This is a genomic window from Paenibacillus radicibacter, from assembly GCF_024721995.1.
GTDB classification, from domain to species: domain Bacteria; phylum Bacillota; class Bacilli; order Paenibacillales; family NBRC-103111; genus Paenibacillus_AM; species Paenibacillus_AM radicibacter.
Genome location: NZ_JANQBC010000010.1, coordinates 57,672 through 115,342, shown reverse-complemented (window position 1 = coordinate 115,342; position 57,671 = coordinate 57,672). Strand labels below are relative to the sequence as shown.

Annotated in this window: 46 protein-coding genes, 1 pseudogene and 2 CRISPR repeat arrays (2 of these 49 cut by a window edge); of the genes and pseudogenes, 7 read left to right on the top strand and 40 right to left on the bottom strand. The window is 43.4% G+C overall.

Features of this window, described 5'->3' with window-relative positions:
- Positions 1-1,193, bottom strand: the 5' portion of a protein-coding gene (locus NV379_RS18380; protein ID WP_258208800.1) for a flavocytochrome c. 601 nt of this gene lie to the left of the window's left edge; 1,193 of the gene's 1,794 nt are visible here — the first part of the coding sequence; it begins with the start codon at positions 1,191-1,193; the stop codon falls past the left edge of the window.
- Between the two features lie 158 nt (positions 1,194-1,351).
- On the opposite strand from NV379_RS18380, the gene NV379_RS18375 reads away from it, so the two are divergent.
- Positions 1,352-2,059 (top strand): Crp/Fnr family transcriptional regulator, encoded by a 708-nt coding sequence (locus NV379_RS18375; protein WP_258208799.1) that lies wholly within the window; start codon positions 1,352-1,354, stop codon positions 2,057-2,059.
- Positions 2,060-2,103: 44 nt separating this feature from the next.
- Here the strand turns inward: NV379_RS18375 and NV379_RS18370 are convergent, their stop codons facing one another.
- Both NV379_RS18370 and NV379_RS18365 read right to left on the bottom strand, forming a co-directional pair.
- Positions 2,104-2,982, bottom strand: a complete 879-nt coding sequence (locus tag NV379_RS18370; RefSeq protein ID WP_258208798.1) for an aminoglycoside 6-adenylyltransferase — start codon at positions 2,980-2,982, stop codon at positions 2,104-2,106.
- A 16-nt stretch (positions 2,983-2,998) separates the two neighbouring features.
- Positions 2,999-4,477, bottom strand: coding sequence for a serine hydrolase domain-containing protein (locus NV379_RS18365; protein ID WP_258208797.1), 1,479 nt, complete (start codon positions 4,475-4,477; stop codon positions 2,999-3,001).
- A 143-nt stretch (positions 4,478-4,620) separates the two neighbouring features.
- Here NV379_RS18365 and NV379_RS18360 point away from each other — a divergent pair, with 143 nt between their 5' ends.
- A complete protein-coding gene (locus tag NV379_RS18360; protein ID WP_258208796.1) occupies positions 4,621-5,565 on the top strand; it encodes an MraY family glycosyltransferase in 945 nt (314 codons plus the stop codon).
- A 57-nt stretch (positions 5,566-5,622) separates the two neighbouring features.
- Here NV379_RS18360 and NV379_RS18355 read toward each other — a convergent pair whose 3' ends face one another.
- The 12 genes from NV379_RS18355 to NV379_RS18300 all read right to left on the bottom strand — a co-directional run bounded on the left by NV379_RS18355 (position 5,623) and on the right by NV379_RS18300 (position 23,003).
- Entirely contained in the window at positions 5,623-6,138 is a 516-nt protein-coding gene (locus NV379_RS18355; protein ID WP_258208795.1) for an ankyrin repeat domain-containing protein, read from the bottom strand.
- 27 nt (positions 6,139-6,165) lie between these two features.
- Positions 6,166-9,520: a CRISPR direct-repeat array (repeat unit 32 nt; unit sequence ATTTCAATCCACGCACCTGAGTAAGGTGCGAC).
- Positions 9,521-9,688: 168 nt separating this feature from the next.
- Positions 9,689-9,979 (bottom strand): CRISPR-associated endonuclease Cas2, encoded by a 291-nt coding sequence (gene cas2, locus NV379_RS18350; RefSeq protein WP_258208794.1) that lies wholly within the window; start codon positions 9,977-9,979, stop codon positions 9,689-9,691.
- 9 nt (positions 9,980-9,988) lie between these two features.
- The gene (gene cas1c / locus NV379_RS18345; RefSeq protein WP_258208793.1) at positions 9,989-11,020 is read right to left on the bottom strand and encodes a type I-C CRISPR-associated endonuclease Cas1c; all 1,032 of its coding nucleotides are present in this window, start codon (positions 11,018-11,020) and stop codon (positions 9,989-9,991) included.
- On the bottom strand, positions 11,017-11,676 hold the full coding sequence (gene cas4, locus NV379_RS18340; RefSeq protein ID WP_258208792.1) for a CRISPR-associated protein Cas4: 660 nt from the start codon (positions 11,674-11,676) through the stop codon (positions 11,017-11,019). The genes cas1c and cas4 overlap by 4 nt, the downstream gene beginning before the upstream one ends.
- Positions 11,666-12,526, bottom strand: a complete 861-nt coding sequence (gene cas7c, locus NV379_RS18335) for a type I-C CRISPR-associated protein Cas7/Csd2 (RefSeq protein WP_258208791.1) — start codon at positions 12,524-12,526, stop codon at positions 11,666-11,668. The genes cas4 and cas7c overlap by 11 nt, the downstream gene beginning before the upstream one ends.
- Before the next feature lie 2 nt (positions 12,527-12,528).
- Positions 12,529-14,439, bottom strand: a complete 1,911-nt coding sequence (gene cas8c / locus NV379_RS18330; protein WP_258208790.1) for a type I-C CRISPR-associated protein Cas8c/Csd1 — start codon at positions 14,437-14,439, stop codon at positions 12,529-12,531.
- The gene (gene cas5c / locus NV379_RS18325) at positions 14,436-15,155 is read right to left on the bottom strand and encodes a type I-C CRISPR-associated protein Cas5c (protein WP_258208789.1); all 720 of its coding nucleotides are present in this window, start codon (positions 15,153-15,155) and stop codon (positions 14,436-14,438) included. Before cas5c ends, cas8c begins: the two co-directional genes overlap by 4 nt.
- Positions 15,156-15,248: 93 nt before the next feature.
- Positions 15,249-17,705 (bottom strand): CRISPR-associated helicase Cas3', encoded by a 2,457-nt coding sequence (gene cas3, locus NV379_RS18320; protein ID WP_258208788.1) that lies wholly within the window; start codon positions 17,703-17,705, stop codon positions 15,249-15,251.
- 226 nt (positions 17,706-17,931) lie between these two features.
- Positions 17,932-19,981: a CRISPR direct-repeat array (repeat unit 32 nt; unit sequence ATTTCAATCCACGCACCTACGTGAGGTGCGAC).
- A gap of 248 nt (positions 19,982-20,229) precedes the next feature.
- Positions 20,230-20,976, bottom strand: coding sequence for a class I SAM-dependent methyltransferase (locus tag NV379_RS18315; RefSeq protein WP_258208787.1), 747 nt, complete (start codon positions 20,974-20,976; stop codon positions 20,230-20,232).
- Between the two features lie 27 nt (positions 20,977-21,003).
- The gene (locus NV379_RS18310; protein ID WP_258208786.1) at positions 21,004-21,690 is read right to left on the bottom strand and encodes a class I SAM-dependent methyltransferase; all 687 of its coding nucleotides are present in this window, start codon (positions 21,688-21,690) and stop codon (positions 21,004-21,006) included.
- Between the two features lie 81 nt (positions 21,691-21,771).
- Positions 21,772-22,584, bottom strand: coding sequence for a GNAT family N-acetyltransferase (locus NV379_RS18305; protein WP_258208785.1), 813 nt, complete (start codon positions 22,582-22,584; stop codon positions 21,772-21,774).
- Positions 22,581-23,003: an NUDIX hydrolase gene (locus tag NV379_RS18300; RefSeq protein WP_258208784.1), complete on the bottom strand. Its 423-nt coding sequence runs from the start codon at positions 23,001-23,003 to the stop codon at positions 22,581-22,583. The genes NV379_RS18305 and NV379_RS18300 overlap by 4 nt, the downstream gene beginning before the upstream one ends.
- A 123-nt stretch (positions 23,004-23,126) precedes the next feature.
- Here NV379_RS18300 and NV379_RS18295 point away from each other — a divergent pair, with 123 nt between their 5' ends.
- Entirely contained in the window at positions 23,127-23,528 is a 402-nt protein-coding gene (locus tag NV379_RS18295; RefSeq protein WP_258208783.1) for an NUDIX hydrolase, read from the top strand.
- A 42-nt stretch (positions 23,529-23,570) separates the two neighbouring features.
- Here NV379_RS18295 and NV379_RS18290 read toward each other — a convergent pair whose 3' ends face one another.
- From NV379_RS18290 to NV379_RS26100, 13 genes and pseudogenes are all read right to left on the bottom strand, one after another.
- Positions 23,571-24,137 carry a GNAT family N-acetyltransferase gene (locus NV379_RS18290; protein ID WP_258208928.1) on the bottom strand — a complete coding sequence of 189 codons (567 nt, stop codon included), beginning with the start codon at positions 24,135-24,137 and terminating at the stop codon, positions 23,571-23,573.
- 219 nt (positions 24,138-24,356) lie between these two features.
- Positions 24,357-24,947: pseudogene (locus NV379_RS18285) on the bottom strand (aminoglycoside phosphotransferase family protein); the annotation flags it as partial.
- Positions 24,948-25,174: 227 nt separating this feature from the next.
- Positions 25,175-26,569, bottom strand: coding sequence for an MATE family efflux transporter (locus NV379_RS18280; RefSeq protein WP_258208782.1), 1,395 nt, complete (start codon positions 26,567-26,569; stop codon positions 25,175-25,177).
- Between the two features lie 160 nt (positions 26,570-26,729).
- A complete protein-coding gene (locus NV379_RS18275; RefSeq protein WP_258208781.1) occupies positions 26,730-28,109 on the bottom strand; it encodes a stalk domain-containing protein in 1,380 nt (459 codons plus the stop codon).
- 172 nt (positions 28,110-28,281) lie between these two features.
- Complete coding sequence (locus NV379_RS18270; RefSeq protein WP_258208780.1) at positions 28,282-28,614, bottom strand: antibiotic biosynthesis monooxygenase family protein; 333 nt, start codon at positions 28,612-28,614, stop codon at positions 28,282-28,284.
- A gap of 174 nt (positions 28,615-28,788) precedes the next feature.
- Positions 28,789-30,273 carry an SMP-30/gluconolactonase/LRE family protein gene (locus NV379_RS18265; RefSeq protein WP_258208779.1) on the bottom strand — a complete coding sequence of 495 codons (1,485 nt, stop codon included), beginning with the start codon at positions 30,271-30,273 and terminating at the stop codon, positions 28,789-28,791.
- Positions 30,274-30,302: 29 nt separating this feature from the next.
- Positions 30,303-31,196, bottom strand: coding sequence for a hypothetical protein (locus tag NV379_RS18260; protein ID WP_258208778.1), 894 nt, complete (start codon positions 31,194-31,196; stop codon positions 30,303-30,305).
- Between the two features lie 4 nt (positions 31,197-31,200).
- Positions 31,201-31,461, bottom strand: coding sequence for an EMC3/TMCO1 family protein (locus tag NV379_RS18255; protein WP_258208777.1), 261 nt, complete (start codon positions 31,459-31,461; stop codon positions 31,201-31,203).
- A gap of 5 nt (positions 31,462-31,466) precedes the next feature.
- Positions 31,467-33,779, bottom strand: a complete 2,313-nt coding sequence (locus NV379_RS18250; protein ID WP_258208776.1) for a CHASE2 domain-containing protein — start codon at positions 33,777-33,779, stop codon at positions 31,467-31,469.
- Positions 33,780-34,228: 449 nt separating this feature from the next.
- Positions 34,229-35,806 (bottom strand): hydantoinase/oxoprolinase N-terminal domain-containing protein, encoded by a 1,578-nt coding sequence (locus tag NV379_RS18245; protein ID WP_258208775.1) that lies wholly within the window; start codon positions 35,804-35,806, stop codon positions 34,229-34,231.
- Complete coding sequence (locus NV379_RS18240; protein WP_258208774.1) at positions 35,806-36,927, bottom strand: S-methyl thiohydantoin desulfurase family protein; 1,122 nt, start codon at positions 36,925-36,927, stop codon at positions 35,806-35,808. Before NV379_RS18240 ends, NV379_RS18245 begins: the two co-directional genes overlap by 1 nt.
- A gap of 4 nt (positions 36,928-36,931) precedes the next feature.
- Entirely contained in the window at positions 36,932-38,239 is a 1,308-nt protein-coding gene (locus NV379_RS18235; RefSeq protein ID WP_258208773.1) for a cytosine permease, read from the bottom strand.
- Between the two features lie 50 nt (positions 38,240-38,289).
- Positions 38,290-38,874 carry a TetR/AcrR family transcriptional regulator gene (locus tag NV379_RS26100; RefSeq protein WP_308860307.1) on the bottom strand — a complete coding sequence of 195 codons (585 nt, stop codon included), beginning with the start codon at positions 38,872-38,874 and terminating at the stop codon, positions 38,290-38,292.
- 272 nt (positions 38,875-39,146) lie between these two features.
- Here NV379_RS26100 and NV379_RS18225 point away from each other — a divergent pair, with 272 nt between their 5' ends.
- Both NV379_RS18225 and pgmB read left to right on the top strand, forming a co-directional pair.
- Positions 39,147-40,016 (top strand): phosphatase PAP2 family protein, encoded by an 870-nt coding sequence (locus tag NV379_RS18225; RefSeq protein WP_258208772.1) that lies wholly within the window; start codon positions 39,147-39,149, stop codon positions 40,014-40,016.
- On the top strand, positions 40,013-40,654 hold the full coding sequence (pgmB, locus tag NV379_RS18220; RefSeq protein ID WP_258208771.1) for a beta-phosphoglucomutase: 642 nt from the start codon (positions 40,013-40,015) through the stop codon (positions 40,652-40,654). The genes NV379_RS18225 and pgmB overlap by 4 nt, the downstream gene beginning before the upstream one ends.
- Positions 40,655-40,731: 77 nt before the next feature.
- On the opposite strand, the gene NV379_RS18215 is transcribed toward pgmB, so the two are convergent.
- The 12 genes from NV379_RS18215 to NV379_RS18160 all read right to left on the bottom strand — a co-directional run bounded on the left by NV379_RS18215 (position 40,732) and on the right by NV379_RS18160 (position 56,031).
- Positions 40,732-41,697, bottom strand: coding sequence for an ABC transporter ATP-binding protein (locus NV379_RS18215; protein ID WP_258208770.1), 966 nt, complete (start codon positions 41,695-41,697; stop codon positions 40,732-40,734).
- Positions 41,690-42,673 carry an ABC transporter ATP-binding protein gene (locus NV379_RS18210; RefSeq protein WP_258208927.1) on the bottom strand — a complete coding sequence of 328 codons (984 nt, stop codon included), beginning with the start codon at positions 42,671-42,673 and terminating at the stop codon, positions 41,690-41,692. The genes NV379_RS18215 and NV379_RS18210 overlap by 8 nt, the downstream gene beginning before the upstream one ends.
- A 9-nt stretch (positions 42,674-42,682) precedes the next feature.
- Positions 42,683-43,609, bottom strand: a complete 927-nt coding sequence (gene opp4C / locus NV379_RS18205) for an oligopeptide ABC transporter permease (RefSeq protein ID WP_258208769.1) — start codon at positions 43,607-43,609, stop codon at positions 42,683-42,685.
- A gap of 13 nt (positions 43,610-43,622) precedes the next feature.
- Positions 43,623-44,576, bottom strand: coding sequence for an ABC transporter permease (locus NV379_RS18200; protein ID WP_258208768.1), 954 nt, complete (start codon positions 44,574-44,576; stop codon positions 43,623-43,625).
- Between the two features lie 10 nt (positions 44,577-44,586).
- The gene (locus tag NV379_RS18195; RefSeq protein ID WP_258208767.1) at positions 44,587-46,326 is read right to left on the bottom strand and encodes an ABC transporter substrate-binding protein; all 1,740 of its coding nucleotides are present in this window, start codon (positions 46,324-46,326) and stop codon (positions 44,587-44,589) included.
- Positions 46,327-46,505: 179 nt separating this feature from the next.
- On the bottom strand, positions 46,506-47,429 hold the full coding sequence (locus NV379_RS18190; RefSeq protein ID WP_258208766.1) for an EamA family transporter: 924 nt from the start codon (positions 47,427-47,429) through the stop codon (positions 46,506-46,508).
- A 239-nt stretch (positions 47,430-47,668) separates the two neighbouring features.
- Positions 47,669-48,358, bottom strand: a complete 690-nt coding sequence (locus NV379_RS18185) for a 4'-phosphopantetheinyl transferase family protein (protein WP_258208765.1) — start codon at positions 48,356-48,358, stop codon at positions 47,669-47,671.
- A gap of 160 nt (positions 48,359-48,518) precedes the next feature.
- Entirely contained in the window at positions 48,519-50,609 is a 2,091-nt protein-coding gene (gene ggt, locus NV379_RS18180; RefSeq protein WP_258208764.1) for a gamma-glutamyltransferase, read from the bottom strand.
- Positions 50,610-50,799: 190 nt separating this feature from the next.
- On the bottom strand, positions 50,800-51,147 hold the full coding sequence (locus NV379_RS18175; RefSeq protein WP_258208763.1) for a hypothetical protein: 348 nt from the start codon (positions 51,145-51,147) through the stop codon (positions 50,800-50,802).
- 265 nt (positions 51,148-51,412) lie between these two features.
- Positions 51,413-54,505 carry an SbcC/MukB-like Walker B domain-containing protein gene (locus NV379_RS18170; RefSeq protein ID WP_258208762.1) on the bottom strand — a complete coding sequence of 1,031 codons (3,093 nt, stop codon included), beginning with the start codon at positions 54,503-54,505 and terminating at the stop codon, positions 51,413-51,415.
- Complete coding sequence (locus tag NV379_RS18165; protein ID WP_258208761.1) at positions 54,462-55,658, bottom strand: exonuclease SbcCD subunit D; 1,197 nt, start codon at positions 55,656-55,658, stop codon at positions 54,462-54,464. Before NV379_RS18165 ends, NV379_RS18170 begins: the two co-directional genes overlap by 44 nt.
- Positions 55,659-55,695: 37 nt before the next feature.
- Entirely contained in the window at positions 55,696-56,031 is a 336-nt protein-coding gene (locus NV379_RS18160) for a nucleoside triphosphate pyrophosphohydrolase (protein WP_258208760.1), read from the bottom strand.
- Between the two features lie 187 nt (positions 56,032-56,218).
- Between NV379_RS18160 and guaD the strand changes: the two genes are divergently transcribed.
- Both guaD and NV379_RS18150 read left to right on the top strand, forming a co-directional pair.
- On the top strand, positions 56,219-57,583 hold the full coding sequence (gene guaD, locus NV379_RS18155) for a guanine deaminase (RefSeq protein WP_258208759.1): 1,365 nt from the start codon (positions 56,219-56,221) through the stop codon (positions 57,581-57,583).
- Positions 57,584-57,653: 70 nt separating this feature from the next.
- Positions 57,654-57,671, top strand: partial view of a uracil-xanthine permease family protein gene (locus NV379_RS18150; protein ID WP_373426129.1) — the 5' end (the start) only. 1,305 nt of this gene lie beyond the right edge of the window; 18 of the gene's 1,323 nt are visible here — the first part of the coding sequence; the start codon lies at positions 57,654-57,656; the stop codon falls past the right edge of the window.

Sequence of the window (57,671 nt, the reverse complement as noted above, 5' to 3'; positions counted from 1 at the left end):
GTTAGACTTCCTGTCTCTGGGTCTCCCAGCGGTAGGGATTGAATAAAGTCCATCCCAACAAGATTAGCACCAGCTGCTTCACCCATAATGAGTCCATCACCAGTCGCGCCAGGATGGTTCGTTGTTGGGAGATCAGTAGGCAAGCCCTTATGATACTTACTGCGCATTTCTTTGCTTGCAGCATAGCCGCCGGTCGCTAGAATGACACCTTTTTTCGCATGAATTGTAATCTCAGCACCATCCGATGTACCTTTCAAACCAACGACAGCACCTTGATCTGTAAGCAGTTCTTTAGCTTCTGTCTGCAGTAAAATTTCAATGTTGTTCTTCTCAATAGATTCTTGCAATGCAGTTACAAACCCGCCGTGTTCATTCAGCGGACGATGACTTCTAGGCCATAGTGCGCCAGCTACAGTGAACACTTCGTCTTGGAATTCCAACCCTAATTGTTCCAGCCATTGCACACCGCCAAGGGCATTGTCTACTAAGTGACGAACAAGCTCAGGATTTGCTTTGTTATCTCCGCCCTTTAGTGTCTGTGTATAGTGCTTGTCGAGTGAATCTTCAATACCTTGCTTCTTCTGACGCTCAGGATCAACTGCATTATAGGCACCGCCTGCAAGTGCGGTGTTTCCGCCGATGCGTGACATTTTATCAATAATAATAACAGAAGCTCCTTGCTGCTTAGCCGATACAGCTGCCGCTAGACCAGCACCGCCAGCACCAATGACAACAACATCAGCTTCTTTCGTAATTGCTTCTTTGGCTGCTTGCTGTGCTTGCTTCGTCTTCAGCTCTTCAACATTCGCACCAGCTTCGGTTAATGCAGCTGTAATCGCACCCATGATCCCCTTACTACTGAAAGTTGCACCTGAGATGGAGTCCACATTTAAACTTTGTGTAGCAATGACTTTCTCGGGAATTTGCTTAATCGCAACATCACCGACACCAGGTGTTTCACCATGCTTAAGCACTTTAATATCAGAAATCTTATCACTATCTACCGTTAATTCGATTTTAATCTGACCATGGAAACCCTCAGCTTCTGCCTTATAAACACCAGATTTCATTACACCAGATACTTCTGTGGACGGCTTGTCGCCTAGCGAACAACCGGCAGTTGTAAGGATAAGTGTGCTGGCAAGCAAACCGCTTAGCCAAATCTTCGTTGTTTGTTTTATTCTCATACGCATATAAGTCAATTTCTCCTTTAACATTTGTGATTACTTTCACATATTAATCGTGAAGCTTATGTAACTATTGTCCATAGTCATTATATAACTGATCTTCAAACCATTTAGTATCACCGTATACCAAATATGAGATTTTTTTCACAAGGAGTTATTACACCATGAGACCTACAAGACGCACACCCCACTTGCATCTTAACTGGAACGATCCGTCCAGCTTCCTGCGACTTGTTCAAGCCCATCATCTTGGAACGATTCGTCATGTTCAAAAGCATCAGCATCTCTTTCATGAGGGAGATGAGTCGCATTCTTTCTATATCATCATACAAGGCATTGTAACGGCTTATCAGACAGATGCGAGCGGCAAGCAGCGCATACGGCGGTTTTTCAGTAAAGGGGATGTTGTAGGCCACAATACATTGTTTCATGAAACATACATTGCAAGTACACAAGTTATTCAAGCAGGCAGCGTGCTTGTCGTAGATATTCCTAGTTTCCTGGCGTCTGCTAATCAGAACCCTAGGCTGCTCATGCATCTGTTTCAGATTATGGAGACGACTCATCGCAATCTAGCAAGACATATGGGCGATTCCTATTCTTGTACCCACACGTTAGTTATTAAATATTTACTTCGATTAATGCATCAATTTGGCGAACCCCACTCAGAGGGTATTGCGCTCAGCCTACCCCTCACCCAAGATCTCCTGGCTAAATATGCAGGTGTAACGCGGGTTACAGTCACTCGTACACTCCAACATTTGGTGCAGCGGCAGATCGTATCTCTGCAACCTAAACCTTGGATTATTCATCGATCGGATTTGCTGCAAAGCGAGCTGGAAGCAAGTAGGGCAGTACCTCCAGTAGATTAATTCTACGAGGGGGACTGCCCTTTTTATCAAAAAAATAATTCAGTTTACGCTTCCTTCACTTGTCTCGTCGCGTCATAAACTCGGTTCAAGTACAGCATCATGTTCCAATCATCTTGCTCGACGTAGGTGAAATGACATTGGCTTGCCACCTCTTGCGCAACTTGACGAAGCAGCTCACACGCGGTGAATACTGCACCCCATGTGTGTTCATCATCCGCATCCGCGTACGTCTGCTTGTATAAGTCCCAGTAAGGTGCTGGGAGCAGGTTCTTGAAGTATTTGCCCATTTTGCCGACTGAGATTTGATAGTCATGTTTCCCGCCTACCCACCAAGCAAGCATCTCATCTAATCTCTCACGGATAATCTGATCGAACATCGTCTTCGCATACGGTAGTTCGTCTCGAGCAATTCCCTTCGCCACATTCTGCATACACCACCAGAAGTCATTGCAGCAGCTCACATACTCGGGTTCAGTCGGACGTTTCACATGGTAATCTCGGTCTGTTGATGGTGGAATTTGTGGCAGTATATTGTCTTTATCCAAGAGTGGAATCGTGAGACTGTCCTTCTTATATTCCTCCAAGAGCGCTTCTATCGAAAGTAGACGTAGATCTAGCCGGTTCCCGTCCGTAAAGAGCATCATGCACATGTACGAACGATTAAAGTCCATCTCTATCCCGCGATTGTGATCGAGTAGATCCGGCTCCTGCCGAATCAATTGCTCACCGAACACCTCAACCCATTCGGGTTGCTGGATAAAAGATGCCGTCTCCGTCACCATATATACAATGTCGTAATCCTGATACATATCCTTCGGCACATTCGGATTCGTCCGCGATCCGTTCATATAAACAGCACGTATACGTTCATCACGATCAGCAACACCTAGGATTAATTCGAACATTTCTTGTTCACTGCGCATGGTTGCTTCACTACTTTCATTTATATAATAGAGTTCCTGTAAACCGAGCTTCTTTACTGCCTAGAGATACATTCATCTGATAGTGAAAATCAATTGTTCTCTCTAGAAACTGGATTGTATATGTCACATGATATGGCGTCTCAATGTAGATGAGGGTTAACAACAGCGTTTGGCTATCCTGCCATGATGCATATGTAACAACCTCTTGCTTGTGCAAGTTCAAATCCTTCATAAATACATCTTGTATATGACTTGATTTCGTAAAATCAAATGTGAGAACATGCTCGCCACTCGCATCATAGAACGTACGTAGCTGTAGACGATTATTATCCATCTCAACAATTAGCCTCTGCAAACCCAGACGATTCGCTTCCATCACATAATGTCGCCCAGACAGGTTCGGTATTCCACTTGGTATAGATATGCCTGTTAAATCAGCATAACCCATACAGCTAAGTCGATGCTGAAACTGTTCTCGATCACTTGACACTACTTCGAGTACAACATTCGATTTAACTTGAAAAATAATATGTTCATAGATCAGATTCAGAAGCTCCTGTTGCCGCTGCATACTCGCAAAGCTTGCCGTTACGGCAATCACGATGTTCTGCTTAGGGGCAACGAAACACATCTGGCCGAATGATCCATCCCCTCGAAAACAACCATAACGGCACAAATGAAATTGGTAGCCATAACCCTGCATGGAATCCGGACGATTAAGCGCTACGTTACTTGCCCGATTATCACTTTGCTCCGTTGTAGCCAGATCGAGATAAGCCTCAGATACAATCCTTTTTCCAAGATACGTCCCACGATTCAGGAGCATCTGACCAAACTTCGCAATGTCTTCTGTTTTCAAACTCAGCCCCATCCCACCTGCAATAATACCTAGTGGACAAGTCTCCCACGATGGTTTAGCGATGCCGAGCGGTTCAAATAATCTTGGCATCAAGAAATCAACTAAATTCTCATCTGACACCTGCTCAATAATCGCAGACAGCATATAGGTAGCATGTGTATTGTACACATAATGAGTGCCTGGTTCGTGATCTACTTCTTGCGCGAGGAATGCTTTGACCCAATCTTGCTCTGAAGCAATTTGGGTATAAATGCTATCTTGATGTCCCGTATTCATGGCGAGCAGATGATGAATTTTCATTTTTGCTAGATTAGGAGAGATGGGTGATGAGAGTTTATCTGGGAAAAAGGAAACAACGGCATCGTCCAAGTTCAATAATCCCTGATCCCATGCGATGCCAATCGCAATAGAAGTGAAGCTTTTGGAAAGCGAGTATAGCAATTGAGGTGCATCCTTATGATATGGCTTCTTCCAGAACTGAGCAGTGGCGAAGCCATTTTGCAATAAGATAAAGCTATTTACTTCTAAGTTTAGATGCTCAATCTCGTTAAGAAAGTCGTGAAGATAAGATGAAGCTAAGCCATGATTCTCAGATATATCAATAGGTAAAGAAGAGCTCGACTGCAATTTTGACATCGGTAATCTCCTTTCATACGCCTCCAGCATCCATTTACACTACAAAAACTTACATTTACTAACAATATATTTTACATTATTTCCTTTTTCGCCTATACTGAGGACAAATCTAGTATTTACCATTGTTAGATAGGAGCTAGGATATGTATTTACTATATTCGATATGTTCATTCTTAACCGTGATTGCACTCATTCCACCGCTTCGCAAGCTTGCCATTAATCTAGACTTTGTCGATCGCCCTAGCAGCCGCAAAATTCATATTGAACCCGTGCCACATCTAGCGAGTATCGCAATTTTCTTAGGATTCATTATACCTTATCTCGCATTTATTGATTGGAATCAGAAGTCGATTGCGATTCTAATCGGCTCGTTACTTATTATTGGTATTGGTCTCATTGACGATTGGTATAAGACCAAAGCGAAAGATTTTGCAGCATGGCCGAAATTAATCGTTCAAGTAGCTGCCGCTGCGATCGCATTTAGCGCAGGTATTACGTTCGAGGGATTCACGAATCCTTTTACCAATGAGATGGTGTTCTTGCCGACTTGGTTGCAATTTATTCTAACGATTCTATGGATATTCGGCGTGACGACGGTTATCAACTTTATGGATGGACTCGACGGATTATCTGGCGGTATTAGCGCGATTGCGGCGATTACGCTCTTCATCATTGCACTATCCAAAGGTCAGATCGACTCCGCAATTATGTCTATCTTACTAGTTGGTGCAACGCTTGGTTACCTTATCTTTAACAAACCGCCTGCTAAGATTTATATGGGTGATGCTGGCGCGACGTTCATTGGATTCATGCTCGGTGTGATTGCGTTAGACGGAGCTTTCAAGCAAGTTACAGCTGTTTCTGTTCTTATCCCAGTGCTTGCACTCGGTGTACCGATTATCGATAACCTGTATGTCGTTGCTAAGAGAATGCTCGCTGGCAAACCAATCTACCAAGCTGATCGCAGTCAAATGCACTATCGCTTACTATCCGCAGGATTAACACAGAAACAGACGGTGCTGATCATTTACTTAATGAGTATTTGTTTGTCGTTGGCGTCGATTGTTCTGTTGCTGATTAATATTTAAAAAGAAAATGCAAGAGCCCTGACGGTGATGTCAGGGCTTTTATTGTGGGAAGTGAATTCAAGCTCCATACTCACGAAGCAATTCTGCAACTTGATGATTGCCCTGCTCGGTTGCAAGTGTTAGCGCCGTAACGCCACCTTCAGCATGAGCTTGTACATCTGCACCATGCTCGATCAACAAACGAATGATCTCCACATTGTCATCATGGAAAGCAGCAGTATGTAAGCATGTATGACCGTTACTATCTAATATACGCGTCTGTGCGCTCTGAGACAGTAATAGCTTAATCACGTCCAAGTTCCGCTTACCCGCGATTGCCGCGTGCAGAGCTGTGTTGGAAGGGATGTAAGATACTTTGGAATGAGAGATTGCATTCACATCTGCACCGAACTCTAGCAATACCGCTGCAACATTGGCATGACCTAAATGTGCCGCATAGCCAAGTGGCGTGTGCCCGTCGCTATTTTCCATATTGGCGAGAGTAGGGTTGGAGTGAAGAATTTCCTTTAACTTAGCCGCATCCCCCGTCTGTACGGCTTCAAATACTTCTTCGATTTGATGAGTTGAGTTCATAATCGCGAGCCTCCTGTTAGGTTAGGTATTTCAATCTGCGCACCTACGTGAGGTGGGACCTGATAGTGCCCAATCACATGATACTCGTCCAGTGATTTCAATCCACGCACCTGAATAAGGTGCGACGAGGTCAAGACGAGTACGTGGGGCAATTTGAAATTTCAATCCACGCACCTGAGTAAGGTGCGACCAATTGACCTGCTCGATACTCTTCATTTTCAAAATTTCAATCCACGCACCTGAGTAAGGTGCGACAGCTTAGACCAACACATATGGAGCTTTCCTGTTATTTCAATCCACGCACCTGAGTAAGGTGCGACTCCTCTCAATCAAGTTCATGCAACCATTCAAGTAAATTTCAATCCACGCACCTGAGTAAGGTGCGACCATGTCCATATTGCAACGGCTGCGTGCTGCAGGATTTCAATCCACGCACCTGAGTAAGGTGCGACATCTTGGCTATTCTTCTCCACAAGTGAAAGCATTATTTCAATCCACGCACCTGATTAAGGTGCGACTTCGGAATCATCTTGTGGCATGGACTCAGTATAATTTCAATCCACGCACCTGAGTAAGGTGCGATGGTGTCAATCCGAATAAATACTCAATCTCTATTATTTCAATCCACGCACCTGAGTAAGGTGCGACATATTAAGCTTACTGATTTATATAATTATCTGAATTTCAATCCACGCACCTGAGTAAGGTGCGACAGCAATCCTTTAGCCCCGCCCTGTATCGGGATATTTCAATCCACGCACCTGAGTAAGGTGCGACTGCAAATGGGCATTCGGACGCAACCGGAAGAACAAGGATTTCAATCCACGCACCTGAGTAAGGTGCGACGATCCACCAGCGCTAATGATGTTTATTTATGAAAATTCAATCCACGCACCTGAGTAAGGTGCGACTTGAATGATTAAATCGTCTGGAGTTGCTTCTACATTTCAATCCACGCACCTGAGTAAGGTGCGACGCTTGTTTTGCTGATACAATTCATGCAATTGACATTTCAATCCACGCACCTGAGTAAGGTGCGACTTCTCTTCAAGATAGTTTCTATTTTCATCTGAATTTCAATCCACGCACCTGAGTAAGGTGCGACGGAAACGGTTGATACTGATGGTTTCTCATCAGAATTTCAATCCACGCACCTGAGTAAGGTGCGACCCAACATTCATCAAGTCAACTGAGATCGCTCAATTTCAATCCACGCACCTGAGTAAGGTGCGACAATACCTATATCCATCCTCTGGTCCAGCTGTCGATTTCAATCCACGCACCTGAGTAAGGTGCGACCGGGGGCTATTTTATTAATGGGGTGAGAGGATGATTTCAATCCACGCACCTGAGTAAGGTGCGACCGCATTGTCTTTCGCCCACTTAAACGCATCAGCATTTCAATCCACGCACCTGAGTAAGGTGCGACTAGCCAGTACACACCGATAGCAATGATGATATAATTTCAATCCACGCACCTGAGTAAGGTGCGACTAGAAGAAATATTGAGTTTGCATGTTGAGGAATATTTCAATCCACGCACCTGAGTAAGGTGCGACCATTTTCGTTAATACGTCCATAGACGACGATCCATTTCAATCCACGCACCTGAGTAAGGTGCGACTGCATGACGGTTCTACAGGACACCAAAGGGATAATTTCAATCCACGCACCTGAGTAAGGTGCGACTGGCGTAACGATTGGAGTGGGCGCACTCACGGTGATTTCAATCCACGCACCTGAGTAAGGTGCGACCATTGCAAGGACCCTTGCGGCAGCGTTAGGCAAATTTCAATCCACGCACCTGAGTAAGGTGCGACACGCAACTGAAAGTATGATCCGTGCTTCGTATGATTTCAATCCACGCACCTGAGTAAGGTGCGACTAGCAGATAAAGTATTTAAAAGCTTACCAGTACATTTCAATCCACGCACCTGAGTAAGGTGCGACTTGCTAAGTCACAGAGGTCTCAAGCGATGTTTAAATTTCAATCCACGCACCTGAGTAAGGTGCGACAGTATATGTCGGTAACGCATTGGGATCAGTTACATTTCAATCCACGCACCTGAGTAAGGTGCGACGAGGAACCCCGCGATTGCTTAAAAATTTCACTCATTTCAATCCACGCACCTGAGTAAGGTGCGACTCCCACGCACCACTAATCGTAAGTTCGTCGATTGATTTCAATCCACGCACCTGAGTAAGGTGCGACCCGGACTGGGATCATGTCGCATCCATATTTGTATTTCAATCCACGCACCTGAGTAAGGTGCGACTGCCTCGATCCAAGCCATACACGCCACCAAGCTATTTCAATCCACGCACCTGAGTAAGGTGCGACTAACGCATTTAGTTGATATCGTCTGTTTAGACAATTTCAATCCACGCACCTGAGTAAGGTGCGACGTGTTTTAGCGTATGATACCGACTTTGCAACAGATTTCAATCCACGCACCTGAGTAAGGTGCGACCAAGCTTTTTTGGATTGTCGGCTGATTTAAAGCATTTCAATCCACGCACCTGAGTAAGGTGCGACGAGCATGAAGCTATCGAATGCCTGCCATTGAATATTTCAATCCACGCACCTGAGTAAGGTGCGACGGTAATGTACCAATGACAGCTGTTACTTATATAATTTCAATCCACGCACCTGAGTAAGGTGCGACTGAGATCGAACCAGACAACTTTATGATTCATCTATTTCAATCCACGCACCTGAGTAAGGTGCGACTTTGCGATATTGTCTTTACCACTGATGCCTAATATTTCAATCCACGCACCTGAGTAAGGTGCGACGGAATAATGTACAAGCGGTATCAAGTAGTTATAATTTCAATCCACGCACCTGAGTAAGGTGCGACATCTTGGAACAATCAATCTTAAACGGGTGGCAAGATTTCAATCCACGCACCTGAGTAAGGTGCGACGCGGAGGGCTTCCGATCCGCTCGCTAGTTTACGATTTCAATCCACGCACCTGAGTAAGGTGCGACAACAAGCAATATGAGTATTCAAGTTATTAAAGTGATTTCAATCCACGCACCTGAGTAAGGTGCGACGTCGCAATCGATCATTCGCGGTGACAATGTAAAATTTCAATCCACGCACCTGAGTAAGGTGCGACTTCGACCAGGCGTGTATATTGATCGGGTTAGCATTTCAATCCACGCACCTGAGTAAGGTGCGACATGTACATCACATCTGTTTGCAGCACAGCATCTATTTCAATCCACGCACCTGAGTAAGGTGCGACAAAGGTAGAACATGGGGATCACTCACATCAGGCATTTCAATCCACGCACCTGAGTAAGGTGCGACAGGACCAGGTGCTATCATTGTTGATGATTTTCAATTTCAATCCACGCACCTGAGTAAGGTGCGACAGCGAAATTGCATCATAATAGATTACAATTTCGCGAGAATCAGCAAATTCATGATCGAATCATTCAAAAAATCAATCATTGTTTCCATATACCTAATCTTTATTTCCAATTAATGTGAAATTATTGGTGCGAATCCCCCAGGGAAATCAAGTGAACTATACATTCGCACTACAAAATCAACAGCCCTTCCAGATCAATTGATTCTTTGATTCCGAAGTGTTCAACCTTACTCTTATAGTTGTTACCCAACTGATAGAATCGTAGACTATCTTGCTTCTGATCGATAATTTCTTTTAGTTGGATCTTAAGACTTGCCAACTGCGTAGCATCTATATTACATTCAAATACCGAATTTTGGACACGCTGTCCGTAGTTTTGACATGCTTTGGAGACTTGCCGCAGCCTTCGTTGACCACCGTTACTCGTTGTACTTACATCATAGGTGATTAATACAAGCATCTCTTCCACCTACTTCCATAAAAATGGAGGGTATTCATCCAAATCATTACGCAAATAACGTGCTAATAGCAAAGCTTGTGCATGCGGAACTAATCCCCAGGAAATTTTCTCACCTAAATAGGGATGTGTAATCTTTTCTTGCTTTTTCTCTTGCCATGCTTTTAAAAATTTCTTCCTCGCATCATCCGTCATTAGGACTGCGCCATTTTCCTTCTTATAAAAATCATCTTTATTAACTACTTTCTTGTTAATTAACGCCAATACAAATTTATCAGCATACACACCACGCAGTTCTTCCATTACATCCAAAGCAAGTGAAGCACGACCCGGTCGATCACGGTGCAGAAATCCAACATATGCATCTAGTCCGACTGCTTCCAGAGCCGCTGCTGTATCATTCGAAAGTAATGTATAGGCGAACGATAACATCGCGTTCATATTATCAAGTGGAGGTCGGCGTGTGCGAGAATTGAAGTAGAAGTCCTCATTTTGCTGTAAGACCATCTGCCCTAGCGTCTTGTTGTAACTTACAGCTGCTTGTCCCTCTAGTCCACGTAGTCGTTCTAAATCCTCACAGGCTCTCACATCTTGAATAATTGATGAAAGTTGGCCTGATATCTCTTTAAATTGACTCACATCAATCCGCATCGGATATTCTCTTGTCGTTCTTTCAATCATCCATTTGTGATTGTAAATCTTCCCTACAATAAAATTCCGGGCAATTCGTGCCGACATCGACTCGTCATCAGAGATCTGATACTGTCTTTTTCTTAGAATAACATTCCCCTTACTTTGACCGATCACCCTAGCCAGAAATCTACCGCTCATCGTTAAAAATGTGATCGCAATATCTCGCTCCGCACAATATCCCATTAATGCAGGACTAGCACCTGTATAGCCAAATGAAACAATAGACTCCAGATTATGAAGAGGAAACCTGCCAAGCAACTCTTCGCCTATAGATAGCTTAATATTATCTCCATCCAACGACATATAGACATCAGATTGTGTGATGTACAGCGTGTTTAATAGACGTTTCATTCTTTAATCGCCCCTTCAATATAACTTCTGACTGTCTTTTTATTCATTAGCGCAGGCATACAAATTTGTTGAAGGGAACAATTATTGCAGAATGACCCTGTTTTTACCCTTGGTGTATGATTTCGTCCATAATAATCATACATTTCAGCTATGATTTTTTGTACTTTCTTCTTAATCTCTGGTGTTAACGGTACTTCAACTCGATGTTTAATTTCATTATAAAAAATGAACCCCGTATCAATTTCACATAGAAGCATTTCCTCTAAGCAAATGGCTTGTGCAGCTAATTGTAGAATATCCGATTCATCCGTCTTCGGTTTGCCACGCTTATACTCAATTGGATAAGCTAGGTACTTACCCTCTGCTCCATTAATCTCTACACCACACGGATCTTGGATAAATTCGACAACATCGCAAACCCCTGTAATTTTAAGATCTCTAGATTTAACAGACATCGACCGAACTACTAGCTTGTCACCACGTTTCTCTCTTGTAAAAGGTTTGTCTGCATGACGATGAAGATGCTGCCCCTCAATTGTCTTGACGTTCTCTACCCATTGTTGCTCAATATGAATGAGTGCCCATTGACGCTTGCAGAACTGGAAATGTTGAATTCCTGACAGCATTAGATAATCATCTTCATCATTATTGACCATCCAGAACCTCAACTTTCAATCCTTCAAGTTCATGTAAGGTAATTGTGTAATCTTCAAACGATCTAGGCTCTTCCTTATTCGATTGCACTTCTATAGAGCGATGTACTTTGGCAGAAGAATATTGTCCAAGTTTTGACTGATGCTCCCACCAATACACTTTAACAACCTCCATGCTACCATCTGGTCTAGCAGAAGATGCATCATTTTCAAATAATGTGATAAGAGCTAGTTTCAATTTTTCAGCGTCCTCAATTGTAAATCTAGTTTTTTCTGCTAGTTGTGTGTTAATGCTGCCTTTAAATACATACACCCCAAAATCTACACGGTGCTTCATACCCATTGTATCTGAACCTTTCTTATCCCCTGGTTCGGAATTGACACTCTTGGTAATTTGCATACTCGTAATATCGATTGGATCGACGCTGGTTGCTGTGTGAATGGATACAGGACCACGAACCCCAACAGAAACCCCTTTATCAGCCCCTCCTTTAAAAGCAAATACTTGTCCAAAGCTTCGAACATCCATCCACTGTTCACAAGCTAATTGTGCAAAATCTTCGCTTGAACCATCCTTCGCTTTCATGATCTTTGCCAAAGCAGTATTGGCTTCCGCACGTTCTTTCAAGCTCTTATAATTGTCAGTGTTGCGGTCATTAGACTGTACAAAAATCGACTCCCCCATATCCTGCAGACGATTTCTAATTTTACGTTTTAGAGCAACGTCCGAAATCTCACCAAGACCATCATAGTTTTGACGTGGTCTATTACCATTTAAAGGATCACCATTAGGATTAGCCTTAGAAACTGAGAATACGACTGCAAAATCAATTTTATGATTTAAAATGGTCATGTTTACATCTCCTCTTTATTGGATTGTTCTTCTGTATCTTCATTCTTCTTTTTAGACTGATAATAATCATGACGTTGACTGTAGTAACCTAATAAATATTTCCCAGACAACGGTCTGTTATTAAAGTCTTCATATTTGATATTAGAAGCAATTTCATCGATAAGTTTAGATAAATCAATTGCTTTCATACCCAATTTTGCCTGATAGGGCTGTAAGCTTGCTTGAATGGTTGACCAAGTTCTAGCTGGGTGCTGTGAGAAAGAATTCATATAACGTATCGCATTACTTGCACGCTTTTCATCTGATCCTAAAGCTCGTCTTTCTAAAACATCTGCAACCGCCAACAATCGACCAAATAAATAGTCACGATCCATATTTTCTTTGTCTAATGCCACTTCGTACCCCTCCCCTTTATCCAATAAAGTTTTATTTAGCAATGAACATGCGATACTAAGCGTTTTCTCCCACTCCCACTTGTCCATAGACACAGGATTAGATGCCCGCCCAACTGCGCTTTTCACAATATCCAAAGGTATTCGGGTTCCATCTACAATGCAAGGAAGCATTCGTTCCATTAGCCCTTTAACGACTTTTTCATTAGCATTCAAACCATACGCTGCAAATGCAATATCTTTAGTTGCTGGTGCACCGTAGAATTGTATCGGTTCGCCACTTTCATTCTTACGATAACGATGAAGCCACACACAAGTCGAGTGCCAATGTATTATTCGTTCAAAATATAACTGCTTGTCCATATTGCGATAATACAGAACAGCCATACGGCCAGTAGTAGCTGAATCTAATACGATTAAATTGATACTCATATCCGTTGTTACACGATTCTTATATCCTTCCAAAGCCTTAGAAATTTCATGAGCAAAACTTTCATTCGTAAACGCTTTTTGTTCATTCACAACGATCGAATCTGAACCATAGAACAGAGAGTCTTCTTCAGGAGGAATAACTTCAACTTCATGATTTGCCCATACTAAAAAGACACGCTGATCAATGATCTTACCTTGACGATTAATAAGCCACTTTAGTGCATTATGGGCTTTTTGCGAAACTTCATAACTGATACTGGCTGCTTCATCACTCTGACTAAAGCGTCCCCTATAGGTAAAACCACTCTTGTCATTAGCAGAAATAAGCTTGGCTTTATCCGCTGCGTTACGAATTTTATTTGCATGTTTATCCGTACTTGGAAGTGATTTTCCTGTTACATAACAAAGCCGTTCATCACTTAATTTGTGTTGGTAGAACTGAATGAAAGATTCATAAACTTCTCGATCTTCCCATACTTTGATCTTGTCTTTGGAACGAATATTAAAACGGATAAAGGCACCATCTTGCTCACCAGCAATAGCAGAGAATATCATAGGTTTTTCTGGGTATAGCGAAGTATATTTCTTATCCCATTTACCGATCAATCGATTATTCTCATCCACCACGAGCTTCCCGACTTCTACCAAATCCTGAATAAGACGGCCTTGTTTCAGATAGTTATAAATACTTTTTACTTTTGCATGACCATGGGGTGAATCGACCCAACCTTGTAAATTATTTATGTATGAAGTAAAAGGATCTTCCTTCTTCACCTCGCCACCATATGCAATATGGTCACCTGCTACGTAACTGATTTTATCGTGAAGTGGATACGGTGCGACCACAGAGCCCGCCCGACTCGCAGAGTCTTCCGTACAAGGTATTAACGTATTCGCATCACTTTTATTAATAAAATCTGCGGAATGGAACCTGCCATCTTCCGTTATTGTGACCTCAAGATGTGCGGTTTGCGTCGTATGCGAGATTGGTAAAAGTGTAAACTCTTGCCCATTAAATTTCCGCTCCACTTCACCCACACGATCCAGATTCGCATCATACGTCTCATAAAGATTTAATAACCAGCTCACAAGTTGCCCTCCTCTCCTATTTGTGCAAACAGGGCATCTATTGATTCTACATTCTCACCGGTAAACAACTTCGGCTCCATCTCTGAAATTGTACGTACTTGTGAACATGCTTCAGGTCGTAGGAATTGAATAATTCCATCCTTCATAACTGGATTCCACAGACGAACTTCCATCTGGTTTCTACCTGTCTCATCTGGGTAATTGATGCCATGAATCATCGTACCGAGGTGAATATCTCCATAATTATCATAGAAACTTTTACCCTCACCGAATACACATGGTTCAACATACGCTTGGCACTCACGAGCTCCAAGAAATATATCCCTTCTTCCTCCAGCACGTAAAGAACGTTTGAGTACGTTATGATGCTTGTGTTCGTTACGGTCTAGTTCTAACTCAGGTCGGTGCATGTTAAACTCAAAATGCGCCCTTACCTGATAGCGTACGTCTCTTAAATAGGTGTAATTAGCAAGTGTATTGCCTCCACCGTAATCGATCGGTCGTATCCCTTTGGATTCCATCCGAATAGCATTCATAATCCGTACTTCGTCCACAATATACATAATTGTAGGCTTCCAGTAAACGCTTTCGCAAATACCCTTAATAGCCTGGTACGTAGGTACTTGGTAGCTTAATTTTTCTCCACCTAATTTCGTTAACGGATCTGTAAAGAGTGCATAATCCCCATACACTTCGAACTCAATGCTATTTCTCACTCAGAAATCCTCCTTTCCAGTTTTTTGAATCTATTCCATTCTATCATGGAACATAGGATAATTAATCGAATTTACTCGAATAAATGTACCAAATCAAAGACCTAACATCCCCATCTGACTGTCATTTTCTATATCGCATCCAAAATCTTCACTATACGCGGTTTCTTTAAGTACGTACACTTTCCCGTCCAAACAACTTTCAATTCCACTATTCTGATCAAGTTTTCTTACTTCATGTTCGTAAAGGTTAACCGTGTATTGCTGTGCCTTCTTCATTAGCCTTGAAAAATCATCGATCGAACCGGCTCCATTCAAATCTGCAATGATCTCCTTGCCATCACCATAGGGAACAATGACTGAAGTCGTTAGATTATCAATCACTTGGAAATGATCCGCAGCAGTACCATAGCTGTTCGAGATATTCAAGGGCAGCCATTCTTTTTTCGCATCATAATAAGCACGAGAATAAGAATCTGGATTATTTTTTCTCGAAAATAAAAGATTGGTCATATCCTTTCTGATTTTGGAGATGGAATAATTCAATTCCGTTTTTAAATCCATATAGAATTCTTGAAAATAGTTCTCCATTGCTTGGCGAGATAATAAATGACCTCCATGATCTGAAGGATCGAACTTCAAGTCTCTGAGCATTTTCTGCGTGATCGCTTTACCCTTTGCAATTTCTTTCAAACGATCCAAGTTCTCATCTGCATGATCAATCATATAAACCTGACGAATCGAATCTTTACCATGTCTATTACATCGACCAGCCGCTTGGGCAATAGAATCCAATCCCGCCAATGAACGAATGACACATTCAAAGCTCACATCGACTCCGGCTTCAATTAACTGCGTGCTGATGCAAATGATTTTTTCATCATTGGATAGATGTCCTCTAACTTTGTCTAGAATGTCTTTTCTATGCGACGCACACATTGAAGTACTAAGATAATAGACCGGAATGATGTCCCCCTTCTCATCCATCACTTGTCGATGTAGTTGCTCGTACAGTTTTTTGACAACAGATTTGGTATTGAGAATCACTAGAATACTTTTAGTCTCTTGGAGACTGGAATGAACAAACTCAGCCAATTTTTCATTATTAAATGTTTCATCCGTTGCTCGATCAATAAGCTCTATTCGCTTAAACGCTTCAACCACATCATCAATTTCATCAATGATCTCTGCATCTTTATTTATGTTGAGTTTTTGTTCAACTAAATCTAGTGTAGGTTGTGTAGCTGTACATAGTACCATGCTGGATTGTCCGTAATCTTTTAAAAAGTTAAGCGCATGATTAAATAAAGACACACAAGCAGTTGGAACCTTCTGCACTTCATCAAAGATAATTACCGATTCACATAAGTTATGTAGTCTTCTAATGTTCCGGCTGCCCTTCGCGTAGAACACATTAAGGAACTGCACCATCGTTGTAAAAATAATTGGCGAGTCCCAGTTATCTCTGGCTAATTTCAATTTTTGCTGAGTTGTCACTGCATATCCGTCTTGATCTTCGTCATCCTCAGTCTCACTTTCTATGACATTCGAATGATGCTCTAGAATATGCTTGTCATCCTTCAAAATTCTGCGTACTTCTTCTGCGTTCTGCTCAATAATTGTTGTATACGGCACAACATAGACAATTCGCTTTTTATGAAAGGTAAGTGCATGTTTCAAAGCGTATCTTAAACTCGCTAATGTCTTACCACCTCCGGTTGGGATCGATAAGGTATAAATACCAGAGGGATTATTGGCAAAACGATCACATTGCTCTGACATTTGACTTCGAAGTAAGTTAACATTTGAATTGGCGTTTGTATTCTTTTTCAAAGATTCAATATGTAAGATTAATTTTTCATAATAATTATCAAATAGCGAATCAACATCGATCGGTTGCTCAACCTGTTTATTTTCTTCAAAAATACGGGTATTCGTACGATCTGCATCAATCAATGCACTAAACACAAATTTAGTCAGAAACATGCATTTAATTTCAGGACTAGTGGTCGAATTTCTCGAAATAATATGTTCAAGCTCTTTCGCAGCCTTATCTACATATTCATTAAACGCTTGTTCACCCATTACTTTGTCGAAAAATATTTGTTTCGTAAGCTCAAATGTTTCTAGACCTTTAACCTTATACTTAACCCGCGACAAAAAAGGAGATTCCAGATCCGGATTAAGAAAATCTTTTAGATAGGAATGATGCGAAATGATAGCATTTCCCACAATCTCAGCTACAAGACCTTTGTATCCAGCATTCTTAGGAGTACGGAATCGCTCATATAGTAGTTTCCCTCCTGCAGTTGAATGATCAACCTCACCTCGCTTTGGTTTCGCTGTACCAACATTACTAGTTGCCGCAAGTATGTATGTAGTAAATTCGTTCTTGTACTTTCCTAAGTCATGGAGTAAACCAGCAAGTCCACATAAGTGCTTTAAGTCAAGCTTGTCGCCATATCCTTCTGCTAGTTCTTTAACTTCTAACAAATGTTCTTCTACGGTTTGAACTTTACCATCACTCTCTCTAATATGAGCAATTGATTTCATTTTGAAAAACCTCCTAATTCTCGTGAGATACTTAGTATTACTTGTACATTGACAAATGAAAATCCTGTATGTTATTGGCGTCTTATGTAGAATTTTTTTGGATTTATTTGACTGAGCTAATAATAAAAAGAACAGCTATTAGCACAGGCTAAAAACTGTTCTTCAGGTCACATAGCTGTGTATGGTGTGACACAGATTAAAGCTCGTATATCCGATACAGCCCGAAATTTCAATCCACGCACCTACGTGAGGTGCGACCACTATGCAGATCAATGACTTACAAGATCCTCAATTTCAATCCACGCACCTACGTGAGGTGCGACCACTAGCATGGGGCACACTTGCAGCAAAGCCGTTATTTCAATCCACGCACCTACGTGAGGTGCGACAAGATGGTCGCATACACCAGTACGTAGATATTCATTTCAATCCACGCACCTACGTGAGGTGCGACATTAATTGTTTCTTATTTCAATAATAATGCCAAAATTTCAATCCACGCACCTACGTGAGGTGCGACCTATGTGCAGTGGTTTTGTCGTACTGCCCATGGGTATTTCAATCCACGCACCTACGTGAGGTGCGACCTATCGGCTCAGCCGATAACGATCGATTGAATAATTTCAATCCACGCACCTACGTGAGGTGCGACACGCAAATTCGTCTTCTCTGTGACCATCTACTCATTTCAATCCACGCACCTACGTGAGGTGCGACCAGGAGGGTTGATGACCCCACCATCAACAGGCGATTTCAATCCACGCACCTACGTGAGGTGCGACCGGTGACTGTGTCGTGATAACAAGGCGCGATATATTTCAATCCACGCACCTACGTGAGGTGCGACGACAAAGCGATTAAAGCGCTTATGGACGGGATATTTCAATCCACGCACCTACGTGAGGTGCGACTAATGAAGCGGCAGATATTGCGGTCATTAACGAATTTCAATCCACGCACCTACGTGAGGTGCGACTAATGAAGCGGCAGATATTGCGGTCATTAACGAATTTCAATCCACGCACCTACGTGAGGTGCGACAATCGGATAAGGGGGGGCTTCCTTGATAACGGAATTTCAATCCACGCACCTACGTGAGGTGCGACCACGCGCACTCGAACTTGGATTTCCCGTATTATATTTCAATCCACGCACCTACGTGAGGTGCGACATGGGTTGTGAAGTCAGTCGAACAAAGCTGGGAATTTCAATCCACGCACCTACGTGAGGTGCGACGAGGTGTAGAAAATTTGGTTCATAAATATTGCAATTTCAATCCACGCACCTACTTGAGGTGCGACTTTAGATAAAATCGCATTGGAGGGCTTTCCCAAATTTCAATCCACGCACCTACGTGAGGTGCGACATATGACACCATGCAAAAGGTAAAGTCATTGAAATTTCAATCCACGCACCTACGTGAGGTGCGACTGAATCTATAAGCTTATCCTTGCGTGAATGACTATTTCAATCCACGCACCTACGTGAGGTGCGACCCATTGGTTCCACAGTGTTCATTGCAGTATTCATTATTTCAATCCACGCACCTACGTGAGGTGCGACGAAAAAATACGCAATGTTCTAGGGGACTATGCAATTTCAATCCACGCACCTACGTGAGGTGCGACTTGCCGAATAATCGAGTTCGGATATGTTTGAATTTCAATCCACGCACCTACGTGAGGTGCGACAACACAGTGTTTGCTTTACAGACCGAGATCGGAATTTCAATCCACGCACCTACGTGAGGTGCGACTTCTTACCGCAAAGCTATATTGAGCAGCTAGAAATTTCAATCCACGCACCTACGTGAGGTGCGACAAGCTTGAAAAGTTCATGGGTATGATGAGTGAAATTTCAATCCACGCACCTACGTGAGGTGCGACTCGGCTGCGAGCTAGTGGATATAGATCTTCAAGATTTCAATCCACGCACCTACGTGAGGTGCGACATTATTATATTTCTAACCTCCCCGACCCTACTATTTCAATCCACGCACCTACGTGAGGTGCGACGCGGAATGGTGGCAAGCAAGTGGATTTACAAATATTTCAATCCACGCACCTACGTGAGGTGCGACGTTGTTCCGTCAGCGGTATACGCTCAGTATAAATTTCAATCCACGCACCTACGTGAGGTGCGACTCTGATTATCCATGATGTTATTGAAAGTGTTAAAATTTCAATCCACGCACCTACGTGAGGTGCGACGTGGGTAATGGGCAGTTTACCGTTGACACTGGAGATTTCAATCCACGCACCTACGTGAGGTGCGACAGCGAAAAATGATCAAAAATCAACTTTTTTGATCATTTTTCTGTAAAATCCACGTGAAAAACAGCCGACATAATTGAACTAATCAAATTCACTTAACTTTCAATGATTAATAAATGTAATCAATTGGTAAATAAGTGGTGCGAATCACCTAGTAAAAACATGTAAGCTTTACATTCGCACCGAATAGTTGACCTCTCTGTTCCTGTATCAACCTATAATTCTCATTATAAATTAAATAATGTATTAAATCACCTCGCCACAATCATAAACCTAGCCGAATTCGTGCGAATCCCCTTATCGGTCTTATTCTCCTTAATAAACTGCTCTAGTATCTCGAAATCTCGCTCTTCCTTACCGAAATTCGGAATAATCGGCGTATGTTTAAGAAGGAAGATTAAGTCCTCTGATGTCTCGTAGTATTCTGCGGCATCGTATTCGAGCACCTGAATATCTGCTAATCCCGCTTTGCGCAGTTCATTCACATACTGATTCTGCAATGTACCTGCAGGTGTTCCGTATGCCTGCCCCCTGCCGAATGCCATTTTCAAATTCAACTTATCATTCTCACGCACTTGTTGGGTAAAGAATACCCCGTCATTCGTTAATACCCTTGTAACTTCCCTAGCATTAAACACCGATTGCCTGCAAGATATCACTTGGAAAAAATGATCGGGGAACATGAGTTGATTCACGTCCATTTCCAAGAAACGTACATTGTGAATATCAGCAAGCTGTAAATTGCGCTTCGCCGTCTCGATCATCCCCGCTGATAGATCAATACCAATAAGCAGCTGCGCCTGATCTGCAATCGATAATAGCGCTTCTCCACCACCTGTACCCACATCAAGCAGCACATCTGTCGGTTTGCACGCCTCTACCACTTCCTTATAGAAATCCCACTTCACACCTTCTTGCGAGATTTTCAATTTGCTAAAATCCCAACCAATTTCCCTACCGACTTCATCGTAAAATTTCTTATATTCCTGTGTGTTCATTCGTCATCAACTACCTTCCACTAGACGCTAGACATGAAGCCACCATATCCCTGCACACTCCGGAACTTGCGCCTTATTATCCTTACGAACTTGATCCGCAAGCTCTGTACTAAAGAAGAACTTCGTTAATTCCACAGCCTGCTCCACACTGTCGAACTGATAATCCGTTCTCATCCATTTGTGTGCGAACCCATAGTCTGCAACTAGACTTGCGTAGTATTCTATTAGAAAATCAGGAGGGTTCGGGGTTTCATAACCAGTTCCCATCGTTTCGAAAATAATAATCGTCCCTCCGGGACGCAGAACCCGCTTCATTTCTAGCATAATTTCTTCTAAATTTTGCTTCCATTGCGGCAAACCCGATTGCACAAGATAACATATCGTCCACCCTGCGACAATCAAGTCTGCACTCTGATCTGCTACAGGCAGCTTGCGATGGTCAGCAACGGCTATTTTCCAATTCATAAGCCCTGCATCCATTAGTTTCTCGGCTGTTTCATCTAACATAGCTTGGGATTGATCAAGCGCGATAATCGTCCTAGCATCAGGTACTAACACAGTCGTCAATCGTCCTGAACCTGCCCCCATGTCGACGATATCCAATCCTTCATAAGCTTGAATTTCTCCGATAATCTTAGCAAGCTTCGGCTGCTTGGAAATGAGTAAGTGGTACTTTTCCGCTTCGTTCAAATAAATAGATGTGTGATCTGGCATGGTATGTGCCTCCTTCGATATGTTCAACTGCTTTCGATTCTAGAATAAAAGTTGACGTAACGAGAAGGTCAATGGTTCATTTCAGAATTTCATTATTTTTTCATAAACAGTCACTTCACAGACCTCTTCAAATCCTGCTCGCTTATAAATGTTAATCCCATCTGCAGACGCTTGAAGCACGCAATATTCAGGGGCTTTCCCCTTTGCTGCCTCAACCAAATAACTAAACATTGCAGAGCCATACCCCTTACCCCGATATTCTTCTCTTGTTGCAATATCATAGATCCCAACCGAATTGTCAGCGATCACAAGCGTCCCCGTAGCCACAGCATCTAGACCAACGCATCCAATATACAGCTGCATAGCAGAATCCGATTCTAGGAGTAATTCCGAAGTAACGTTATAATATCCTCGGACATTCACCGCTTCCTCCGACTCACCGAATAAGGAGGCTAACACATCACCGAATAACTTAATATCTTCTTTACTACGTACCTCTCTAATTTGAAAATGTTCGGGCATCCCTGCGCTCATATCCATTTCCGCCAGCTTAGCAGCCATCGCAATATTGGTTTCAGCAGCGATCAGACCTAAGTCTTGCAACGTTTCACACGTACTACCATTACGATCTTCCCACGTCCAGAGCGCCATCGGCTTATTTTGTCCTGTCAAATAATGAAGTGCATTAGCAATGTGAACTCCATCTAAAGCTTTCAGCTCTTTTTCCAGAGGGACGATGACGTTAAACGTATCTGACCGAAGTCCAGAGTCTACTCGGACATACCCAGCCGTCACTTGCACATCCATACTGTCCGTACGCTCTGCGAGATACGTATTTTTATAAATAAAATTGTCTCGAACGAGGTTCGACAATGCTTCTCTGGTCAAGTTCATAGTGCCACCTCTGCCGCTCTACGCACGCTCTCTTTCGTCCACTCTGGTGCTTTGTGGTGACGCATTACTTCTTCCACCGTGAGCCAATGCACCGCTTCGACCTCGTCTGGACTTTTACTATGTGCTGTTCCTTCTGCATATTCGCACAGGAACACAATGTTAATCACATGGCAATCCTCACCCGCGACGAAGGAAGAACTATATACGAACTTGACCTCAGCTTTCACCGTAACCCCAACTTCTTCCTCAATCTCGCGCTTCACCGTTCTCTCCAATATATCTTGTGAGAATCCTTCGAGATCGACTTTACCGCCAACTAGAGACAATGTTCCACCCGCATGCTCTTCTTTCATACTTCTAGTGATTAATAGCCATTTGCCATCTTGGCATACAGCACCTTCAACATTCACGATAAACATGATGATTCCACCTTTATTTTTTATAAAATAATTAATTATCTCTATAATGAACCTATCTTCGTCATTGTAACATTCGTAAAGTGATATAATCATGGTAAAAAACAATTAAAGAGGGATTGCTCAATGACAGCTATAATTGATAAAATCGCATGGATTCACATCGAGAACGGTCGAGTTCTAGGCGCACGTTCCAAAGGGAAGAGCAGCTTCTATATTCCTGGTGGTAAAAGAGACCCTGGCGAAACCGACCAAGAGACGCTTATTCGCGAGATCCAAGAAGAACTTTCGGTTCAGATTAAGCCGGATACGATCGTACATTTCGGAACTTTCGTTGCTACAGCAGATGGGAAGGCAGCCGGTACACAGGTGCAAATGACTTGCTATTATGCCGATTATGAAGGTGAACTGTGCCCTGCGTCTGAGATTGAGGAATTAGCATGGCTAACACATGCAGATCGAGATCAGGTATCGCCTGCTACGCAGATGATTCTGGATCACTTATATAACATCAACAAGCTTTCCTAAGTTCATTTAGGAAAGCTTGTTTTTTTGTGGATTACTATTCTGCTAACTAACATCCCCTTGCAGCAAGCTATATATCTCCAAATCTACTACTCCTTTGCCTGACCACAAAGTCGCTTGGCGCAAAGTACCTTCATAAGAGAAACCGTTCTTCAGTAGTACTTTCTTTGATCCATCATTTGCTGGCATCACTTCCGCCTGAATCCGATTTACACCGACATCCCTAAACAGGAAATCAACTAAGATGCGTACAGCCTCTGTCGCAATGCCTTGTCCCCAACTCTTTTCCACTAAAAAGTAACCTATCGTCACACTATTTACTTTTTGATTAAACTCCATCGCTTCAATAATGCCTACCAATCGACCCGGATCTTCCTGCTGAAAAATGCCCCACTTCACGCTCGAACGTTTGTTATAATCCCGCTCGAAATGGCCGATCATGCTCTTCACTGTTGCTTTGTTATGCTTCGGAATAATCCCGCAATACTCGAATACGTTGTCATTATCATAGATCGCGAATACGTCATCCAGATGCGATTCCTCTACTTTTTTCAGTACCAGTTTATCTGACTTTAGAATCGGAAACTGTCCGTATATCACGTCGATATTCATACCTTCGTCATTCCTTATCTTCTTCGCTCGGAATCCCTCAAATTCATTTTGTTGCAGCCAGCGATTGCGCATCAGATGCGTCCTCAGCTTGTCCACTTGTACAGATTTTAAGGTCACATCTTTTCTACGATGCAAGAATAGTAGTCTGAGAAGTGCAAGTGCTGTAAATTGTTCGAACGTCTCCTCATCTAGTGAATGTTCTAGCATATAAGCACGTTGAAGGCTATCTGCATAACGCTCCGAGACGAATATTCGAATCACCACACAAGACCATGCCAGATCGTACCTAGGATCACCATACTGCGCATTCGTCCAATCAATGATCTTAAACTTACCTTGCTCACCCACGATATTTCCTAGATGAAAGTCACCATGAATCAAGCAATCTTGCTGTAATTGAACAAGTGGAAGAAGCTGATGTAAGGCCAGTTCTATATCAGGATATAGGTGAACGTTATAGAAGAAGTAACTAATGAAATCATGCTTAGGAAGCTGCTCAATCGCGTTCACATCCGCACGATGTATGGCAGACAATATATGTGCAAATTCAGTCATGATGTCGTTATTTAAGTAATTAAGTGGAGCACCATCATTAGACGTTAGGAGCACTTGGACATCTCCCAACCTCCCCCAACCTACGGGATTGGAGACTGCAATCCCTTGTTCGAATAATGTGTACAGCAATTCATATTGCAGCGCAATATTCGGATTGGATGATTTATTCCACATTTTGAGAATAAAGCTCCTAGTACCCGAGCGAACCTCTATCACTTCTGCTTCAAAGCCTTGTTTCAATGAATGAATCGACATCGATTCAGAAGATTTCAGTAGCTCGTCAATAATGGGACTTTGTTCGTTCCAATGTACAGATAAGATCGGATTATTCAATACCATTTCACCCTTCCAACCAGCATGCATTTATCCAGAATTATACACTTACACCGATAGCCTCGTATACAAAAAAAGCCAGTATCTACATGCAGTAGACACAAGCTTATATACCTCTATTAGATCTTACACCTCTATTAAATCAACTTCTAGATCAATTTCCGACTGTACCACTTCTCACCTTTAAAGCGCCAAGTGAAGATTGCACCTCGAATACCCCACTCGACAACCATTGCAATCCATACCCCCATTAGTCCGTAACCAAGCGTTATCGCTAACACATAGCCCAGAACAACGCGAACGAGCCACATTGTGATAAGCGATGTGATGGATGTAAAGTTGGAATCCCCTGCTGCACGCAAGGCAGAAGGCATAATAAAGCTGATTGACCACAAGAACGGCTGCGAAATCGCCATAAACACCATAAGCGCGAAGATCGTAGGAACAATCTCTTCAGGCGGGGAGAATAACCGAATAATGTACGGGAATAACGGTAGAATGATTGCAGCTGCAAATAGGAAGAACGCGGTTGCTAATCCGATGAACGACTTCACGAACTTTCTTGCATCCGCTATATTCTTTCCTCCAATACACTGTCCAACAACGGTCACAATCGTGATACTCAGCGCGTTACCGCCAATCTGGAACAAGAGCGCAATCGAACCACTAATAGCATTGGCTGTAATCGCCAGTGTCCCTAGCTGCACAATAAATGTTTGCGTCAGCAGCTTACCGCCATTGAAGAACATCTGCTCCGCAGCAAATGGAATGCCGATGATCATGATCTTTTTTAGAATCGAGAAGTTAAGCTTGATTGCATTCGTAATTCTAAACCGCAAGGTATGATTGTACTTCATTAAATAAGTGATCGAAATAATCATCCCAAGCACCCTAGCTGTAATCATCGAGATGACAAGCCCCATCACACCCATATCAAGGACAGATATAAACAAAATGTTCAGCAGTAAGTACGTCATGTTCATGATTACAGATAATCCGAGACATGCCTTCGTCTCACCTACACCTCGCAGTGCACCCGTGACCGCTTGGAAAATCGCAATGAATGGGAATGAGATACAGCTTCCGATCAAGAATATCCTCGCATTCGCAAATACATCCGCATCAGCTCGACCAAACAACAAGTTTAACGTCGGCGTGTGCAGAATAATGACGATTGTGCTAATCACAACAGACAGGATTGTTACCGCAGATATCGCTTGTGCTGCTGCCTTCGAGACCATATCGTGATTGCCACTACCCTTATACTGGGCGACAATGACCGTTCCACCTGTTGCTACTGCAATAAATACATTAATAAGAAAGAAATTAAACGAATCGACCATACTTACTGCACTGACGGCAGCTACTCCTGAGGAACTGATCATTGCTGTATTAACCAAGCTCATTAGAATGATGAAAGCCTGATCGACGAATACAGGGAAAATAATGGATATAATCTTTTTGTAATCCAATACTTCGCCTGAAAAATACTTATTTAGAAAATAGACAGATTTACGCTTTAAACTTTGACCACTTGCATCCACATTATCATCTTCTTGTCTAAATTATTTGAGTACTAAAACAGTATACCACCGTTAAGTCGTTTAAGTTGTGACAAGTATCCGTAGCAAGGATATAGCAAATAACAAGCCTCTCCCAATTATATGTTGAGAGAGGCTTGGTTTATTAGGTACCAGGAGTATCCTAAATTTCTTTGAAAGATTGAAGAATCTCTTTATCTTCTTTGATAAGCTGTTCTTGGTATTCTTCAAGTGTTAGAAAATCAAGGATATAGAAATTATTTTTACCTTCAATATAAGTTTTGGTAATTTGAGTAGGTCCCCATAATCTTTCTTCATTATAAGTTATTTGCCTTGCATTTAATCCGTTTACTTTCAAAGATATGATCTCACTAACATTGTTCAATTCATTAAATAATTTCGTGAAATTGACTTCTGTTTCTGTAAATGTATCTAGTGAGCCAACTCCTCGCTTGGGCTTGACATTTAATACAATTTTACTTCCATTATTTTCAAAATATAACGTATTGTCATCTCCCACATAATCTTTATATATCCACTTTCCACTTACAGTTATTTGGGAACTTCCATCCTTACTAGCAATGACTTTGTTACTACGTGAGACAAAATAATATCTTTTCAATTCCTTATCAATGGCTACGTCTTGACCAATTGCATCAGCGACGAATTGAATCGGTATAAACAAGTATCCATCGATTAATCTTGGTGCATTAGACATTTCAATTGATGTTCCATTACGCTTTGCTATCTTATCATCGATTTTCATTAACAATCGAACTCCATCTTTATCAGCAGATACACTATTTGTTGCTTCGTCCCATTTTACTGAAAAACCTAACTTTTCAAAGAGTGGCCGCAACTGCACGAAAGCAATGTCTTCCTCCACATATACCTTCTTATCAAAAAGTACACGATCATTATTAATGATCACACTTAAATAATCATATACGTATTGCCCATAATTACGTGGTTGATTAATTACAACACCAGAATAACTTAGTTTTGACAACAACGTTTGTGACTTATCATTCAAATTATATTGATCTATATTCAATTCTCTTAAGTTCTTAACGTCAATTATGGATTGTATATCGTCAACTGGATTACCATTAACTCTAAGTTCTAAGAATGCTTTTGATTGCTCCATACAATCGATATTTTCAATTTGATTATTACTTACATCAAAATCAGATAGATGGGTTAAATTTACCGCCGGACATATATTCTTAATTTGATTATTGTTTAATATTAATAGTTCTAATTTATCCAAACCCTGAAGTGGGCTGATATCCACAATTTCTTGATCAGGTAAAATTAAATTCAACAAATTACTCGCTTTCTCCAAACCCTTAAGACTCTTAATCTTTTCTTCCTTTATAGGTTTTAAGGTCTGTAAACTCTGCAATGTTAAATTGTCTAATACTTTCCCTTCTCTTAAATTCAGTGATTTTCTAATAGCCTTCTCTAACACAGGATCTTCAAATTTCACTTCCTCAGTAGCCGCATCTACCCGCGTGGGTAATACTGCTACTACAAGTACCATGCAAATCGTAAGTATGTACATTTTTAAGCGCATAATTTCAAATTTCCCCTTCAATACTAGTATTTGGTAGGATAGTATCATACCATTTATCAGTATTTTCTAACAATTGTTTTTATGAAGATAGGCATTTAAGACCAAATAAAAAAGAGCCTCGATGGCTCTTCTATATCTATCATTTTACTTCTTGCACGATACCATACTTAGCGCTTTTTACCTCGTATGTACCATGAGTTACACTGACAATGTGATCCGGCTTTGGCTGTCCACGGCTCTGACGATGCCCTGCGATATGCGCTTCACTCGTCTCCCACTTCTTCCACGCTTCTTCCGATTCCCAGCGGATCATCACAATTACCTCTTCATCGCCTCTGCGGCTTTTCTTCACTAATACGCTTAGATCAATGAATCCTTCGGATTTTTCAATGATTCCTTCCCCACTAAATCTATTCACGATCTTATCTGAGTTGCCTTCTGTCACGATGAACGTTTTTGTTTCGATAAACATAGATCACACTCTCCCTTTGCTGACTTCCATTTTCTTATATTATACTGATAAAGATTCTCATTATCAATTATGGAAATAAAAAAGGAGGCATTTTTGCCTCCTAATCTTCAAACTATCCGTATTTATCCGATGAACCCTAACCATTTCCAATACGGAACACCTAAGATTCAATGACTAACGGTTAATCACAAGACCATTGTAGTCTACGTCATACACAAGTGTAAGCGTCGTACGCTCCTGTAATTCCCCGATCTCTACATACAATCGGTTGTCTTGCAGTACCACACCATCTTGCTCATTGCTCCATTTTAGCTGGACATCACCTTTTGATAAAATTGCCGCTTGTTCAGCGTCATTCCAATTAATCTCCGCTTGCCATAGCTGAGCTATATCACGAATTGGAACATACGTCTTACCTGACTGATGAAAGACCTTACCAGATTGGAATTGAACTTGTTTTCCATTCATCCAGATTTGCATTTCTTCTGAACGAGGCGCAAATTTAAATCCTGCAATGATATCAGCAGGAGTATTTACACCTTTCAGCTGTTTCGGGTTAAGGGCAACTTCCTTCACTTTATGATTATAAGAGTCGGATACATATAACTTCCCATTTGCATAAGCGACAGCTACTGGATTGTTGAACTGGACTTGATTCTGCGCACCAACTTGATCCCCTGCGGCACTCATTCCAGCAACATTGATTACTTTACCGTCAGGTAGTACCGTACGAATGCATTGATTCAAGCTATCTGCCACGAATAAGACACCCTCTGCAAAAGTCAGGCCTTTAGGCGAGTTAAAGCGTGCAGTTTGGGTATTGCCGTGTGCATATCCACCTTGCATGTAACCCGTATCTGGATTGATCTCCGTTTTCTTACCTGCAAAAGTAGTGACTTGGTTTGTTGTCGTTGAGATTTGACGGATTAAGTGGTTGCCACTATCCGATACGTACAAATTCCCTTTGTCGTCCCATGCTAATCCACTGGGTTCATTGAACTTCGCCTTACCAAGCGCTCCATCTACATAAGCGCCATCAACGGATTGCTCTCCTCCAAATGTTGTGACTACGCCATCCGGTGTTATTTTACGAATCACATGATTAAGCGTATCTGCGACATAGAGATTATCTTTGCTATCGATTGCAATTCCTGTTGGGCTATTGAAAAGTGACTCTTCACCCTTGCCATCCTTATAGCCCGACTTGCCACTACCTGCAACCGTGTATACTTTACCATCCTTGATCTTACGAATCGCATGATTCGCGAAGTCCGTGAAGAAGATCGTCCCCTTACTGTCTACCACTGCAAATCTTGGATCACCAAGTAATGCCTTAGAAGCATCACCATCCTTGTAGTTAGGTAATTCTAGATTGAGTAGACCTTGAGGCTTTAGAACACCTGCAAGTACGGATAGCTTCGATTGTTCAAGTTTCTTGATCTGTTGATTCCCTGCGTCAAGAATAATCAGATTACCTTGCTTGTCGAGTAACAAACCGTAGGGTTTGCTTAGACCAGCAACTCCACTCACCTGTGTCATTTGGAAGGAGTCCTTGCTCACGGTTGCTGTGTCAACTGTTGTTGAAGCAAGTACAGGTGTAGTTGCAAGTGTGAAGACAATAGTGGTAGAGAGGAGTATTTTATTGAAATGAGATTTCATGAGTATACCTCCGTATTAGGGTTCGTCATTTACGGTCTGTCTTTAATTAGTCCAGTGAATTCAATATTGATCACTTCCGATGTACCATTAATAATCAATTTTAATTTATTTCCTGGTTCTGAATTTAAATAATTGATTAGTTTTTCTTTACTAATCTGTATATAAACAACCCCATCTTCTGGCTCATTCCATACAGACTCATCCGCAAATATTATACTCTTGATCTCTTCATTCTTCTGAATAATCCCTAACTCGACATAACTATCACTGTCTTTTAATCTGTACGGTAAAGGATTAGGAATATCACTATTTGATCCAAAAGGACCTAATGTTATTAATGTATTAATATTGGATGGATTTTTTCTATTCTTAAACGTCCCTGGTTTGATAAATACCATATTTTTATTACCTTCGAGATTATAATCAATATTAACACCCCAGAAACTGTTATCATGTATAGGGATTTCTTCACCTTCTTCAATTTGCGAAGCTTGATAGCTCATATCCCCCCAACCACTTTTCATTGGGATGAGTACCCTTCCATCTCCGCTAAACCAAACTTTATCTCCTAAGAAATCAGGATCACTCTCTACATCCGATATTATATTTAATCTAACATTAGAATTTCCCTGACTGAAAGAGAATTTCAACCTCTCACCTTCAAACAGAACGGAATTAGGATTAATCTCCCAACTGGACATATTAAACTCATACACTCCGTCATTATAACCTTCCATGGATGCAGTGATGACTACATGCAGATCTCTATCAATTGGTCTAACAACAAGTACGTACTCACCTGGAACATCAGGATTCTCAATAACCTCTGTCCCCTCAGACATAGGTTCTGTATTTGCCCTTACTTTGGCATCTATAGGATTAACTTTAAATGCATAACCAGTTCTACCTTCAACTGATGGCAACTTTTTAAAATCGGTGATTTCCACTTTCTTGGGCTTTGGCGTAGGAGTAGGTGCCACTGTCGGCGTCGGCACTGGCGTCACAATCCCACCGGCCACCTCCCCCATAATTAGGCTCGCTTGTTGGCGCAGGAGTTGGTCTTGGTGTGGGCTTATCATATACAATTTGAGGTTTTGGCAGGTTTTTCATCAACTCTTCCTGCATCTTCTTCATTTCTTCTTGAAGCTTTTTCATCGCCTCTTGTTGTTTCTTTGCTTCTTGCTGCATTTTCTCTAATAGATCCTGAGCAACTTCGCTGTCTGATCCGCAATCATTCCTTCTAATGTAAACAGTGGTATATCTGCTGGATTTAGTGTTGCTGGCTGCTGTGGTAAATTCGGGTTCATACCCTCCAATATTAACTGCTGATTCGGAGCAACTGGCAACGGATCACGATCACGAGCAGGTGGACTCGTATTCACGGTTCCTTCAAATATGAATAATCCACTCCGAGCTTCGTCCTTCTTATAACTAACCGCAAACTGCGTTCCCATAATCCCCATAATGGCATTCGGCGTCTTCACTTCAAATCGTGAGTCACCCTTGAGCTTTGATTTCACATGGACGAAAACATCTCCGCCAAGCAAAGTAATTGTTGTCTTCCCAGACTCTGCTTCCACGCTTTCAACTAACTCACTGATAACGAGCTCTGTGGATGGGCCAATTGATACTTCCTTGTCAATGTCTAGATCCATCTTGGCTTTACCGCTACTAGCTATCACAATTGTGTCCCCTTGTGCGATCAGCATGCCCTTAAATGCAGTAAATAGCTTTTCTCCACCATTCTTACGAACTTTGACGCTACCACTCATGGAAGTAATTTTCCCAACCTTGGCATTACTAATTTCCCCAAGCGATTGCACGTGAACCCGATCTTTAACCGCTTCATATGTACGTTCACTCATGATGATCTGTCCTGGTTTTGCACTACTTTCCAGTCTTGCTGTCGTATTAACCATGTCACCAATTGCGGTGTAATCCATTCTTGTTTTTGAACCAATGTTGCCGAATACAGCTGGACCCGTATGAATTCCAATGCCGAACTTTACGCCGAAACCGTATTTTTCGATCAACTTCTGTTCTAACTGTGCAGAGCGTTCCTTCATTGCCCAAGCCGTCTGAACGGCCTTCATCGCATGATCTTCTAGCAAAAGTGGTGCATTATAGATCGCCATCGTTGCATCCCCAATAAATTTATCCAACGTCCCTTCATATTGGAAAATACAACTTGCCGTCAGCTCCAAATACTCATTCAGAATCTCTACAATTTCTTCTGGCTCCGCCTGTTCAGAGAGCGGTGTAAAGCCCCGAATATCCACGAACAGTACCGTTAGTTCCCTACGTGTTCCACCAAGCTTCAGCCCTTCATCACCATTTTTTAGTATCTGGCTCACGACTTGCGGAGCGACATACCTACCGAATATCGAAGTCACTCGCTTACGCTCGAATAGTTCTTGCAAATACTTGAGTAACAAGGTCGCGATATAGCTGACACTTAGGAATATGACTACGTATGCAAGCGATATAATTGTGCCTTTTTCGTATAACATTTTACCTAAGTAAACCCAAGCCCCAATTAACAAGGCAACCGCTAAGAATGAAATTCCCACATGTGCTTTTCGGAAAATGATATATACAAGCGCCCCCATCAATACGAGGAATAATGCATTCCACATCCAATTCAGCTCATGCTTGTAGTTGCCCTCTAGCAAGGACTGAATAATATTCGCATGAATCTCCACACCGAACATCAGATTCTGATGATCCATCGGGGTTGGATAATGATCTTTAAGTGCGACCGAGTAAGGACCGACTAGTACAATTCGATCTTTAAAATAACTCGGCTCCACCTCACCATTCACAACACTCGCATAGGAAATCACTTCATAATCTCCTGGTACACCTGTAAATGGGATGTGGAATTGATTGATTTTATCAAGTTGCAACTTAGCAGCGTCTGCTTGCTCGCCCTTATGTTTCATATATAAATCGTAGATTTGCCAAGAAAAGCTTGCAATCGGCTGTCCCTTATAGTTAAAATACTTCAAGGACTTGCGCACAGCGCCATCCTCATCGGGAAACACATTAATATGTCCGAGAGCTGCGTCCGCATTTTTTAAAATAACAAATGGTTCTGACATTTCAACTGCTTCAATCGTACCTTTCGTCGATGTACGCTCGAACGTACCGTAGCGTGGCAGCACGACATTACCCGCATTTTTCACAGATTCAGCGAATGCTTCATCCGCATCTCCATTGCTTGATTCAACGGGAAACGTAATATCAAATGCGATAACAGACGGCTTACCTTCGGTTATCGTATCGACCAAATTTGCATGTACATCACGGCCCCATGGCCATTGCCCAAGCTGATTAATACTTTCATCATCCACTGCAATGATCGCAATCTTCTCGCTTGGTGTTGCTTTCTTCTGCATCACTTTATCCTGAAGCCACAGCTCCATACTGCTAAATGTGCCTAGATACTGTAATCCAATCGATAGGATACATAGGATTGAGATTACGTATAATAGCTTATTTTTCACAACAAGAAATCCCCTTCCAACAATTGAAACCAAACTTTATAGAGCGTGTTCAAAAGTAAAAGCGAAAGTGAAAAAGCAACTGAAGGAACGTTAGTGTTCGCCTTTGAAATCGTGAAAATACAATTAAATAAATTCAAATTTTACGATTGAGACAGCGACCGGAAGTGCTTTTTCTCTGCAGCGACCTTACCTTTGAACACGCTCTTAAAAACACATAAAACCACCATGCTCAGCATGATGGTTCATAAGCTTCTGGAAATCGCACGGCAACCTAGCCATCAAAGCGTTTATTCCCTTTATTTAACTAGCATCTTACCAATTATAGGATTAAAGAACTATGGCGTCAACGCATATTTATAGAAAATTCTGTATCATTAATCACTCGAAAAAACGCCTTCCTTCGTAAGTAATCTACTAAGGAAGAAGCATTATTTTCAAAGCGGATTATGCTACAGTCGCCCCGCCGCCTTCACCTTCACAAGAAGGGCATTACCTGGCAAGTACGCAATCGGAATATCTTCCGTCAGCACGATCTGTACCGTCGAGCGATCTGCACCTGCAAGAACAGCTTGTTCCACCGCATTGCTGCGCGCATCCGCCATTGCATCATCGTAAGTCATGTCATCGAGTGAATAGATGCGCTCGGTCTCACCGCTTACTTCACCAAGCGCTGCACCGATTGCGTTCGCTGCATCATGGTGATTCGGACGAATAATTCGGGACACACCTTCGAGACTGTCTCCTACCAGAATACTGCCGCCGCCAACTAGAATGACATCTACGGGATCAGCGCTCGTCTTCATCCGATCAATCGCATCTTCAATGTCGCGCGTCATGATCACATCCGCTTTACGGCAAATCTCCGTATCCAAATCGTCCGTCTGTGCATCATTCCATTCGAAATGACCCAGCTTCACCGCAACGTCCGTCGTTGTTAGTGTATCACCGCCGAAGATACGTCCGCGCTTAAGAAGTTCATACCCTACGCTGTCAGGACCTACAGTTACATGTTCACCTTCGCTATCCGCACGCACTATCGTACCGCCACCGATCCCGATAGATAGAATATCCGGCATACGGAAGTTCGTACGCACACCACCGATTTCAACCGCAGCTGAGGATTGACGAGGGAAACCTTGTGCCAGCACGCCAATATCTGTTGTTGTACCCCCAATATCTACAACTAGTGCATCACTTAGACCTGACAAATGCGCTGCTCCGCGAATCGAATTCGTCGGTCCACATGCAATCGTCAGTATCGGATAACGAAGCGCATATTCACTGCGCATGAGGGTACCATCATTTTGGCAAATGTACACGCCAGCCTCAATACCAAATCCACTTAGCGCTTGCTCGAAACCTTTTACCACACCGGAAATGACGTTAAGCAGTGCACCATTCAAGATCGAAGCATTCTCACGCTCTAAGAGTCCGATACTCCCAATCTCATGGGAAAGTGTAACCGGCATGTCCTCGCCTAACACTAGCTTAGCAAGCTCACCAACACGCTTTTCCTGTGAAGTATTTACAGGGGAGAATACACCGCAAATCGCAACCGCATCAACTTTCCCCTTCATCCGTGTGCAGTAGTCGATAATTTCCGCTTCATCTAAGTCCACGATTGTGCGTCCATCGTACTCGTAGCCGCCTTTTGCCACATAAGCATGCGATCCGATTGCCGACTTCAACGTATCATCCCAATCCGCAAGTGGAGATACCGCAGTCGTTGCAGGAGCACCTATACGAATTAAGCCAACGCGACCTAAATGCTTACGCTCCACAATTGCATTGGTACAATGTGTCGTTCCAAGCATCGCATAGCGTACTTGTGCAGGATTAACGCCACTTTCCGCAAGCAATCTGCGAACCGATTCCACAATTCCTTCGTTCACATCACGCGTCGTGTGTACTTTAACCGTATGAATCGTATTAAGCTTCGAATCTAGCAAGGCTGAGTCTGTATTCGTTCCGCCAACATCAATCCCGATGCGGTAAATCTCTTCGCTCTTTGTAAGTAGTTGGCTCATTACAGATCGCCGCCTTTCTTCGCTGCTAGTTGTTCAATTGGGATATAGGGCGTGTCATAGCCAAAGTACTGGGGTCCAGCAACTTCAACACCTTTAGCTGTTCTCCACTTCGGATCACAAGGGAAACCGACTGCTGTTACACGAGCGCCGTACTTCAAGTTTTCCGTTGTAATTGGCATACCTGTATCTTGATCCAGCAAGGAAATCAGGTCAGGCGTTACAGCAAGCACTTCGCCGTCTTCCGTTGCAAGCAGGAATTCATTCTGGAAAAATAACTTCATCGTGCGCCCCTTCTGCTCGCCCGTTCCTTCGAATACCGCCTCACCGCGTGTGAATCCGCCTTCTGTACGGCGACGAATATCGACTGCTTTACCGTGGAACAATGCATAACCATCTAATTGCTTGAGTAAGGCTTCGATTGGATTCTGCTTCAATTCCTTCGATTCGTATAACGTTTTGCCGATCTCGTAAGCTAAAGTTAGCGTATGTGCAATCGCACTTTGCTTCACTTGTGCACCTGTCACTGGATAATCGCAGATCGAAGCCGATCCACCCATCTGAATCGTAATCGCACGTGCTAAGCGCTCTTCCCACACACCGTCGATTGCATGCAATAACACACCGTTACCACGCTCGTCCGCCATCGTAATCGGGCTGCAATCTAGTCCATCTAGATAAAATGTCACCATCTGCGATTCTGGAAAAGCACGTCCCATCGCATCCGCATCCAGCATCGGAATTCCACGCTCTGCTGCTGCAATTACGGGAACGAGCGAGTTGCCGCCGCCTACTTCAATTGGCATAATCGCTGTGACTTTGCGACCTAATTCTTTTTCAATAAGATCTAGAGGTTTCGTCATTTGGGCAATGGAAGGAATCTTCTCATTCATTACCGTTGGTGCACCAATCATGGATAATGGTACGACCAAGTCATCGTCTTTAAGCTCATCTGGGCTCATCAAGCGCACAGGCCCATGCTTACGAATCGCCTCAATCGCCATAAGCTTTCCGATATGCGGATCTCCACCTCCGCCAGTGCCAAGTACTGCAGCACCTACTGCAATATATTGAACGGACTGTTCGTTTAATTCAGTTAATTTAAATGTAGTGTTAGTCGTCATGATGTTATTGTCCTTTCTTAACCGAAATTTTACCGATAATCCACTGTACGATAAAGGCGAAGATGAATGCGTCTAATGCAGGTACGCTCGTCACTGTGAATAGTGTTGAACCATCCCCAGCAGGTGTTGTTAAATAGGCGAAGAACGTTGCTGCTGTCCAGACGAATAGCGAACGGAATACCCAATTCTTATTGCGATCAATCCCTTCGAACGTAAACTTCTTACGATCAACTAACAAGTATTCTGCCGTGTAAATCCCGCCTATAGGAGAGACGAACATCGTGATGACATTCAAGAACGATAAGAATTTATCATAAATACCGAACACCGCAAGCATAGTAGCCACTACACCTGCAATAACGGTGATTAACCACTTCGGTACCTTTTTAAATACAACAGAAAATCCAAGAGATGCCGAGTACAGATTGCTCGTATTCGTCGTCCACTGGGCTAAAGTCAATACGATAATCGCCGGTAGTCCAAGTCCTAACATTATGAAGATATTCGTTAAATCGCTTGTATCCATAATTCTGGACAGCACGATTGCAATGATCGTCATAAAGCTGTTCCCTACGAAAAATCCAACAAAAGCCGCCATAACCGCATGTTTCGGCGTGCGTGCCCAGCGTGCAATATCTGGTGAAAGTACCGTTCCAACAATGAAAATTCCGATAACTAGCGATACTGCGATACCAAATGGAATTGGAGAACTACTAATCGGTTCCCACATTGCAGCTGTGCCATGCGTAGAAATCGCAGTATACACCGCAATCCCGATAAAAATAATAAGTAGCGGAACTGACCATATGCTAAGTCGCTCAATTGAACGATAGCCCCAGATCGCTGTCGACATCATGAGCATTCCGCCAATAAAGGACAGTAAACCTAGCGATAGATCAATTCCCCATAGCTGCTGAAATGCTGTCTGCATATTCGATGCGAAGAAACCTGCCTGCACACCGAACCAACCTAGTGAGAATATTCCGAGAACTATAGATACAACAAGCGCTCCGCGATTTCCGAACAGAAACCGACTGATCATCGCTGTCGATAATCCCGTCTTCGCTCCCACATACGCACATAAGGCGCCAATAAGTCCAAGAATAACGGAACCGATCAATGTTGCTGCTAACGAATCTGTTAAATTCATTCCTGCGCCAAGCTCTGCTCCCAAGAACATCGCCGATAAATCAATCCCAATCGCAATCCATACGAGTGACATCGATAGCCAGCCTTTACGTAAATGCACTGGAACAGGCTCTCTTTCATAATCTGCTGAACTGTTACTTTGTACCTGAGCTACTTCACTCATCTTGAGCCTCTCCTTTATTGTCATTATTATTTAGCAGAAGCTTGCTCGCCCTAAGACGAACAAGCTCCATTCCAATACATCTCAAACGCATTATTCAGCTTGCGCATATACAATTCCTTAGACGAGTAATAGAAATATTCCATACTCAGTCCATCCGTTAAGTTGAGAAAACTATCCACGAGCATTTCCACCGGTCGATCTTTCAGTGATCCGTTCTCAATTCCTTGTACGATTCGATCTTCAATTGCTTTTGTCAGCATCTTGTCCGATTCAAGAAAGGCTTGTTCAATCGTTTCTTTTAAAAATGAGGCCGGAAACAGCAGCGATCGCAGCGCAAATCGATTCAGTTCAGGACTCTTTTCATAAAATTCGCATTGCCGAACTAAAATTCGATACAAGCTCTCTCTTGTGCTGAGTTCCTGCTTCTCCTCGGTCAGCTCATGTGTGAACGCATTATAAGCTTCCATTGCCTCGCGAAAAGCCGTCATGAACAAATCTTCTTTACTCGCATAAAAGGCATAGATCGCAGGTGTCTTGACGCCGACTTCCTTCGCAATTTCCGAAAGCGCCGTCCCGTCATATCCCTTCTCGCCGAACAACCTCATGGCAACTTCTTTGAGCTTATTTTTGGTCATGTATAAGGTCACGCTCCATATTTAATTAACGTTAATTAAGTAAATACTATACAACCAGATGCATAATAATACAACGACTTTTTTGAAATGTCTTATTTTAATCTCAGACAGGTCAATATTTAATCTTTTTCATATAAGAGGATTGAGAAGGTATTATAAATTGATTAAATGAACGACAACTTTTAGTTAAATATCGGAAAGTCTTAATTGAAAGCGCTTTCTATAATAGAGATAACAACAAGGATTGAAAAAAAATATAATGAGGTGAATCGATGCTTTTAACGAAGAAGAACTATCTCCTATTACTTGCCGTTGCATGTCTGCTTCTAGTTGTGTTTTCATTCACGGATTTACAAATTTCTAAAGCTATTGCAATCGATGCGAACAACTTGAACGCCTACAGCTCGTTCTTCTATATTTACGGTGAAGTTCCAATGGTTATTATACTCGTGATCGCAGGTAATATTATGATGATTGCTGGGGTTAAGGGGGCATCACTTGGCAAAAGAATCCTCCACTTCGCATTAAGCGCGTTGTTTCTGGTGCTTGGCACTTGGATGAACGTTCTCATGTTAGCTGAACGATTGGAACTGGGTGAGTCGCATACGCTGTTTACGATTATGAACATTGTGATCATAGCAGTCATTACAATCGGTGCTCAAGTGTATGGTTACAACCGCTTCTCCTCGGAAAATATTAAGTATTTGCTTCGCATGGTATACGTCAGCGTTCTGTATGCTTGCATCACTTTACTGCTGATTGAATTCATTAAGACAGGTTGGGGACGCGTTAGATTTCGTGACTTAGCTCCGGATCATGCGAACTTCTCACCGTGGTATTTGATCCAAGGCGAAGACGGGAAGTCCTTCCCATCCGGTCATAGTGCAAATTCATTCACGATCGTTGCCATTTCTCTATTCGCTATCCGATCCATGAAATGGAAGAAAATTTTGTTCTTCGGCGGCTTTGCTTGGTGGTTGTTAACCGCTGTCAGCCGAATAAACGCTTCTGCTCATTATGCATCTGATGTTACCGCTGGTTTCATGATTTCCATGAGCGTCCTTGTCTTCTTCTACTGGCTGTTTAACAGAGGACAACAATCATCTATAACCAAGACATCCAGAAAAGGGGTTTCCGTATGAACAACTTCAACGCTGTCATCTTCGATCTAGATGGCGTGCTTGTCTCGACGGACGATTATCATTACAAGGCTTGGAAACAAATTGCGGATCGACTCGAAATTCCGTTTGATGAGACGGTTAACCATCAACTCCGAGGCGTAAGCCGGATGGAAAGTCTGCACATTATCTTAAGCCACGCTGAAGGTCGTACATTTTCAGAGGAAACTAGAGTTGAATTAGCCGAAGAGAAGAATAGGCTCTATCGCCAAACGCTCAATCAACTGTCACCCACAGACATTCTACCAGGTGTTATTGAAACGTTAGATGGTCTAGAAGCACGTGGCATCGCCATTGCAGTCGGTTCGTCCAGTAAGAATGCACCGTTCATCTTGGATAAAATCGGGCTATCGGAGCGATTCGCTGTTATTGTCGATGGCAATCATATTACGAAGAGCAAGCCTGATCCTGAGGTGTTCCTACTTGCTGCTACAAAGCTTGAATGTGCAACTGCAAATTGTCTCGTCGTTGAAGACGCGATTGCTGGTGTCGTGGCTGGACTTCGAGCTGATATGCAAGTCGCAGCAGTTGGAGATGCCAGCAAGAGTGCCCTTGCCACCTATCGCCTTGGCTCAATAGAGGAATTGTTGAAGTTCGTATAAAGAAGAAAATCCCCTCCTTGTGTGCAGTAATGAGTCAACTCATACTGCCACTACGGAAGGGGATTTTTTTATTCAAATCAGACCAAATGGCAAGCCACTGCGTGGTCGCTGCTTACATAACGGAACGCTGGCACTTCTTCCTTACAACGTGTCACTGCATAGGGACAGCGCGTATGAAACTTGCAACCTGTAGGTGGATTTGCTGGACTTGGTATATCTCCTTGCAGCACAATTCGCTCACGCTTGAGCTTGGGAATTGGGATCGGAACCGCCGATAGCAATGCTTTCGTATACGGGTGTAATGGATTACGGAATAGCTCATCACGAGAAGCAGTCTCCATCATTGAACCTAAGTACATCACACCAATTCGCGAACATAAGTGTTCCACGACACTAAGATCGTGGGAAATGAACAAATACGCGAGTCCACGCGATTTTTTCAAGTTATGGAACAAGTTAATGATCTGTGCTTGGATCGAGACATCGAGTGCAGATACAGGCTCGTCTGCAATAATAAGCTCTGGATTTAGAATCAAAGCCCTTGCAATCCCGATCCGTTGACGCTGACCTCCAGAGAATTCATGCGGGAACCGATCATAATGATAGGAAGACAATCCGCAAAGTGCCAGCACTTCCTCCACTCGATCCCGAACTTCACCCTTGTGCACGATCCCATGATCGAATAACGCTTCGCCAATAGCGTCACCGATCCGAACGCGCGGATTGAGTGAACTGTATGGATCTTGGAAAATAAGCTGCATCTTCGGACGAATGTCGCGCAATTCTTTGCCAGATAGTGAATACAGATCTGTTCCTTTGAAAAGAATGCTGCCAGATGTTTTCTCCGTCAGACGTAAAATTGCCTTACCCACAGTACTTTTCCCGCTGCCAGACTCCCCGACGAGTCCGAACGTTTCACCAGGGCGAATCGATAAGCTAATATCATCCACCGCTTTAACATGACCGACGGTTCGACTGAGTAATCCCGCCTTAATCGGGAAATATTTCTTCAGATGATTCACTTCTAATAATGGCTCAGACATGTTGCATAGCCTCCTCATACAGCCAACATGCGACTTGCTGCTTGTCAGCAATTTGTTGTAATGGCGGCTGCTTCGTCTGACATATGGACATACAATGCCCGCAACGATCATGGAAATAACAAGACTCTGTTAAAGCAAGTGGATTCGGAACTTGACCGGGAATCGAGTACAATTCTTCTTGACGTTGGTTCAAGATCGGCTTGGATCGCAGCAAGCCTTGAGTATACGGATGCTTCGGATTGTTGAATAGTTCAACAACCTCGCCTTCCTCTACAATTTTGCCAGCGTACATCACGATCACGTAATCTGCCATCTCAGCAACGACGCCAAGATCATGGGTGATCAGCATAATCGACATCTTCGTACGATCCTTTAACTCCCGTAGCAAGTCTAGAATTTGTGCTTGAATCGTTACATCTAGGGCAGTCGTTGGCTCATCGGCAATGAGCAGCTTCGGATTACAGGAGATCGCAATGGCAATCATAATCCGCTGCAGCATCCCCCCACTTAGTTCATGGGGATAGGAATCGTAAATTTGCTCTGCACGCGCAATACCTACGAGTTCAATAAGTTCAATCGCCTTTAGTCTGGCTGCCTTCTTGCTCAACTTCTGATGAACGACCAATGGCTCAATAATTTGTTGTCCAATGGTCAGAACAGGATTCAGTGATGACATCGGTTCTTGAAAAATCATCGCCATCTCATTACCACGCAGCGTGCGAAGCTCATTCTTGCTCATGCCTAGCAATTGATCCTGCTGGAACTGAATATCGCCACCTACCACTTTGCCAGCGGGTTCTTCGACAAGGCCCATGATCGAGAGCGCGGTAATACTTTTTCCGCAGCCCGATTCCCCAACGATACAGACCGTCTCGCCTTCGCGGACACGGAAACTCACATCATCTACCGCCTTAACCGTTCCACTTTCTGTATAAAAATAGGTGCTCAGATGGTCTACTTGCAGCACATTTGTCATCGGTCTCACCTACTTCTTCTGTTTCGGGTCAAGCACATCTCGCAAGCCATCACCGAAAATATTAATCGCAATTACAGTTGTAAAAATAGCAATACCAGGCGGCATCCACAGCCAAGGACGCTTCTCGAAATCAATCAGATTGTTAGCCGCATCGATCATATTGCCCCATGTTGCCGTCGGCGGCATCACACCAAGACCGAAGAAACTTAATACCGATTCCGATAAAATCGCACCACCAGTACTTAAAGTCGCTACAACAATCAACAATGGAAAAAGATTCGGCAGCAGGTGGTAGAACAGCTTACGACGATCACGGAGTCCTAATACCGTTGTCGCTTGCATGTATTCCGCTTCTCTTAGCGAAAGCATCTGTCCGCGTACAAGTCTTGCCAGTCCCGGCCAACCGACTAGACTGAGCATCACCATGACGATGTACATCCGATAATCCGTCGGGATTTTCCAATCCGATAACAAAGCACCGAGAATGAACAAGATCGGCAAGCTTGGAATCGTAAGCAGTAAATCGGCAATTCGCATAATGACTTGATCCACGACACCACGGTAATAACCCGCGATTATACCTAAGAGTGAACCAATAATGACCGATAGCAACATCGAAGCAAGTCCGACCGTTAAAGAGATCCGACCCGCTTGAAGCAGTCTTGTCAGCACATCACGTCCAAGTTGATCTGTCCCTAACCAATGTTTCAGACTCGGCGCTTCATTCATCGCCATCACGTTCACCTTACTGTCCGCATAAGGGGAGAACAGGGGCCCGATGAAACAAGCTAGAACCATCACAGCCATAAATAAACAACCGGACATCGCAAGTTTATTCTTCCGAAGACGCACCCACGCCTGACGACCAAGTGAGGATCTCGCCTTCGATTTTCCTTCTACATTCACGCGTTCGACATTACCACTAATATTAGACATCATCGCAATCCTCCTATAATTTCACGCGCGGGTCAGCAACATGGTACAAGATGTCTGACAAGAGCGTTCCGATAATTGTGAGGATGGCGAGGAAGAAAGTGAATCCCATTAGGAGTGGATAATCCCTCGCGCCGAATGACTGCATGTAGAGCTGGCCAATTCCCGGCCAATTGAAAATTTTCTCAATGATAAGTGAGCCGCCGAATAAACCGGGTAACTCAAATCCCACGAGTGTAATTGCGGGTAACAAGGCATTGCGCAAAGCATGACGGTAAAGGACCGTCTTTTCTTTAAGCCCTTTCGCTCTTGCTGTACGAATGTACTCCTGCTTCATCACATCCACCATGTTGCTGCGGAAGTAACGCGTGAGTGAGCCCACACCAAGCAGTGTCATTACAATTACCGGCAGCGCCATATGATGCAGCACTTCCTTGTAATACGCCCACCCCGTGGCATTACTGCCTGTCGTAAGCATGCCTCCAGGCGGCAACCATTTGAAGTCGACCGCTAATATTTTGATTAAAAATAATCCAATAAAGAAAGATGGAATGGACATCGCAGCGAATATCGCAATCATCACAAGCGTGTCGAACCACGAATACTGCTTGTAAGCCGAGATCACACCAATAATGACCGCAAGTGCCCAAGTCAAGAATGTTGAAGTGATCGCAAGTAAGAATGAATTCCAAACATATTCGTTAAACAAAGTAAGAACAGGCTTTTGCTGAGCAAGCGAGTATCCGAAGTCACCTTGGAAAACGTTCTTCATCCAGATCAAGTATCTTTCGAATACAGGCTTGCTTAAGCCGTACAGCTCTCGTAATTCAGCTTTGCGCTCTGCTGACATTTTTAAATTACCGGATACAAAATCCCCTGGCGTGAGTGCATACAAGAAGAAAATAAGCATCGACGCGCCGAATAGGATCAGAAGCATATACAGCAATCGTTTCGTTAGGTATGTGCTCATGATGAACTCCTTACTTGAGTGTCCATTCCGGCAAGCTCGCTGAAATTCCACTTGATGGATTCACGGATACGCCTTCGATGCGACCGTTATAGGCATATACGGATTTGTTATAGCTTGTAAAGATATACGGAAGGTCATCATTAATAATTTGGAACAATTCTTTATACACTACTTTGCGAGCTTCAATATCGTTCGTAGCTAATGCCTTCTCATACAGTTCTTTCACTTTCGGATTGTCATAGCCTTTCACTTCACCATTCACGAACGAGACCACACCGTCAGATGGGTCAGCGAGTAGCGGAGTTGAGAATGAAACCAAGTCATAATCTCCACTATCGACTTTAGCAATCTGTGAGTTGAAATCTGCGAATTGCTCTGCATCTAGTTGAACGCCAATCGCTGTATAATTTTCTTTAGCAATGGCGATGAACACATCAGAGGACTTTTTCTTCGATCCGATAAAATGTACTTTCAGCTTCTTGCCATCTTTCTCACGAATACCGTCCGAACCTTTCTTCCAGCCTGCTTCATCAAGCAGTTGATTCGCTTTTTCCGGATTATATGGATAAGGATTAATGCCCTCTTCCGTATATGCCCATGAGCTTTGCGGTGCTGGAATGTTCGCAACAGATGCCGCTCCTTGGTTGGAATCCACATAAATCGTCTTCCGATCGAGTCCATAAGTAAGTGCTTGCCTTACTTTCTTATCTTTGAACGTTTCGTTCTGAAGATTGAATTGCAGGTAACCGTAATTGGAAGCCGTGTAAGGCAAGATGTTCAAGAATCCTAACTTCTTCAATCGCTCAATATTGTCGTTCGTAGCCGAGAAACCGCCGTAATCCTGTTCACCTGTCTCAATGAATTGGAACGCATCTCCCTCAGTTGTTTTGTAAATAAAGTGTTCAACCTTTGGTTTGCCTTTGTAATAATTTTCATTCGCGACAAAGCGAACTTCTTGACCTGGAATAAACTTCTCTAGCTTATAAGGCCCGTTACCAACAGGTGCCGAGTGTAAATTTTTGATGTAGTCCAATTTGCCAAATGTATAATCTTTACCGTAATAGGCTTTGGATAAAATTTTCGTACCAAGTTCAGTTAGCGCTGTGGCATTAATTTTGTCTAACGTTACGGAGATCGTCAGCGGATCAATCACTTTAATTCCTTCAATTGTCGCTGCCTTGCCTTCTTTATAGGCTTTACCGCCCTTTACATTCGCCGAGATGATGTCTGTTCCACCGTCATACGCTTTGTCATGAAGAATCGTCCACGTGAAAGCCACATCATCCGCAGTTAGCGACGATCCATCACTAAACTTCGAATCTTTACGTAAGTGGAAGGTATATGTAAGTTGGTCTGCGGATACGTCCCATTTCTCAGCCAAATCTGCCTTCGGTAAGCCTTTTTCATCTAAACGAATAAGTGGCGAATAGAGAAGTGAAGAGACGTTGCCATCATAACCACTTTGGTGAAAATGCGGGGTAAATGCACCGCTTGGATCGGTTAAGCCCACAATGACTGTGTCCGTACGCTTCTTCGCCGCTTCAGGAAGTTTCGATAAATCTGTCGCTCTTAGTAATTCAGAAAGGCCAGTAACAGTCGGTTTCGCATCCTTAGCCGGTGCAGTCGTTGACACTCCAGGTGATGGTGATGTTGTTGCCCCTGTTGGAGAAGCTTCTCCCTTACCGCAAGCACTCAGAATCACCGCTCCACTAATGACAACTGATACTACCGACAACAATTTTTTTCTCATCTTGTTTCTCCCCATTCCATTCCGATTTATATAATCCCTACTATTCTCATTGGAATAGTTTATTTATAATGGCGATTATACATAAAGCGGAAAATGATGTAAAGAAATATTTTGAATAATAGAAAATGAGGACACAAAAAAAGCCCCCTAATCATCGATTAGGGAGCCTATAGCTAACGTTATACGGAATGTTCAATTGTGCGATGTGACGGCTGTCCATCCATCTTCTCTTGATCCTGCTCCGGCATGAATTGCGGAATAATAATCCCAACTAGAATAAATATAATACCGAACCATTGAAGAGCCGTGACTTGCTCATTGAGCACAATAACCGATACGATTACCGCCGCTGGCAATTCTGCCGCGCCGAGGATTGTACCTAAACCAGGACCTACTTTTGGCACACCAATGGTGAAGAAGACGACCGGAATGATACTGCCAAGAAGTGCTTGTGGAATAGAGAATTTCCATGCGCCTTGCGCTAAGGAACCATCGAACAAGAAGGAAGGTGTCAGTACGAACAATAAGATAATGAGCGCACTTGTTACCATAATGAAACTTTTCGTAAATACGGGTACTTCAACCGCTACTTTACCACTCACGAAGATATATACGGCAAACGAAATGGCAGATAATAAACCACAGCCAACTCCAAGTAATGTCCAGTGAATGCCCGATTGCTCAAGAATACCACCAGCTAAGATCGTACCTACGATCAGGACAGCAATAGAGATCATCTTGCCGCGGCTTGGCATCTTGCGTTCCCAGATTGCTTCGAGAATAACACCAATCCATGTGAACTGGAATAGCATCAACACTGCCATCGAAGCAGGCAATTCTTCAACGGCTACCCCATAGAACAAAGCCGTCATACTCATCGGAATACCAGCAAGCAGCAGCGCACCTACTTGCTTCAAGCGAACTTTTACACGAGAGAATATAAGCATCAAAGCAAGCAGCATACACCATCCGAAGAAATACTGCCCACCCAGAATTTGCGGCATCGTAAAACCTGCGTTCATCCCAAGCTTCAGGTTAGTCGATAACACCCCGTAGCTGCATGCTCCAAGAAATACAAGAAGTGAATATTTAATCCGATCCATCTGTAAACCTCCTTATGTTTTAGCATGGTGAAGTGAAAAAGTGCAAACGAAAGCCCCCTTGCTCGTCATAAACGAACAAGGGGGCGAATGAAACCAAAGTTAATTGTCTTTGTTAAAATTTCGCCTTCAACATAATGAGCGCTTTTCAGGGCTCACTTGAAGTTTAGTAAGTTGTCTAGTTGCTGGTGTCTATTGTAAAAGGAATTGCCCCTCGGGTCAACCATTTTACGTCGATTAAATTATGGCTGTACCGTTTCCAAAAATTGACTTACCGCTCGAACCCTTACCCCATCTGAGAAATTTGCATGTGACGCACAGACCGCGAGCTTGTAATCGGCATGTAGTGGATATTGGCGAAATTGCCAAGATTGAGACTTTTCCTCTGTATGCAGTGAAATAGATTCACTCTCTGTGATCTGCATCCAGAACGAGTCGAGCGGGATGCTCAAACCTTTGCCAACCGCCTTGATGTAACTTTCTTTCAATGTCCAGAAATCGTAAAATCGCTCTAGTTGCTTCTGTTCAGCGACATTTACGATGTAGTCTCGTTCTTGCTTCGTAAAAAAGCGATCTGCAATCGCAAGATCTATCGGCTGAATCTGTTCCACATCTACGCCAATCGGAGCAGAGTCAAACGCACCAACGACCCACTCCCCAGAATGAGAAATATTAAAATGAAAGTCAGGATACGCGGGAAGATGCGGTTTGCCGTAAGCATTAGCTGCCAGTTCGATTTCTTGTATCGGGATACGACAAAGCTCCTCGATTGTTGATCGAGTTAGCAAAGCGCCGACCAGAGCGCGGTCTCGGTCTTCTTTTCGGACAAAACGCATGATTCGCTTTTGCTGCTCTTGTGGAAGTAACGCAAGTTTAGATTGGAACATGTCTACTTCAATTGTCTCGCTGAGTTGTACAGCTTCTAATCTCATATTTGGGTGCATCCTATTCTTTCTTGATTGAGATCTATATCGATTCATTCGGGTTCTCTTGTATTATTTTACTATACAATTAGTCCACTCCCTAGTCACATTCTTTGAAAAAGAAAATAGCTTCGCCTTTGCTATCAAAGGCGAAGCCATCACTTGAATCCTAGTTCGTAATTTTATATTTTTCATCCTTGTCGTACTTCTGTAGGTCACTTAACGTCTGCGTCTTGTCCTTGGTTAGAAGTACTTCGCTTGCCTGTTCATTCCAGGATACTTGGTATCCCAATGATTCAGCAGTCGCTCGTACGGGAAGATAAGACTTACCGGCTACTGTTACCGCTGGAATTTTCACAAGACTGCTGTCTACACCTAGACCTAGTAGCAGTTTATCTGCTTGAATATAACTGGTTCCGTTCTCGATGAACATCTGAGCAGCTTGGAATGGATACGCTAGCCCATTAACTTTCAGTGTAAAGGTGCTTGGGTTCACTTGAACCGGAGCTTGAGGTTTGTCTGCAATGAATTTTACAGCATCGACGCCAAGAACGGTTCCTTCTCTCGTGTTGTCTGCACCGCCGTACATCTTCCCATTCTCATAATCGAAGATTACAGCTTGAACGTTCCCAATACTTTGCGACTTCGCGTCAAATTGATGTCCTCTTCCGAGTAGCTCTAGCACAACATCTTGATCAATGCCTTCCTCCCAGCTCACATTCGGATAGGTGCTGGAGAAAATGCGAGGAGCATCTATCGCCTTCTGAATCGGCAGTTTATGGTCAATCACATTCATAATCGTCTGTGCAACGGATGCTATAATGGTCGAGCCCCCTGGAGAACCAACAGCCATGAATGGTTTGCCGTCCTTAATAAGAAGTGTCGGTGACATGCTGCTTCTTGGACGTTTACCTGGCTCGACCTGATTCACTCCGCCTGGCACAGCATCAAAGTCCGTCAACTCATTATTCAGCATGAAGCCGTAACCCGGAACCATAATACCCGAGCCGAATACTTGCTCAATGGTCGTCGTATACGAGACGATATTTCCCCATTTGTCCATCACAGAGAAATGCGTGGTCTGACCAATCGGATTCTCTTCTTTCACCTTGGCTTTACCAGACAAGTCCTTCTCTTCGTACTTCCATGGGTCTCCTTCTTTAACAGTCGCTGTCGCGATAACGGGATTGATTAATTGTCTTCTTTCTTTAATGAAACGCTCGTCCAGTAAACCTTTTTTCGGTACTGGATAAAAATCTGCATCTGCCATGAAAGCAGCGCGGTCCGCATAGGCTAGATGCATCGATTCAATGACATGATGCAAATAGTCAGCCGAATTCGCCCCCATCTTCTGAACATCATATCCTTCCATCAATTTCAGGATTTCAATGACCGTCAGACCACCTGAACTTGGAGGGGCAGCACTAGCCACTTCATAGCCGCGATAAGTACCTGTTACAGGCTCCCTTTCTTTAACCACATAATTCTTTAAGTCATCTTGCGTCATTGCACCGCCACGCTTCTGAACTTCTGCCACTAGGGCTTGACCGATTTCACCTCTATACATAATGGAGGAGCCCTTTTCTTTAATCAGCTTGAGCGTCTTCGCAAGATCCGGTTGAATGAGAGTGTCGCCTTCTTGCAGCGCCTTGCCGCCCGGTGCGAACACATTGCCTGCCGTATCAAACTTTTGAAGCTTCTTCACGTTCTGTTCGATATACTGCGCTGTTGCCCAGTTAACCCTAACACCTTTTTCCGCATAAGTAATGGCAGGATCGATGATCTCAGATAGCTTCATCGTGCCATACTTCTGAAGAGCCGATTCCACGCCGAGTAGTGTGCCTGGAACACCTACTGCTTTGCCGTTTGTATGCCGCTCGTTAAATGGAACCGCCTTACCGTTCTCATTTAAGAACAGCTCTGGCGTCACATTCTTCGGTGCCACTTCACGGCTGTCGATCACCGTGATCTTATTCTGATCCTTCAGGTAGATCAGCATAAATCCACCGCCGCCGATTCCCGACATCATCGGTTCCACCACATTCAACGACATTTGAATCGCAGCCGCTGCATCCACAGCATTGCCGCCTTGTTCCAGAATCTTTCTACCCGCTTCCGCAGCTAGAGGGTGAGATACAGCCACAATCCCTTGCTTAGCTCCAACGCTTGCAGAGTCAACCCCTGGGACAGCAGCAGCCACTTGGGTTGCGACGAGCAGTGAGGTCATCGTTGCCGCACACATCATTTTGACAAGTTTCATTCTTCATTACCCTCCATTTCTACTTTCATATTTAATTTCGAACCACCTCACAAAATATGTAAGCGATTACAATTATTATTTTATAAATTCAACTACATAAAACTATGGAAACCTACAACTTCATTATCAAAAAAAAGAAAAAGCCCGTGCACAGCTCGATGAGGAGCAATGGACTGGGCTTAAAATGATTCTACTTCTTATCTACCTGCAGCAAGGAAACTTGCTTAATCGAATATGCCTCTTTCACTTTCTCATCTGTAATGACATTAAGCTTAATGAGGCCAGCTATCTTCGAAGCGTCTGCCTTCGAGAGCATACGCCATACGCCAGGATCAGGCAGTGCTTCATAGAGTTTGGTATCGTCATACTCCTTGCGCTCCTGTTGCACGATCCGAACCTTATAGCGTCCAATTTCCAAATCCGAGACACCCTGCTCGTTGCAATGGCTCATAATCTCACTGCGCAGCTCGGAGAGTTCGCTTTCTATCTCTTTTTGCTTCAATTTCAATTGATAGTATCGTCCCACTTTCTTGTCCACTTGGCTCACGCTCCTCCTGTTAGAGCGTGTTCAAAAGCCTGATCACTACAAAGAAAAAAGTACTTCCGGTCGCTGTTGAAATCGTGAGTTTTGAATTAATTTAAATGTATTTTCACGATTTCAAAGGCGATACAACTTTTCCATAGGAAAAGTACATCGGAAGCATCCTCCAGTACATTTTTTCTTTTCCGTTTAGCTTTTGAACACACTCTACTACATGCTTATGCAGAAGGGCGCGAGTTAGGACAAGATTAACGGGAAAGAACTAGCTTACATTGAAACGCGTATAGCTGTGACCATCCTTCGTCTTCTTCACTTCAAGAATGGCAGGAATCGCTTGCTTGAGCTCCTGTACGTGCGAGATGACGCCGATCATACGACCCGATTGCTGCAAGTCGATGAGGGTATCAATCGCTTTGGTGAGCGACTCTTCATCAAGGGAGCCGAAGCCTTCATCGATGAACATCGTCTCTAGCGATATGCCGCCTTCATACGATTGAATGACATCCGCCATACCTAGCGCTAAGCACAGGGACGCATTAAACTTCTCCCCGCCGGACAATGTCTTCACATCCCGCATGTGGCCAGTGTAATTATCATACACATCAAAGCCTAAGCCGCTCTGCTTGCCACGCTTCTCCATCCGATCACTGCGAACCAAGTAGAACTGACCACCAGACATACGCTGCAAGCGTTCGTTGGCATGCTGAATAATCTTTTCCAAAAACTCGATCTGCAAATAGCGTTCAAACGAAATTTTCTTGCCATTGTCCCCACGCACCACATCATACAAATCTCGAATAAGAAGATGTTCCCGCTCTGCGCCTTGATAGTTCGCTTCTGCCAGTTCAATATTCTCCTTATATTCAAGCCCTTTATTGTAATTGCCCTCATAGTGAAGACAAGCATTGCGAAGTGCATTCACACCCGAATCCATCTCGTCTAACTGCTGCTTAAGGGCATCCAGATTATATCGCTCTTTCCCCGCTAACTGCTCGGACAATTCTTCAATCTGCTTCGTTAACGTCCGAAGATCGGCTTTATACGATTCCAACTGCTGCTTCAATTCTTGTCTAGCTGTGTCCGTCATGAGTGCTGCCAAGTAAGCCTCTACAGATGCAAAACTAGCTTGTTCAAGGGCATTCCTGAAGTTGTGCAAAGCTTTCTCTTGATTAGTTGCTGCTTCTTGTTGCTGTTTCACCGCGTGACTGTGATTGGCTTCTGCTTTGATATTCCGATCACCTGCTGCCTGATAGTGCTGCTGCGCCATTTTCCAAGCAGAATCCAGCTGTTGCTTCTTCTGATCTGCCATATGGATCCGCTGTTCTAGCTGCTCCAGACGACGTACTTCCTCCGGCAATGCTGCAAGTGATTGCTCGTACAAGGCTTGCTGCGTCGCATGCGCAGACTTCTTCTCATTAGCTACCTGCTGCACATGTTCCTTCTGCTTACGTAGCTCTTCTAGCTTGCCTTCCAGCGCTTCCAGCTCCCGCTTCAGTGGAATGAGCTTAGCATGAGCTTCCTTCATCTGCTTCTCATCGAGTGCTAACTGCTTGCCTTCAGTCACGAGATCTTGATACATCACTTGAAGCCCTTCCGTCTGAATCGCTTGCTCTACTAATTGTTGTTCCTTCTCCTGAAGCTGTTCTTTCGTAGAAGCAAGTGCAGCTGCTGCCTGCATATAATGCTTCTCCGCTTCAGACTTCGCTTTCCGATACTGCTCGAGTTCATCCTTGGTCGGAACACTACCGCTTGCAGATGCCTTCTTCGGATGTTCGATACTCCCACACACCGGACAGTTATCTCCATTATGCAAATGACTTGCTAGTAGTACTGCTTGTCCTTCAATCCAGCGTGCCTCTGTATCCGCATAAACCTGATCTGCCTTCGTAAACACAGCATGAAGTTCTGCTCCCTCTTGTTTCTCATTCGCAGATTTCTGCATGAGTTTCAAATATTCTTGAATGAGCACCGCCTGCTGTCTAAGCAGTACCAATTTCTCTGTCACTTCGGGCAGAAGTGCAACCTGAGTTTCCAATTGCTTCACAAGTGCTGAAGCTTGCGTACGCTCCTGCTCAGCAGCATGAAGCTGTGTCTGTGCGTCGATCACCTGTCTGGACAACTGGTCCATGTCCTTCAGCAACTGTGCAAGCTGCTGTTCCTTCTGATTCATCTCTTTCACAGTTGGCAAATAGCCTTGTAGGCGATCCAACTCTCTAGATACTTGATCACGCAGCTCTTGCTTGCCCTCTTCCTCTTGATAGAGCTGAGTCGCTTGCTGATAAGCTGCTGCTGAGGAATTGCTTTCAACCACCGCTTCTTCTAGCAATCTAGTCTTCCGCGTGCGTTCATCCTTCATTTCTCTATCGTGCTGCTCGTAGACTTGCAAGTGAAGCGCCTTCTCAGCGAGCGTTAGCTGATTTTCTTTCTCCTGCATGACGAGTTGTTGGTCAACGAGTGCTTGCTTCGAATCTATTTTCCGATCCAACAATTGAAATTGTTCATTCAAATTCTGGGCTTGATGGTAGGCCGTCGTATGTGCTTGATAATTCGCAGATGCCTCTTGCAGCTTCTGCTTCATTTCACCAACTTGCTCCTCGTAGTAGATAATCTCTGCTCCTAGCGCTTCAAGCACTTGGTACGTATTGTAGTGTTCTTGCTCAAAGACGTGATACAAATCCGAACCTTCACGGTCCGCCAGTGATCCTTTTAACGTATGGATGTGATAATCCCGCATCTTCTCAAGCTGGGCACACAGATTCTGCATCTCTCTACGTTTGTCATTGAGGTGATCCGCTACATCTTTATATAAATGGGTTTTGAAAATACGTCTTAGAATCTCTTCCTTATTCTCCGTCTCGGAAGTTAGTAACTTACGGAATTCGCCTTGCGGCAGCATGACGATCTGGCTGAATTGATCCTTCGTCAGTCCAATAATGTCACGAATTTTCTCATCAACTTGAGATACGATTGGACGATCCGTAATGGGAACTTCTTCACCACTAACAAGTTCAACGAGCTCATATCGCTCACCCGTTGCACTCTTATTCCCTTCCTTCACATGCGCGATCTGCCGCAAGACACGGTATATCCGACCTTTCAGCTCAAATACAAAGTCAACACACGTATGCACTTGATCATCGGCAAAATGGCTGCGCAGCATCCGATTGTCACTCCGATCTTCACCGCTCGCATTCCCGTACAAGGCAAAACAAATCGCATCGAAGATCGATGTCTTCCCCGCACCGGTATTACCAGACACAACGAACAAGCGATGTCCCGCAAGCTCTGAGAAATCAACAACTTCTGTATCCTTATACGGCCCGAATGCTGTCATCGTCAGTTTTAAAGGCTTCACTGCGCTCACCTTCTTTCTGATTAATCTCGTGTAGCGTCTCGATGAATAGCTGCTCTGTCTCAGGTGACAGCTCTGCTCCTCTTACATCTTGGTAAAATGCCTTAAACAGCGATAGTCCGTCCATCTTCGCTCGACCATCCACAGCATGCGTCTCGCTAGACACACCTGGAATCGCCATCTTCCGCTCCACATGCATCGCTTGCGGATAAGCCGAACGAACGCGCTCCATGGCAGATAGGACAAGTCCTTCATCCAACAAACGAACGAACACATAATCTTCTTGTATCGGGTGCTTCTCAATGTCAGCGATTAGTCCTTCTACCGTACGCATGTCGCGTCTTGGCGTTAGAAGTCTTTTCTCAATCGTCACGGTGCCTTCTGCATCTAGATCAACGATCAAGTATCCCTTCTTGTGATGTTCCTCTGATATGGAATACTTCAGCGGCGATCCAGCATAACGAATCCGTTCATCCCCCACATAATGCGCCTGATGTAAGTGACCAAGCGCTGTATAGTGGAAACCTTCATAATGCTTCGCACTCACATGCTCCGCCCCACCAATCGATAGCGGTCTCTCCGAGTCACTCGTATTCGGTTCAGCCTCACCGCCAGGAGTTACGAAAGCATGTCCAACAAACACATGACGCGCCTCTGGGTTCATTTGTGATTTGATCGTCTCCGTTATATATTTCATCGCATCGTCATGCGATTTGATGTCTTCTTGATTCAGCAAATAACGTACTTGCACTGGCTCTGCATATGGAATCAGATGAAAATGCACCTCACCATGCGCATCATGCATGACAACAGGTTCTAAGCTGTGCGACAATTCCCCTGTGATGTGTAAACCTGCCGCCCGCATCAAGCAACTGCCGAAGTTAAGACGACTCGGGCTGTCATGATTACCCGCTACGGCGAGCACCGGAACTTTAAGCTGCAGCACAATTCTCTCCAGCACTTGATCCAAGAGCTGCACCGCTTCCGTTGGCGGTATCGCCCGATCATAGAGATCGCCGGCAATGACCACGATATCCGGCTTTTCTGCTTCAATTTCCTGAATGAACTGCTCGATCACACTAGCCTGATCCTCTGTCATATAGACGCCTTGCACCAATTTACCTAAGTGCCAATCTGCGGTATGGAATATTTTCATAGGGGGATGAGTCTCCTTTCAATATAAAAGTTATATGTTAAATTTCTTTGTTGTCGTCTACGTCAATTAAGAACACTCTGTCTTGAAACCCACCGCGTGCTTCTTCCTTTTGTTTGCGCAGTTCTTCGAATTGCTCCCATGATGCGCCATGTACCTCGACAAGTGCACGAATGACTTCTACCATATCAGCGAGCTCTTCTAGTGAATCCTTGGGATGTTCAGTAGCGTAATATTCCTCGGACTCTTCTTTGAGCTTTTTTACTAGCTCTTCCTTATATACTTCCACATCTAAAATCCGCGTGTTACACGTCTTTCCATTCGATTGAATAATGGTTGGAATCCGGTCACGAACAAGTTTATTGTATACGGGCATACGATCTACTTCCCTCTCGAATATAATCCTATAACCTTATAGTAACATATCAACAAGTATATCAAACCTATTACAATATCTGCCTATCATTACACCATCTAACATTCGCTTTTAGTATGGACTTATAAGCAATAACCCCGTATAATGACAAACATATTCTAAAAACACGAACATTGAGGCGATAATAATGAGTGAATATACGCATTTATTCCTAGGTACTGCTTTCACTAGCAAATCCCCCCAAGAAATCCATATCTTAAAAGACCATCTATTCTGCATTAATGTTGACGGGATGATTGCGAATATCGTGGCACCTGAAGATGCCGACTATCAGCCGTTACTTGCGGTATACCAAGGTAAAGACAACTTCCACCAGCTGGCTGACGGTCAATACTTCTTACCCGGTTTTGTCGATCTACACGTTCATGCCCCCCAATGGGCACAATCCGGTACAGCACTGGACATTCCACTCTACGATTGGTTAAATACGTACACGTTCCCGCTAGAATCAAAGTTCGCAGATCTCGAATTTGCGAAAAAGGTGTACGACGACGTTGTCAGCACACTACTTGCTAATGGCACGACGACAGCTCTTTATTTTGCAACGGTTCATAAAGAAGCAAGTGTACTGCTCGCTCAAATTTGCGCAGATAAAGGACAGCGCGGTCTCGTTGGAAAAGTCGTGATGGATGATGCGGAGCAGAATCCAGAATTCTACCGCGATGCAGACACACAAAGTGCTCTAGCAGATACGGAAGACTTTATTCTAGCTGTGAAAGAACTTGCGAAGAGTGCCAAACAAGGTATCTATCCTGTCGTAACACCAAGATTCATTCCAAGCTGTACAGACGATGCACTTCAAGGTTTAGGCGAACTTGCTGCTAAGTATGATACCCACATCCAATCGCATTGCAGTGAAAGTGACTGGGCGCATGGGTATGTGAAGGATCGGTTCAACAAGAACGATGCTTATGCCTTAAATGACTTTGGACTATTGAGCGATAAATCCGTTATGGCACACTGTAACTTCCTCGATGATCAGGATGCAGACTTGTTCGCGAAGACAGGTACGGCGGTTGCACATTGTCCGATCTCGAACGCCTATTTTGCCAATAGTGTCATTCCAGTCGCTCATCTTCATGATAAAGGTGTTGAGATTGGTCTTGGATCCGATATTTCCGGTGGTTTCTCACCTAGTCTGTTCGATAACATTAGACAAGCCGTCATGTCCTCTCGCATGTTAGAAGATGGTGTGAATCCTGCACTCCCTGCGGGCGAACGCGGTTTACCAAACTCACGCATTACCGTGAACCAAGCCTTCTATCTGGCGACAGCCGGCGGGGGAGAAAGTTTAAGCTTACCAATCGGTCGTATTGGGGAAAACTATGCGTGGGATGTACAGATTATCGATACGAAACTTCCTGCTGCGAAGCTACCTATTTATGATGAGAATGAAGATTTAAATGATATTTTCCAAAAAATAATGTATCTCGTAAGTCCTGAACATATCCGCGAAGTATGGGTACAAGGCGATAAAGTTCATTCCAGATAGACAATAATACTTAACAATCGGGGTGTGCACACAAGTGGAAACACATACAGACAATCAAGATCAAGCTCAAATGAAGTCACAGCATTTA

What these genes read in the sequence shown, in the direction of transcription:
- NV379_RS18255 (WP_258208777.1), bottom strand. Translation starts at nt 31,461, where the DNA reads ATGCAGCAAGAAGCAAAGAAACAACAAGAGGCGATGAAAAAGCTTCAA.
- NV379_RS18215 (WP_258208770.1), bottom strand. Translation starts at nt 41,697, where the DNA reads ATGTCTGAGCCATTATTAGAAGTGAATCATCTGAAGAAATATTTCCCG.
- NV379_RS18360 (WP_258208796.1), top strand. Translation starts at nt 4,621, where the DNA reads ATGTATTTACTATATTCGATATGTTCATTCTTAACCGTGATTGCACTC.
- NV379_RS18190 (WP_258208766.1), bottom strand. Translation starts at nt 47,429, where the DNA reads ATGGATCGGATTAAATATTCACTTCTTGTATTTCTTGGAGCATGCAGC.
- NV379_RS18225 (WP_258208772.1), top strand. Translation starts at nt 39,147, where the DNA reads ATGCTTTTAACGAAGAAGAACTATCTCCTATTACTTGCCGTTGCATGT.
- NV379_RS18195 (WP_258208767.1), bottom strand. Translation starts at nt 46,326, where the DNA reads ATGAGAAAAAAATTGTTGTCGGTAGTATCAGTTGTCATTAGTGGAGCG.
- pgmB (WP_258208771.1), top strand. Translation starts at nt 40,013, where the DNA reads ATGAACAACTTCAACGCTGTCATCTTCGATCTAGATGGCGTGCTTGTC.
- ggt (WP_258208764.1), bottom strand. Translation starts at nt 50,609, where the DNA reads ATGAAACTTGTCAAAATGATGTGTGCGGCAACGATGACCTCACTGCTC.
- NV379_RS18370 (WP_258208798.1), bottom strand. Translation starts at nt 2,982, where the DNA reads ATGCGCAGTGAACAAGAAATGTTCGAATTAATCCTAGGTGTTGCTGAT.
- cas2 (WP_258208794.1), bottom strand. Translation starts at nt 9,979, where the DNA reads ATGCTTGTATTAATCACCTATGATGTAAGTACAACGAGTAACGGTGGT.
- NV379_RS18240 (WP_258208774.1), bottom strand. Translation starts at nt 36,927, where the DNA reads ATGACGACTAACACTACATTTAAATTAACTGAATTAAACGAACAGTCC.
- opp4C (WP_258208769.1), bottom strand. Translation starts at nt 43,609, where the DNA reads ATGTCTAATATTAGTGGTAATGTCGAACGCGTGAATGTAGAAGGAAAA.
- NV379_RS18355 (WP_258208795.1), bottom strand. Translation starts at nt 6,138, where the DNA reads ATGAACTCAACTCATCAAATCGAAGAAGTATTTGAAGCCGTACAGACG.
- NV379_RS18235 (WP_258208773.1), bottom strand. Translation starts at nt 38,239, where the DNA reads ATGAGTGAAGTAGCTCAGGTACAAAGTAACAGTTCAGCAGATTATGAA.
- NV379_RS18265 (WP_258208779.1), bottom strand. Translation starts at nt 30,273, where the DNA reads ATGAAATCTCATTTCAATAAAATACTCCTCTCTACCACTATTGTCTTC.
- cas7c (WP_258208791.1), bottom strand. Translation starts at nt 12,526, where the DNA reads ATGACCATTTTAAATCATAAAATTGATTTTGCAGTCGTATTCTCAGTT.
- guaD (WP_258208759.1), top strand. Translation starts at nt 56,219, where the DNA reads ATGAGTGAATATACGCATTTATTCCTAGGTACTGCTTTCACTAGCAAA.
- cas1c (WP_258208793.1), bottom strand. Translation starts at nt 11,020, where the DNA reads ATGAAACGTCTATTAAACACGCTGTACATCACACAATCTGATGTCTAT.
- NV379_RS18275 (WP_258208781.1), bottom strand. Translation starts at nt 28,109, where the DNA reads ATGGTACTTGTAGTAGCAGTATTACCCACGCGGGTAGATGCGGCTACT.
- cas4 (WP_258208792.1), bottom strand. Translation starts at nt 11,676, where the DNA reads ATGGTCAATAATGATGAAGATGATTATCTAATGCTGTCAGGAATTCAA.
- NV379_RS26100 (WP_308860307.1), bottom strand. Translation starts at nt 38,874, where the DNA reads ATGACCAAAAATAAGCTCAAAGAAGTTGCCATGAGGTTGTTCGGCGAG.
- NV379_RS18305 (WP_258208785.1), bottom strand. Translation starts at nt 22,584, where the DNA reads ATGAACTTGACCAGAGAAGCATTGTCGAACCTCGTTCGAGACAATTTT.
- NV379_RS18160 (WP_258208760.1), bottom strand. Translation starts at nt 56,031, where the DNA reads ATGCCCGTATACAATAAACTTGTTCGTGACCGGATTCCAACCATTATT.
- NV379_RS18295 (WP_258208783.1), top strand. Translation starts at nt 23,127, where the DNA reads ATGACAGCTATAATTGATAAAATCGCATGGATTCACATCGAGAACGGT.
- NV379_RS18270 (WP_258208780.1), bottom strand. Translation starts at nt 28,614, where the DNA reads ATGTTTATCGAAACAAAAACGTTCATCGTGACAGAAGGCAACTCAGAT.
- NV379_RS18210 (WP_258208927.1), bottom strand. Translation starts at nt 42,673, where the DNA reads ATGACAAATGTGCTGCAAGTAGACCATCTGAGCACCTATTTTTATACA.
- NV379_RS18300 (WP_258208784.1), bottom strand. Translation starts at nt 23,003, where the DNA reads ATGTTTATCGTGAATGTTGAAGGTGCTGTATGCCAAGATGGCAAATGG.
- NV379_RS18365 (WP_258208797.1), bottom strand. Translation starts at nt 4,477, where the DNA reads ATGTCAAAATTGCAGTCGAGCTCTTCTTTACCTATTGATATATCTGAG.
- NV379_RS18310 (WP_258208786.1), bottom strand. Translation starts at nt 21,690, where the DNA reads ATGCCAGATCACACATCTATTTATTTGAACGAAGCGGAAAAGTACCAC.
- NV379_RS18165 (WP_258208761.1), bottom strand. Translation starts at nt 55,658, where the DNA reads ATGAAAATATTCCATACCGCAGATTGGCACTTAGGTAAATTGGTGCAA.
- NV379_RS18185 (WP_258208765.1), bottom strand. Translation starts at nt 48,358, where the DNA reads ATGAGATTAGAAGCTGTACAACTCAGCGAGACAATTGAAGTAGACATG.
- NV379_RS18245 (WP_258208775.1), bottom strand. Translation starts at nt 35,806, where the DNA reads ATGAGCCAACTACTTACAAAGAGCGAAGAGATTTACCGCATCGGGATT.
- NV379_RS18200 (WP_258208768.1), bottom strand. Translation starts at nt 44,576, where the DNA reads ATGAGCACATACCTAACGAAACGATTGCTGTATATGCTTCTGATCCTA.
- NV379_RS18375 (WP_258208799.1), top strand. Translation starts at nt 1,352, where the DNA reads ATGAGACCTACAAGACGCACACCCCACTTGCATCTTAACTGGAACGAT.
- cas3 (WP_258208788.1), bottom strand. Translation starts at nt 17,705, where the DNA reads ATGAAATCAATTGCTCATATTAGAGAGAGTGATGGTAAAGTTCAAACC.
- NV379_RS18290 (WP_258208928.1), bottom strand. Translation starts at nt 24,137, where the DNA reads ATGAATATCGACGTGATATACGGACAGTTTCCGATTCTAAAGTCAGAT.
- NV379_RS18315 (WP_258208787.1), bottom strand. Translation starts at nt 20,976, where the DNA reads ATGAACACACAGGAATATAAGAAATTTTACGATGAAGTCGGTAGGGAA.